General features: G+C 43.1%; 55 protein-coding genes (1 of these 55 running past the window's edge). 42 read left to right on the top strand and 13 right to left on the bottom strand.

What is annotated here, in order from left to right; all coding sequences use genetic code 11:
* The 6 genes from pstA to L1070_RS08305 form a co-directional block, all read left to right on the top strand.
* A protein-coding gene (gene pstA / locus L1070_RS08330) for a phosphate ABC transporter permease PstA (protein WP_237125206.1) crosses the window boundary here: on the top strand, positions 1-1162 show its 3' portion. The gene continues 488 nt to the left of window position 1, outside the view; only the last 1162 of its 1650 coding nucleotides appear in the window; its start codon lies off the left edge, out of view; its stop codon occupies positions 1160-1162.
* Between the two features lie 28 nt (positions 1163-1190).
* The gene (pstB, locus tag L1070_RS08325) at positions 1191-2018 is read left to right on the top strand and encodes a phosphate ABC transporter ATP-binding protein PstB (protein ID WP_070986201.1); all 828 of its coding nucleotides are present in this window, start codon (positions 1191-1193) and stop codon (positions 2016-2018) included.
* 22 nt (positions 2019-2040) lie between these two features.
* Positions 2041-2742 (top strand): phosphate signaling complex protein PhoU, encoded by a 702-nt coding sequence (gene phoU / locus L1070_RS08320; protein WP_070986200.1) that lies wholly within the window; start codon positions 2041-2043, stop codon positions 2740-2742.
* 140 nt (positions 2743-2882) lie between these two features.
* Entirely contained in the window at positions 2883-3560 is a 678-nt protein-coding gene (locus tag L1070_RS08315; protein ID WP_237125205.1) for a TIGR00153 family protein, read from the top strand.
* 35 nt (positions 3561-3595) lie between these two features.
* Positions 3596-4864, top strand: coding sequence for an inorganic phosphate transporter (locus tag L1070_RS08310; protein ID WP_070986198.1), 1269 nt, complete (start codon positions 3596-3598; stop codon positions 4862-4864).
* Positions 4865-5010: 146 nt separating this feature from the next.
* Positions 5011-5928, top strand: a complete 918-nt coding sequence (locus L1070_RS08305) for a LysR substrate-binding domain-containing protein (protein WP_237125204.1) — start codon at positions 5011-5013, stop codon at positions 5926-5928.
* A 30-nt stretch (positions 5929-5958) separates the two neighbouring features.
* On the opposite strand, the gene L1070_RS08300 is transcribed toward L1070_RS08305, so the two are convergent.
* Positions 5959-6156, bottom strand: coding sequence for a hypothetical protein (locus L1070_RS08300; protein WP_070986196.1), 198 nt, complete (start codon positions 6154-6156; stop codon positions 5959-5961).
* A gap of 152 nt (positions 6157-6308) precedes the next feature.
* The gene (locus L1070_RS08295; RefSeq protein ID WP_237125203.1) at positions 6309-8819 is read right to left on the bottom strand and encodes an EAL domain-containing protein; all 2511 of its coding nucleotides are present in this window, start codon (positions 8817-8819) and stop codon (positions 6309-6311) included.
* Between the two features lie 250 nt (positions 8820-9069).
* Between L1070_RS08295 and queA the strand changes: the two genes are divergently transcribed.
* The 6 genes from queA (at position 9070) to L1070_RS08265 (ending at position 15285) form a co-directional block, all read left to right on the top strand.
* Entirely contained in the window at positions 9070-10110 is a 1041-nt protein-coding gene (gene queA / locus L1070_RS08290) for a tRNA preQ1(34) S-adenosylmethionine ribosyltransferase-isomerase QueA (RefSeq protein ID WP_237125202.1), read from the top strand.
* A 205-nt stretch (positions 10111-10315) separates the two neighbouring features.
* The gene (tgt, locus tag L1070_RS08285; RefSeq protein WP_070986193.1) at positions 10316-11440 is read left to right on the top strand and encodes a tRNA guanosine(34) transglycosylase Tgt; all 1125 of its coding nucleotides are present in this window, start codon (positions 10316-10318) and stop codon (positions 11438-11440) included.
* A 31-nt stretch (positions 11441-11471) separates the two neighbouring features.
* Entirely contained in the window at positions 11472-11810 is a 339-nt protein-coding gene (gene yajC / locus L1070_RS08280) for a preprotein translocase subunit YajC (protein ID WP_237125201.1), read from the top strand.
* A gap of 32 nt (positions 11811-11842) precedes the next feature.
* Entirely contained in the window at positions 11843-13702 is a 1860-nt protein-coding gene (gene secD, locus L1070_RS08275) for a protein translocase subunit SecD (protein WP_070986191.1), read from the top strand.
* An 11-nt stretch (positions 13703-13713) separates the two neighbouring features.
* Positions 13714-14658: a protein translocase subunit SecF gene (gene secF, locus L1070_RS08270; protein ID WP_070986190.1), complete on the top strand. Its 945-nt coding sequence runs from the start codon at positions 13714-13716 to the stop codon at positions 14656-14658.
* Positions 14659-14721: 63 nt separating this feature from the next.
* Positions 14722-15285 (top strand): hypothetical protein, encoded by a 564-nt coding sequence (locus L1070_RS08265; protein ID WP_237125200.1) that lies wholly within the window; start codon positions 14722-14724, stop codon positions 15283-15285.
* 16 nt (positions 15286-15301) lie between these two features.
* Here L1070_RS08265 and L1070_RS08260 read toward each other — a convergent pair whose 3' ends face one another.
* Positions 15302-16468: a M23 family metallopeptidase gene (locus L1070_RS08260; protein WP_275423264.1), complete on the bottom strand. Its 1167-nt coding sequence runs from the start codon at positions 16466-16468 to the stop codon at positions 15302-15304.
* Positions 16469-17094: 626 nt separating this feature from the next.
* On the opposite strand from L1070_RS08260, the gene coxB reads away from it, so the two are divergent.
* Genes coxB through L1070_RS08240 form a run of 4 tightly spaced genes read left to right on the top strand, consistent with a single transcriptional unit; the run spans position 17095 to position 21253 of the window.
* A complete protein-coding gene (coxB, locus tag L1070_RS08255) occupies positions 17095-18240 on the top strand; it encodes a cytochrome c oxidase subunit II (protein ID WP_237125199.1) in 1146 nt (381 codons plus the stop codon).
* A complete protein-coding gene (ctaD, locus tag L1070_RS08250) occupies positions 18237-19820 on the top strand; it encodes a cytochrome c oxidase subunit I (protein WP_070986186.1) in 1584 nt (527 codons plus the stop codon). Before coxB ends, ctaD begins: the two co-directional genes overlap by 4 nt.
* Positions 19820-20371, top strand: coding sequence for a cytochrome c oxidase assembly protein (locus L1070_RS08245; RefSeq protein WP_237125198.1), 552 nt, complete (start codon positions 19820-19822; stop codon positions 20369-20371). Before ctaD ends, L1070_RS08245 begins: the two co-directional genes overlap by 1 nt.
* Positions 20372-20377: 6 nt before the next feature.
* Entirely contained in the window at positions 20378-21253 is an 876-nt protein-coding gene (locus L1070_RS08240) for a cytochrome c oxidase subunit 3 (protein ID WP_237125317.1), read from the top strand.
* Here the strand turns inward: L1070_RS08240 and L1070_RS20420 are convergent.
* Positions 21159-21461: a DUF2909 domain-containing protein gene (locus L1070_RS20420; protein WP_343221743.1), complete on the bottom strand. Its 303-nt coding sequence runs from the start codon at positions 21459-21461 to the stop codon at positions 21159-21161. The genes L1070_RS08240 and L1070_RS20420 overlap by 95 nt on opposite strands.
* A gap of 11 nt (positions 21462-21472) precedes the next feature.
* Between L1070_RS20420 and L1070_RS08230 the strand changes: the two genes are divergently transcribed.
* The 13 genes from L1070_RS08230 to L1070_RS08170 all read left to right on the top strand — a co-directional run bounded on the left by L1070_RS08230 (position 21473) and on the right by L1070_RS08170 (position 33824).
* Positions 21473-22192: an SURF1 family protein gene (locus L1070_RS08230; protein ID WP_237125197.1), complete on the top strand. Its 720-nt coding sequence runs from the start codon at positions 21473-21475 to the stop codon at positions 22190-22192.
* Positions 22189-22689, top strand: a complete 501-nt coding sequence (locus L1070_RS08225) for a transmembrane cytochrome oxidase associated protein (RefSeq protein WP_237125196.1) — start codon at positions 22189-22191, stop codon at positions 22687-22689. The genes L1070_RS08230 and L1070_RS08225 overlap by 4 nt, the downstream gene beginning before the upstream one ends.
* 9 nt (positions 22690-22698) lie before the next feature.
* Positions 22699-23712 carry a COX15/CtaA family protein gene (locus L1070_RS08220; RefSeq protein WP_237125195.1) on the top strand — a complete coding sequence of 338 codons (1014 nt, stop codon included), beginning with the start codon at positions 22699-22701 and terminating at the stop codon, positions 23710-23712.
* Entirely contained in the window at positions 23709-24611 is a 903-nt protein-coding gene (gene cyoE / locus L1070_RS08215; RefSeq protein ID WP_070986180.1) for a heme o synthase, read from the top strand. The genes L1070_RS08220 and cyoE overlap by 4 nt, the downstream gene beginning before the upstream one ends.
* Entirely contained in the window at positions 24611-25213 is a 603-nt protein-coding gene (locus L1070_RS08210) for an SCO family protein (protein ID WP_237125194.1), read from the top strand. The genes cyoE and L1070_RS08210 overlap by 1 nt, the downstream gene beginning before the upstream one ends.
* A gap of 139 nt (positions 25214-25352) precedes the next feature.
* Complete coding sequence (locus L1070_RS08205; protein WP_237125193.1) at positions 25353-25625, top strand: STAS domain-containing protein; 273 nt, start codon at positions 25353-25355, stop codon at positions 25623-25625.
* 9 nt (positions 25626-25634) lie between these two features.
* Positions 25635-25997 (top strand): response regulator, encoded by a 363-nt coding sequence (locus L1070_RS08200; RefSeq protein WP_070986177.1) that lies wholly within the window; start codon positions 25635-25637, stop codon positions 25995-25997.
* 17 nt (positions 25998-26014) lie between these two features.
* Positions 26015-28090, top strand: a complete 2076-nt coding sequence (locus L1070_RS08195) for a chemotaxis protein CheA (RefSeq protein WP_237125192.1) — start codon at positions 26015-26017, stop codon at positions 28088-28090.
* Positions 28090-28596 (top strand): chemotaxis protein CheW, encoded by a 507-nt coding sequence (locus tag L1070_RS08190; protein WP_070986175.1) that lies wholly within the window; start codon positions 28090-28092, stop codon positions 28594-28596. Before L1070_RS08195 ends, L1070_RS08190 begins: the two co-directional genes overlap by 1 nt.
* Before the next feature lie 22 nt (positions 28597-28618).
* On the top strand, positions 28619-31282 hold the full coding sequence (locus L1070_RS08185) for a methyl-accepting chemotaxis protein (RefSeq protein ID WP_237125191.1): 2664 nt from the start codon (positions 28619-28621) through the stop codon (positions 31280-31282).
* A 67-nt stretch (positions 31283-31349) separates the two neighbouring features.
* Complete coding sequence (locus tag L1070_RS08180; protein ID WP_070986173.1) at positions 31350-32171, top strand: protein-glutamate O-methyltransferase CheR; 822 nt, start codon at positions 31350-31352, stop codon at positions 32169-32171.
* Positions 32164-32781 carry a chemoreceptor glutamine deamidase CheD gene (gene cheD / locus L1070_RS08175; RefSeq protein WP_070986172.1) on the top strand — a complete coding sequence of 206 codons (618 nt, stop codon included), beginning with the start codon at positions 32164-32166 and terminating at the stop codon, positions 32779-32781. The genes L1070_RS08180 and cheD overlap by 8 nt, the downstream gene beginning before the upstream one ends.
* A gap of 8 nt (positions 32782-32789) precedes the next feature.
* Positions 32790-33824 carry a chemotaxis response regulator protein-glutamate methylesterase gene (locus L1070_RS08170; RefSeq protein ID WP_237125190.1) on the top strand — a complete coding sequence of 345 codons (1035 nt, stop codon included), beginning with the start codon at positions 32790-32792 and terminating at the stop codon, positions 33822-33824.
* Positions 33825-33828: 4 nt separating this feature from the next.
* On the opposite strand, the gene L1070_RS08165 is transcribed toward L1070_RS08170, so the two are convergent.
* Entirely contained in the window at positions 33829-34854 is a 1026-nt protein-coding gene (locus L1070_RS08165) for a polysaccharide deacetylase family protein (protein WP_237125189.1), read from the bottom strand.
* A gap of 42 nt (positions 34855-34896) precedes the next feature.
* Here L1070_RS08165 and L1070_RS08160 point away from each other — a divergent pair, with 42 nt between their 5' ends.
* A complete protein-coding gene (locus L1070_RS08160; protein ID WP_237125188.1) occupies positions 34897-36165 on the top strand; it encodes an MATE family efflux transporter in 1269 nt (422 codons plus the stop codon).
* On the opposite strand, the gene L1070_RS08155 is transcribed toward L1070_RS08160, so the two are convergent.
* Together L1070_RS08155 and nfuA are read right to left on the bottom strand one after the other, a co-directional pair.
* On the bottom strand, positions 36110-36385 hold the full coding sequence (locus L1070_RS08155) for a hypothetical protein (RefSeq protein ID WP_070986169.1): 276 nt from the start codon (positions 36383-36385) through the stop codon (positions 36110-36112). The two genes, L1070_RS08160 and L1070_RS08155, sit on opposite strands and share 56 nt — an antisense overlap.
* Before the next feature lie 3 nt (positions 36386-36388).
* Positions 36389-36964, bottom strand: coding sequence for a Fe-S biogenesis protein NfuA (gene nfuA / locus L1070_RS08150; RefSeq protein ID WP_070986168.1), 576 nt, complete (start codon positions 36962-36964; stop codon positions 36389-36391).
* A gap of 149 nt (positions 36965-37113) precedes the next feature.
* Here nfuA and L1070_RS08145 point away from each other — a divergent pair, with 149 nt between their 5' ends.
* Entirely contained in the window at positions 37114-39645 is a 2532-nt protein-coding gene (locus L1070_RS08145) for a M14 metallopeptidase family protein (RefSeq protein ID WP_237125186.1), read from the top strand.
* Here the strand turns inward: L1070_RS08145 and L1070_RS08140 are convergent.
* On the bottom strand, positions 39631-40299 hold the full coding sequence (locus tag L1070_RS08140) for a phosphoribosyltransferase family protein (protein WP_237125185.1): 669 nt from the start codon (positions 40297-40299) through the stop codon (positions 39631-39633). The genes L1070_RS08145 and L1070_RS08140 overlap by 15 nt on opposite strands.
* A 78-nt stretch (positions 40300-40377) precedes the next feature.
* Here L1070_RS08140 and bioH point away from each other — a divergent pair, with 78 nt between their 5' ends.
* The 3 genes from bioH to L1070_RS08125 all read left to right on the top strand — a co-directional run bounded on the left by bioH (position 40378) and on the right by L1070_RS08125 (position 42459).
* Positions 40378-41115 (top strand): pimeloyl-ACP methyl ester esterase BioH, encoded by a 738-nt coding sequence (gene bioH, locus L1070_RS08135; protein ID WP_237125184.1) that lies wholly within the window; start codon positions 40378-40380, stop codon positions 41113-41115.
* Between the two features lie 101 nt (positions 41116-41216).
* Positions 41217-41525: a hypothetical protein gene (locus L1070_RS08130; protein WP_070986164.1), complete on the top strand. Its 309-nt coding sequence runs from the start codon at positions 41217-41219 to the stop codon at positions 41523-41525.
* Positions 41526-41541: 16 nt separating this feature from the next.
* On the top strand, positions 41542-42459 hold the full coding sequence (locus L1070_RS08125; protein WP_070986163.1) for a putative metalloprotease CJM1_0395 family protein: 918 nt from the start codon (positions 41542-41544) through the stop codon (positions 42457-42459).
* 44 nt (positions 42460-42503) lie between these two features.
* Here L1070_RS08125 and L1070_RS08120 read toward each other — a convergent pair whose 3' ends face one another.
* Positions 42504-44822 (bottom strand): Tex family protein, encoded by a 2319-nt coding sequence (locus tag L1070_RS08120; protein WP_237125183.1) that lies wholly within the window; start codon positions 44820-44822, stop codon positions 42504-42506.
* Between the two features lie 93 nt (positions 44823-44915).
* On the bottom strand, positions 44916-45389 hold the full coding sequence (greB, locus tag L1070_RS08115; protein ID WP_070986161.1) for a transcription elongation factor GreB: 474 nt from the start codon (positions 45387-45389) through the stop codon (positions 44916-44918).
* 185 nt (positions 45390-45574) lie between these two features.
* On the opposite strand from greB, the gene ompR reads away from it, so the two are divergent.
* Genes ompR through L1070_RS08100 form a run of 3 tightly spaced genes read left to right on the top strand, consistent with a single transcriptional unit; the run spans position 45575 to position 48385 of the window.
* Positions 45575-46294, top strand: a complete 720-nt coding sequence (gene ompR / locus L1070_RS08110) for a two-component system response regulator OmpR (protein WP_070986160.1) — start codon at positions 45575-45577, stop codon at positions 46292-46294.
* 9 nt (positions 46295-46303) lie between these two features.
* Positions 46304-47608, top strand: coding sequence for a two-component system sensor histidine kinase EnvZ (gene envZ, locus L1070_RS08105; RefSeq protein WP_237125182.1), 1305 nt, complete (start codon positions 46304-46306; stop codon positions 47606-47608).
* Positions 47609-47626: 18 nt separating this feature from the next.
* Positions 47627-48385 carry an NADP-binding protein gene (locus L1070_RS08100; protein ID WP_237125181.1) on the top strand — a complete coding sequence of 253 codons (759 nt, stop codon included), beginning with the start codon at positions 47627-47629 and terminating at the stop codon, positions 48383-48385.
* Positions 48386-48428: 43 nt separating this feature from the next.
* On the opposite strand, the gene hutC is transcribed toward L1070_RS08100, so the two are convergent.
* Complete coding sequence (gene hutC / locus L1070_RS08095; RefSeq protein WP_237125180.1) at positions 48429-49163, bottom strand: histidine utilization repressor; 735 nt, start codon at positions 49161-49163, stop codon at positions 48429-48431.
* Positions 49164-49258: 95 nt separating this feature from the next.
* Here hutC and hutI point away from each other — a divergent pair, with 95 nt between their 5' ends.
* Entirely contained in the window at positions 49259-50488 is a 1230-nt protein-coding gene (hutI, locus tag L1070_RS08090) for an imidazolonepropionase (protein ID WP_237125179.1), read from the top strand.
* Positions 50489-50508: 20 nt separating this feature from the next.
* Complete coding sequence (locus L1070_RS08085) at positions 50509-52272, top strand: EAL domain-containing protein (protein WP_237125177.1); 1764 nt, start codon at positions 50509-50511, stop codon at positions 52270-52272.
* On the opposite strand, the gene L1070_RS08080 is transcribed toward L1070_RS08085, so the two are convergent.
* Positions 52269-53318, bottom strand: coding sequence for a formimidoylglutamase (locus tag L1070_RS08080; RefSeq protein ID WP_070986155.1), 1050 nt, complete (start codon positions 53316-53318; stop codon positions 52269-52271). The genes L1070_RS08085 and L1070_RS08080 overlap by 4 nt on opposite strands.
* Before the next feature lie 6 nt (positions 53319-53324).
* On the bottom strand, positions 53325-53825 hold the full coding sequence (rraA, locus tag L1070_RS08075; RefSeq protein WP_070986154.1) for a ribonuclease E activity regulator RraA: 501 nt from the start codon (positions 53823-53825) through the stop codon (positions 53325-53327).
* A 165-nt stretch (positions 53826-53990) separates the two neighbouring features.
* Between rraA and L1070_RS08070 the strand changes: the two genes are divergently transcribed.
* The 3 genes from L1070_RS08070 (at position 53991) to L1070_RS08060 (ending at position 57558) form a co-directional block, all read left to right on the top strand.
* Complete coding sequence (locus L1070_RS08070; protein WP_237125175.1) at positions 53991-54512, top strand: phosphatase PAP2 family protein; 522 nt, start codon at positions 53991-53993, stop codon at positions 54510-54512.
* The gene (locus L1070_RS08065; protein ID WP_237125173.1) at positions 54509-55561 is read left to right on the top strand and encodes an MJ1255/VC2487 family glycosyltransferase; all 1053 of its coding nucleotides are present in this window, start codon (positions 54509-54511) and stop codon (positions 55559-55561) included. Before L1070_RS08070 ends, L1070_RS08065 begins: the two co-directional genes overlap by 4 nt.
* Before the next feature lie 116 nt (positions 55562-55677).
* Complete coding sequence (locus tag L1070_RS08060) at positions 55678-57558, top strand: methyl-accepting chemotaxis protein (protein ID WP_237125171.1); 1881 nt, start codon at positions 55678-55680, stop codon at positions 57556-57558.
* Positions 57559-57671 lie beyond the last annotated feature (113 nt).

Here is a 57671-nt window from a genome sequence, read left to right as displayed (position 1 = left end):
GCGCGCAGTAGAGCTCAATGACGAAGCGCTAGATCTACAAAATGGCGATATTGGCCATATTAACTATGAACTTGAGCGTATGCGCTTAAAAGAAAAGGGCTACGTACTTGATAATGCGTTAACTGATGAACGAATGGCTGAACTACAGACACGTCGAGCACAGTTACGTGAAGAGTATAAGGTATTAGAAGAACGTTTATTTGAATTACGCAAGCAGGCGAAACGTGATCAGGTAATTGTTCGAGACATGCGTGGTGAACTCGTTACCTTACCTTTATATCAAGTGCTTGATGTTTGGTTCCCGAATAATATGAGTTATTTTGCCAAGGTTGGTCACTATATTTCACAAATTGGAAAATTCATCAGCGATGACCCGCGTGAAGCTAATACCGAAGGTGGGGTGTTCCCAGCGATATTTGGTACGGTATTTATGGTTATGTTGATGGCTGTGATCGTGACACCATTTGGAGTGGTAGCTGCAATCTACTTACACGAATATGCCGCAAAAAATGCGGTGACAAAAATGATCCGCATCGCGGTAATTAATTTGGCTGGTGTTCCTTCGATTGTATACGGTGTATTTGGTCTGGGCTTTTTCGTCTACATGTTAGGAGGCTCAATTGACCAATTATTTTATCCAGAAGCCGCACCTAGCCCTGTGTTTGGTACACCTGGGGTAATTTGGTCTGCATTAACATTAGCTATTTTGACCTTGCCTGTGGTTATTGTTTCAACCGAAGAAGGCTTATCGCGCATTCCAAGCACGGTGCGTCATGGTTCACTAGCACTCGGTGCTACTAAGGCTGAAACGCTATGGCGTATCGTCGTGCCAATGGCAAGCCCTGCGATTATGACCGGACTGATTTTGGCCGTTGCGCGGGCTGCAGGTGAAGTCGCACCACTGATGTTGGTAGGGGTTGTGAAAATGGCACCGACACTGCCGTTGGATGGAAACTTCCCATATATTCATTTAGATCGTAAGTTTATGCACTTAGGCTTCCATATTTATGATGTAGGTTTCCAAAGTCCGAATGTCGAAGCCGCACGACCGTTAGTATATGCAACAGCATTTTTGTTAGTGACGGTGATCATCGCCCTAAACATCACAGCAATTGGCATTCGCAACCACTTGCGTGAAAAATTTAGATCACTTGAACATTAATAGTAAAGATTTTAAGTAGGTAAAAGTAATGATTACAGTAGCTCCAGAAGTTAATCAGGCCAATGGCCAAAAAAAGCTCGATCTTGCAAATTTGACACCAGAGCAAACGTCTCTGCAAATCAAAGACCTAGATCTTTACTATGGTGATAAGCAAGCGCTGAGCAAGGTCAACATGTTGATCCCAAAAGGTCAGGTGACTGCGTTTATCGGTCCATCAGGCTGTGGTAAATCAACCTTGTTACGTTGTATCAACCGTATGAATGACTTAGTTGATAGTTGTCGTATCGAAGGCGAAATTATTTTGCAAGGGCAAAACATTTACGACAAACGTGTAGATGTTGCGGCGTTACGTCGTAATGTAGGCATGGTGTTTCAGCGTCCAAACCCGTTTCCTAAATCAATATACGAAAACGTTGTTTATGGGTTACGCTTACAGGGGATCAAAGATAAGCGTAAGCTAGATGAAGTAGTTGAAAAGTCTTTACGTGGTGCCGCGTTGTGGGATGAAGTTAAAGATCGTCTACACGACAGTGCATTTGGGTTATCGGGTGGTCAGCAACAGCGTTTGGTTATTGCACGTTCTATTGCAATTGAGCCAGAAGTACTACTGCTGGATGAGCCAACCTCAGCATTGGACCCTATTTCTACTTTGGTTATCGAAGAATTAATAAACGATCTTAAGAATAAATACACAGTGGTGATTGTTACGCATAACATGCAACAGGCTGCTCGTGTTTCGGATCAGACCGCGTTCATGTACATGGGTGAGCTGATTGAATATGCAGATACTAACACGCTATTCACGACCCCATCGAAGAAGAAAACCGAAGACTACATTACAGGTCGTTACGGTTAAGCGGCTGACATAGGGGAAAAATATGGAACACAATCTAAATAAACATATCTCTGGTCGCTTCAATGAAGAACTAGAAAATGTACGCAACCATGTGCTGAGCATGGGGGGCTTGGTAGAGCAACAGCTGAATTTAGCGCTTGATGCAGTCAATGATTGCGATGCCGAAAAAGCCCGCAAAGTCAGTGAAAATGACTACAAAGTCAACGCAATGGAAGTGAATATTGATGAAGAGTGTACGCGTATCATTGCTAAGCGTCAGCCTGCAGCGAGTGATTTGCGTCTGGTGGTTGCGATAGCAAAAACCATTGCAGACCTTGAGCGTATTGGCGATGAAGCGGAGCGTATCGCTCGCGTAGCATTAGACTCATTTACAAAGGATCAGCAAGATTTATTGGTAAATATTGAGAACATGGGTCGTCAAGTATCGAAAATGCTTCATGATGTTCTTGATGCATTTGCAAGAATGGACGCTCAACGTGCCTTTGAAGTACACAAAGAAGATGCCAAAGTAGATAGAGAATACGAAGCGTTAACACGTCAAATTATGACTTACATGATGGAAGACCCTCGCTCGATTCCAAAAATCATGGATTTAATTTGGTCTGTTCGCTCTTTAGAGCGCATTGGTGATCGTTGCCAAAACATCGCAGAATATGTCATTTATTTTGTTAATGGCAAAGATATTCGCCATACATCTCAAGAAGATATAGAAAAATCTCTATAACTCACATCATCCAAGCTGAGCTTAACTTTAGTCGTTAAGCTCAGCTTAATTTATCTTACCGATAAAAATCGTTCACAATGACGCTCAATGCTGTAAAATTACATACCGCAAAGCATATAAATATGATTTAAGGGTCAGTTATGCCTACAAATGCGTTTTTAGGGGTTTTTGCAAAATCACCTATTAAACCAATCGAAGAACACATCAAAATTGTTCACAAAGCAAGTAAAGCTTTAGTGCCGTTTTTTGATCATGTTTTTAAAGGGGAATGGACCGAAGCCGAAGCGCTACGTGTACAAATCCGCAATTATGAGCGCGAAGCAGATAAACTAAAACGAGAAGTTCGTTTACAGTTGCCTCGTGGTTTATTCATGCCTGTAGAACGTACCGATCTACTTGAGCTAATTACCCATCAAGACAAAATAGCGAATAAAGCGAAAGACATCGCAGGTCGTGTTGTTGGTCGCGAAATGGTAATTCCAGAAGAAATTCAAACAGAATTCCTAGCTTACTTAAAACGTTGTGTTGATGCGACAAAGCAAGCCTCTAAAGCCATTAATGAACTTGATGAACTATTAGAAACAGGCTTCCGTGGCCGTGAAGTAACTTTGGTAGAAAACATGTTGGTCGAATTGGATGCGATCGAGCAAGATACGGATGAAATGCAAATAAGAATCCGCCAAGAGTTACGCGCTGTTGAAGGGGAGTTAAACCCTGTTGATGTGATGTTCTTGTACAAGATCATCGAATGGGTGGGTGAACTTGCCGATATCGCTGAACGCGTTGGTTCTCGCTTAGAGCTGATGCTCGCACGTTAATTCAAATTACGAAGTTTACAAAGTAAGGTTTTACAATGGATATCATTGCATCCTACGGTACCATGCTGGTGCTTATTGCAGCAGCAGTTGGTTTCTTTATGGCTTATGGCATTGGCGCAAATGACGTTGCTAATGCGATGGGTACATCGGTTGGTTCAAAAGCACTAACCATTAAACAAGCAATCTTAATTGCTATGATCTTTGAATTTGCTGGCGCGTATCTAGCGGGCGGTGAAGTAACGTCAACCATTCGTAAAGGGATCATTGACGCAGCTCCATTTGTGGATATTCCTGAATTAATGGTTTTAGGAATGATCTCGGCATTATTTGCGGCGGGCGCTTGGTTACTATTGGCCTCAGTGTTAGGGTGGCCGGTATCAACAACACACTCAATCATTGGTGCAATCATTGGCTTTGCCTTAGTTGCAGTAGGCACAGAGGCGATTCAATGGGGTAAAGTGGCTGGGATTGTAGGTAGTTGGGTTGTGACGCCTGCGATATCGGGTTTCATAGCGTACCTGATCTTCATGAGCGCGCAAAAACTGATTTTTGATACCTCAGCACCATTGCAAAACGCGAAACGCTACGTACCTATCTATATGGGTCTTGCGGGTTTTGTGATGTCACTAGTGACCATCAAAAAGGGTCTGAAGCACGTTGGTATTAACCTTGGCACAGTTGAAGGCTACGCACTAGCGATTGGTATTGCTGTGTTGGTAGGTATCATAGGCAAGATTGCTATCGCACGTTTGAAGATGGACCCTAAAGCTGACAAGCAAATGCAGTTCAACAACGTTGAGAAAGTATTTGCGGTGCTTATGGTACTAACAGCTTGTTGTATGGCTTTTGCACATGGTTCAAATGACGTAGCAAACGCGATTGGTCCTCTTGCTGCGGTTGTGAACATCGTAGAAAATGACGGTGTGATGGCGAAGAAAGCCGCACTTGCTTGGTGGATTTTACCACTAGGTGGCCTAGGTATTGTTGCAGGTCTAGCTATTCTAGGTAAGAAAGTAATTAAAACTATCGGTGAAGGTATTACACACCTAACGCCAAGCCGCGGTTTTGCTGCTGAACTTGCAGCTGCATCAACAGTGGTAATTGCATCAGGTACTGGTTTGCCAATTTCGACAACTCAAACACTGGTAGGTGCCGTGTTGGGTGTGGGTATGGCACGTGGTATCGCTGCATTAAACATGGGTGTGATCAGAAACATTGTAGTTTCTTGGGTGATCACATTGCCAGTTGGTGCTGCTCTTGCTATTGTTATATTCTACATTCTAAGAACCGCGTTCGGCGTGTAGCTTAGAAAGACAGACTTTTAGCTTGAAAAGATCTCAGCACTTAAGTGCTGGGGTCTTTTTATTTATGGGCATCTAAAGAAGGTTTTACTCGTTGTACATCAGGGTTATACTGACATCATTGTATACCTTAATAAAACTTGTCCATAGTGAATAACCTGCCCAGTATTAAGCAACTCCAATATCTTATTGCTGTACATCAGCATCAGCACTTTGGCCGTGCGGCCGAGGCCTGTTTTATTGGTCAATCCACACTAAGTAGTGCCATTCAAACCTTAGAAGAAACCCTAGGTTGTCAGTTAATTGAGCGTGAGAATCGCAGCTTGATGTTTACTGATATTGGTGAGGAAGTGGTTACACGTGCAAAGAAGATCATTGCCGATACCATGAGCGTCAAGGAGCTTACCAAAAGTTACAAGCACCCGCTTAGTGGTAAGTTAACTTTGGGGGTTATTCCTACAGTCGCCAGTTTTATCGCAGCGCCGCTTTATCAATTCTGTAAACAACATTTTGAGCAACTACAACTGGTACTTGTGGAGGATACAAGTGATAGGTTGCTGGATAAGCTGGAACATGGACACATTGATATGGCGATGCTAGCACTACCTTATCGTACGGAACGTTTTCATACGCAGGTGCTTGCTAAAGACCATTTTTCATTGGTCCACCACAAAGACTACCATATTGCAGATAATGTAACTGATTTTAACCTGTTGCCAGAGCAGAGTGTTTTTCTACTCGAACGGGAACATTGTATGACAGGTCATGCGCTGAGTGCTTGCCATCTAAACCGTAGCGATTGTATTAACCCTTTTGAGGCTGCTAATTTGCATACTTTGTTGAGCATGGTTGAATATCAAAATGGTGTGACATTTTTACCCCAAATGGCGATAAATGCTGGGATCTTAAATGGCAAGCCAATGGTGGCACGCGATACTCTGGGTGATGCATACCGTGAAATTGGTTTATTGTGGCGCAAAACGACAGGAAGAATTAGAGACTTTCGTCTGTTTAGTGAGCAAGTTTCTGAGTTCGTCAATGTACAATGTGTACAGTCGAAAAGCTAAAAAATCAGGGCGCATCGCGCCCACAATATGTTAGGAAGGTTCAAATTTACTGGCTGAGCTAAGGTCGGGTAAAAACAGTAGATAGACCCAAACAACCAAGTTAAAGTAGGGGACCAAGCCCAATATAGTAAAAACTTTACTTGGGTAGCCCTTTAATCGTGCATTTCGATAGCACTGAATTGCTACCAATATGTTGATAATAAACAAAAAAATCATTAACTGGCTCATAATTACACTCCTAGACGTCCATAAGGTGATGTAGCTCAATCCTTTGAATGTCCAGTTAAAGTGGTAAAATCAATAACTTAGCTGGACAGCACCATGTAAAGTAATTATAGATGAGTTTATAGGAAGAAAAAGTCGACTTTTGTATATATTTGTTATCGGATTGTTTTGCTAGCTAAAATAGTTGGGATAGCTACTTTTAATTTTTCAATTGGCATAGGCTTGGCAATATAGAAGCCTTGTGCGTAATCAACACCAATCTCCTTTAGTGCTTTAAATATTTCGTAATTTTCAACGTACTCTGCTACCGAACGCTTATCTAGCGAATGGCTGATGTCATGCACCGCTTTGACCAGTGCTAAATCAATAGGGTCATTGAGCATGTCTCTAACGAATGAACCATCGATTTTTACATGTTGTGCAGGTAGTTGTTTTAAATAACTAAATGTGCTGAATCCAGTACCAAAGTCATCAATAGAAAAATGACAGCCTAGTTGATTGAGCTTTGCGATCATGGCCTGAGTTGCGGTTAGGTTTTTGATACTTGCAGACTCAGTTATTTCAAAAATGATACGTTCGGCGGCAACCTGATGCTCAACTAAGCAGGTTTGAATATGCGGCAGTAAACGTTCGTCTAAAAACGACTGAGCGGATAAGTTAATCGCCACTTGGTTTAACTCTGGGTGTTGCGCAACAGAAGCAATCGCGTGCTTAATGACACATTGGTCCATTAGGAAGGTGTCATTGAGCAGCTCCAAAGCGGGAATAAACTGGTTTGGATAAATCAGCTCGCCTTTGACGACTAATCGCAGTAGAGCTTCAAAGTAAGCAATCTTGTTGTTTTTAAAGTCCCATATCGGTTGGTAGTGCAATTCAATTAGATTATTTTGCAAGGCTTCACGAACGCTATGCCCCCATTCTAATCCTGATTGTAAGGTACTGCTTTTGGCATCTTCTTTACTGTAACAATGCACTAAATTTCGGCCTAGACTCTTGGCCACATATAAAGCAATATCCGCTTGCTTGAGACACTCGTTAGCATCATGGTTGTCGATAGTGATTTGCGTCAACCCGATAGAGCAGCTAATCGAGTAACTGTTTTCTTCCGAATGAAACTTATGCTTTTCTATTGCCATACATATCCCTTCGGCTGCTAAATGCGCATCCAGTAGATTCGTATTGCTTAAAATGATCGCGAATTCATCGCCACCAATTCGGAATATCAAGTGCTCATCACTGATGTTTTCGCCAAATAACTGTGATACTTCTTTGAGAACGATATCACCTTGTTGATGCCCCTTGCTGTCATTTATGATTTTAAAATGATCTAAATCGATATATAGCAACGCATGCTCAATTTTGCGGTTTGACGCAACAGATGAGCATATATGTTGTAACTGTTGGTCAAAGTAATATCGATTGTGCAGCCCCGTTAGGGTATCGTGTAGTGCTAAATGCCTAAGTTGTAGCTCAGCTTGTTTGCGCTCATGAATGTTATCTAAGGTCGCTGTGATCGTAGCTCTGCTGGTACTGTTTTTAATTAATTGGAATCGGCATTCTACCCATATGTGCCTTTGCTTTTGGTGGCAAATCTGTAGTTCGATTTTTGCTTGATGCTGTGAGCCTGTTATGATTTTTCCAAGGACCTTTTCCAATGCATGCTGATATTCTTCGGTGACAAATTCACATAACGACTTATTGAGACTGCTTTTGATACCATGGCCTGAGAGTGTTTCCCACGCAGGATTGATAAAGCGGATTAACCCCTCTTGGTCAAGTTCCATAACAACGGTATTCAGGTGTAGCAGGATCCGTTGGTGCGCTGAAAATAGCTCTTTATAGCTTTGTTCGCTGCGGCTTAATTGTGATACCTTCTCTTCAAATTCGGCATAGCTCACCATGAAATCTTCGCGTCGCGCAGCGTGATCACACACTTTACTCAAAATAGATATATCGTAAGGTTCACGAACAAAGTCAGTCACTCCAAGCAACAGGAGTTGTTCAGCGTAGTCAGCATCACGACTATCAATAATCGTTACAATTGCTTGATTGGGGTTGTGCTTTAAAATATGTGTCACCAGCTCCTTGGCTGCGGGGGCACGAGTCGCTGTGGCATCTAGTAAAATAATGGCGAAGCTGCTTTGCCTGAACAGTGATAGCGCATCTTGCGTTGTATTAACATGTGTACAGGCAAAATTAAGCGCCAAATGTTCGCATATTTCCTCGGCGCGTTGTTGCTTTGGCTCCATAAGCAACAAGTTTAAACGGCTGCTTTTTTCTAAGTGAGTAGATAGCACATTGGCCAACACTTGGGGCAATGCTGCATGTCGCTCAAAAGGTAATACAGCATCTATGCTATAACTACGTGCAGTTGTTTCTGCAATACGCTCGCAGTATATCGGAGGAATGAGCACAATCGGGGTGTTTTTAGGTGTATTGAGCAGCCCAGAACGCACCATACGTGAAAAGCGCCAGCCGTCAATTTTCCCTACATCTAGTCCAGAAATTACCACATCAACCGCTTGTTTTTTCAAAAATTGCAGCGCATTTTGACTGTCCTCACATTCGATAAAAGTGAAGACATCTAATTTCTGTAGTGTATTTTTTATTGTGTTTCGCTCTTGCTCACTTGAGTTTACAATCAATAAATTTAATTGTCTGGCCACGATTAACGCCTTAACTCCACGTATTTATTCAACAACAAGCGACACCTCTGAACTGCTTTATATAATAAGTTGCTGTTTTTAAAATTAAAAAATATTAGCGTTAGTTTTTTTACCAAGCTGGTAGTTTTAGTTTCTTTAGGCTAACCGCAACCACGCTAGGTTAATGCTATTTGTGCAAGGTTACAAGCACTTGATTTACCCCATTAGGATCACTAGACTTGGCGCCTATTTTCTTACATGAGATGTTGTCATGCGCGTAGCTGATTTTAGTTTTGAACTTCCCGATGAATTAATTGCTCGTCACCCCAAAAAAGAACGTTCAAGTAGTCGTTTATTGGCGCTCGATGGGGATAGCGGCGAAATTTCACATAAGGTCTTTACTGATATTTTGGAGATGCTGCAACCCAATGACATCATGATCTTCAATAATACTAAAGTTATCCCCGCACGTATGTTTGGACAAAAGTCTACGGGCGGAAAAGTTGAGGTATTAGTGGAGCGAGTACTTGATGAACATAGAGTGCTGGCACATATTCGCTCAAGTAAGTCACCAAAGGCGGGTGCAACGCTTATCTTAGAAGACAAAGCCGAAGCAACTATGTTGGGGCGTCAAGGCGAATTGTTCGAGCTAGAGTTTCATGCAGAGCAAGGTGTATTGAGCATTTTGGAAGAAATTGGTCATATGCCTTTGCCGCCATACATTGACAGACCCGACGAAGAAGAAGACAAGCAACGCTACCAAACTGTATACAATGAGAAGCCAGGCGCTGTTGCTGCGCCAACGGCCGGTCTACATTTTGATGAAAAGCTATTACAACAGATCAAAGACAAAGGTGTAGAAACCGCATTTATCACGCTACATGTTGGCGCAGGTACTTTTCAGCCTGTGAGAGTTGATTCGGTTGATGAGCATGTGATGCACTCTGAATACATTGAGGTGCCAGAATCGGTTGTTGAAGCAATTGCAGCAGCGAAGGCTAAAGGTGGTCGAGTCATTGCAGTTGGAACCACATCAGTGCGTTCTTTAGAGTCTGCCGCCAAAGTGCATGGTGGAGAACTACAAGCGTTTACTGGAGACACGGATATTTTTATCTATCCAGGGTATGAGTTCAAAGTTGTGGATGCCATGGTGACAAACTTTCACCTACCTGAGTCCACCTTGATTATGTTGGTCAGTGCCTTTGCCGGTCAAACCCATATTATGAATGCATACCACCAAGCGATTGAGCAGCGTTATCGCTTTTTCAGTTATGGTGATGCGATGTTTTTAACGAAACAAACTCGTTCATAAACAAAGCCCAGCATTAGCTGGGTTTTTTGTCTCTATTCACTGGGTTTTATTGGGCGTGTACTTTAAAACACAAATTTTGACCCAATAATTAGAATTGCTTTGTCAAACAAGGTAGAATTGGGCGGTTTTTTTCACCTGTTTGCTAACCTAACTTGCTGTTAGCAACTATTAACAGTTGGACTGTTTTTCCGACTTTGAGGTAACAATGAAATTTGAATTAGATCGTACCGATGGTAAAGCCCGTCGTGGTCGCTTGATTTTTGAAAGAGGTGTTGTTGAGACGCCTGCATTTATGCCTGTGGGAACCTATGGCACGGTAAAAGGCATGACACCCGATGAGTTAAAGGGCACTGGTGCACAAATTTGCTTGGGTAACACTTTCCATCTGATGCTGCGTCCTGGCACTGAGATCATCAAACAACACGGTGATCTACATGATTTTATGAATTGGGATAAGCCTATTTTAACTGACTCTGGCGGTTTTCAGGTATTCAGTCTTGGCGCGATGCGTAAAATCACAGAAGAAGGAGTGCTGTTTAAGTCTCCAGTAAACGGTGAAAAAATCATGCTATCACCAGAGAAGGCAATGCAGGTTCAGTGCGATTTGGGGTCAGATATCGTGATGATTTTTGACGAATGTACGCCTTATCCTGCAACTGAAAAAGAAGCTCGAGATTCAATGGAGTTGTCACTTCGCTGGGCTAAGCGTTCCAAAGAAGGTCATGGCGATAATCCTGCAGCGTTATTCGGGATCATCCAAGGTGGTATGTACCCAGAGTTACGTGCAGAATCGCAAAAAGGCCTCGAAGAAATAGGCTTTGACGGTTATGCATTAGGCGGCCTTTCTGTGGGCGAGCCAAAAGAAGACATGATCCGTATTCTTGACCATTGCGCTTATAAAATGCCAGAAGACAAGCCTCGTTATTTGATGGGTGTTGGTAAACCTGAAGACTTGGTTGAGGCTGTTCGTCGTGGTATTGATATGTTTGACTGCGTAATGCCAACACGTAATGCACGAAATGGCCATTTGTTTATTACCGGTGGAGTGGTTAAAATCCGTAACGCTGTCCATAAAACAGATACGGGTCCGCTGGATCCTGAATGTGATTGTCATACGTGCGAAAATTATTCTCGAGCCTATTTACATCACTTAGACAAGTGTAATGAAATTTTAGGTGCACGACTCAACACAATCCATAATCTACGTTATTATCAGCGTGTTATGGAAGGGCTGCGTAATGCTATCAGTGAAGGTCAGTTAGACGCTTTTGTACAAGATTTTTATGCTCGCCGCGGACAAGAAGTACCGCCGTTGGCCGAAACAAAATAGAATTGAATATAAAATTTAAAGAGGAAGTGTTATGAGTTTGTTTATCTCTAGTGCGCATGCAAGTACAGCCGGTGCTGCACCAGCAGGTGGTGGCATGGAAATGCTGATTATGCTGGGTATTTTTGGTTTGGTATTTTATTTCTTAATTTACCGTCCACAAGCCAAGCGAGTGAAAGAGCACAAAAATCTAATGGGTGCATTGGCCAAGGGTGATGAAGTACTTACTCAAGGTGGTCTGGTTGGTAAAATTACCAAGGTTGCCGATGACAAAGACTTTGTGGTTATCGCTTTGAACGATCAAGCTGAAGTGACAGTACAGAAATCAGCGATATCTGCAGTACTACCAAAAGGTACGATGAAGTCGTTATAAGAAAATAAGAATAAAAATAAAGGGATAGTCCAGTGTTAAATAAGTATCCAATGTGGAAATACTTGCTGGTACTTGCTGTGTTGGCGGTAGGTATTTTATATGCCTCGCCTAACTTGTATGGCCGAGACCCGGCCATACAAGTATCTGGCACTAAGGGTGCCAGTGCCGACCTCAGCGTACTTGATCAAGTTAACAACACACTTGCTCAGAACGACATCACAGTAAAGTCATCAGTGCTTGAAAATGGCCAAGTGCTTGTACGTTTTAAAAACGTTGAGCAGCAGCTTAAAGCTCAAGACTTGCTACGTGGCTCGTTAAGTGAAGATTACATCTCAGCAATCAATATGAGCCCAGCGCAGCCAGAGTGGTTAAAGAACTTGGGTGGTAACCCAATGAAGCTAGGTCTGGATTTGAGCGGTGGGGTGCACTTTACCATGGAAGTAGACATGGTAACGGCGCTTGATAATGCGTTAGAAACCATGGAACAAGACTTCAAGAGCGATTTACGTGGTGAGAAGTTACGTTATCGTTCAGTGCGTCGTGTTGCTGGCAGCGAACGTCTGCAAGTGATTATGCGTAATGATGAGGACAAAGATGCGGCGGAGCGTTTCTTAACCAGTCGCTACCCACTATACAATTTTGTGGATGACAGTAGTAATGATCTTGCGTTTTATGTGAGTCTAAGTGACCAAAAGCTTAAAGAAATTCGTGATTACGCAATCAAGCAAAACGAAACGATTATTCGTAACCGTATCAACCAACTCGGTGTAGCAGAACCAAATGTTCAGCGTCAGGGGGCAGAGCGTATAATTGTTCAGCTTCCGGGTGTACAGGACACAGCGCGTGCCAAAGAGATTTTAGGTGCGACAGCAACGCTGGAATTCCGCGAAGTGGATGAAAATGCGGATGTACGTTCAGCCGCTGCGGGTCGTATACCGCCAGGTACTGAGGTAATCAATCACAAAGATGGCTATCCAGTCGTTTTGAAAAAGCGTGTGATCTTAGAAGGTAGTCATATCACAGGTGCACAATCTGGTATGGATGAATATCAGCGCCCGCAAGTGAGTATTAACCTTGATAGTAAAGGTGGCGCAAAAATGAATGCGTTCACTAAGCGTGCTATTGGTAAACGTATGGCAACGGTATTTATCGAATACAAGCCATCAGGTAAAAAAGACGCCAATGGTAAAGCGCTACCGCCTATCAAAGTTGAAGAAGTTATTAACGTGGCAACCATTCAAGCCCGCCTCAATAACTCATTCCGTATCACTGGCATTGATAACCCAGCAGAAGCACACAACTTAAGTCTATTGCTACGCGCAGGTGCGTTGGTTGCGCCAATTCAAATTGTTGAAGAGCGTACAGTTGGCCCAAGCTTAGGTCAGGAAAACATTGAAGCAGGTATGACCGCTGTGGTGTTAGGTTTTGCGTTTGTACTGGCATTTATGTTGATTTATTACAAAGGCTTTGGTCTGGTAGCAAACCTTGCACTAGCAGCTAACTTGGTATTAATCGTTGGGGTGATGTCAATGATCCCTGGTGCGACGCTAACATTGCCAGGTATTGCGGGTATTGTATTAACAGTAGGTATGGCAGTTGATGCTAACGTACTGATCTTTGAGCGTATTCGTGAGGAGCTTTTGGATGGACGCAGCCCACAGCAAGCGGTTCACCATGGTTATGATAGCGCCTTTAGTACGATTTTTGATGCCAATATCACCACGCTAATTGCAGCGATTATCCTGTTCTCAGTGGGCACCGGTCCGATTGCAGGTTTCGCCGTAACGCTCGCAATTGGTATTATCACTTCTATGTTTACAGCCATTGTTGGTACCCGAGCGGTGATCAACCTATGCATTGGCGGTAAGCGTATAGATAAGCTTTCAATCTAAGGAGACGGGTAATGCAATTATTAAAGTTAAAAGGCACTATCCGCTTCATGTCAGCACGCAAGTTGTCGATGGCACTGTCTGCGTTTTTGATAGTAGCGTCGATTGCTTCTATGGCAATTAGAGGGTTGAATTTTGGTCTAGATTTTACTGGTGGTACGGCCGTTGAAGTGGGTTTTTCACAACCGGCTGATCTGAACAAGATTCGCGATGTGTTAGCTGAGAACGGATTTTCGGATGCTTCCGTGCAGTTGTTTGGTACGAGTAAAGAAGTGTTGGTTCGTCTAGCACCACGTGGTGATGATGTTAAAGCAGAGGTGATTGGCAATCAGTTGATCACGGCGCTTAAGCAAGCGGACAGCAGCGTTGAAATGCGCCGTATTGAATTCGTGGGCCCAAGCGTGGGTGAAGACCTAAAAGAGCAGGGCGGGTTGGCCATGCTTACAGCGCTGATCTGTATCTTAATCTACGTAGCATTTCGCTTTGAATGGCGCTTTGCTATAGGTGCTGTAGCTGCCTTGTTCCACGATGTGATCTTAACTATGGGTCTGTTTTCAATACTTAACTTAGAATTTGACTTAACCATATTAGCGGCAATTTTGGCGGTAATAGGGTACTCGTTGAATGATACTATCGTGGTATCTGACCGCATTCGTGAGAACTTTAGAAAGGTGCGTATCGATGATACTCTAGAGATCATCAATATCTCTCTAACTCAAACACTTAACCGTACTTTAGTGACTTCAATTACCACTATTTTGGTATTGATTGCACTGTTTGTATGGGGTGGCCAGACTATTCACGGTTTTGCGACAGCCCTGTTGTTTGGTGTTTTTATTGGTACTTATTCTTCAGTTTATGTTGCCAGCTCGGTTGCTGTGGCAATGGGCGTGAGCAAAGAAGATTTAATACCAGTAGAAGTAGAAAAAGAAGGCGCTGATCTCGACGCAATGCCTTAACCTCTTTGGGTGAAAAAAGCCGCTTCAAGCGGCTTTTTTTATGAGTAGAAGCGAGGGTATTTTATGTATAAAAAGATAATTGTCTTGTTGTTGTGCGCTTTAGCTTTTGGTTGTGGTGAGCAGAAACTCAATACGGTTGAGCGAGATAGCACATCACAACAGTTACACACTTTTATGGATTTGCTGAGTGCATTTGAGCAGCAGGCTCAGCAGCTATTGACGTCATTACAAATAGGTTCAGATGTGAGTGTTATCAAAGCTCACAGCGATACACTAAGCTTTCAAGCACAAACAATCTTGGCTTTATTTGTTGAGCAACAACCGCAATGTAGTGACTATGTTGCGAGGCTCTTGCCCCTGTCAAACTCACTGCAATCTTTGCCGTATGAATCGATACGCTCACAATTGAAGCAAAATGAACAGTTGTCGCAATTTGAGTCAGCGATTTGCTATCACGTGAAAGACTTATTGATGCAGCCTATCATGCTATCAGCATGGGCCAATGAGGAAGGGTTAAAGGAAGCAGAATACCAGTTGGCCAGCGAGAGTATAGTAGAATTGATTGCGCATTTATCTCTCGTACAAACCATTACCATGGAACAGGCACACTCACCAGATTACAGTTAGTGAGTGTGCATTAAAGTTACCTATATAGTGGATTCCAAGCGCAGGTCTTGTAACCATTCTTTTCAAAGTAGAAGTTCCAACAATTAGTGTCGTAATTGCTATTACCAACATCAATACGGTAACCGCTGATATACCAATTATGCAATGAAATGAAACGGCCATTGCTCAGCAATGAGAAATGTACGTGTGGACCTGTTGAGCTGCCACCTTGACATAGTGCCTGATTGCGATTGCTCGCATATCTACCCAGCCAAGCTCCGGGGGAGATCACATCACCAGTTTGATACTGAAGGTTGTCCATGTGATAGTACTGTGTTGCATAGCCACTGGAGTGAGTAACTCGTATATTACATGATGAATAGCGGGTTACTGTGCCGCCGTGAGAGGCTTGTACCCAAGGCGTGTTACTGCCCCAACCACCTGAGCCGTTGTTAAAGTCGAGCGAAGAATACGGATACCCTGACCCCGTGTTTGAATGTGCCCCACCACTGTACCATGCATAGCCAGATGGCCAAGGTAACTGCATGCTGAATGCTGCTTGAGCCTGAAAATTAGATGGTTTGGCCGTTTTGACTTGCGAGTCAGCGTGCAACTGGAGTGAGTCACCGTCAAACAGTTGGTTATATTGAGCAATGATCTTAGACACGCCGTTTGGTTGTTTTTGCAACAAGCTGATAAGTGCAACGGTAGCCGCATTGGTTGAAGGTGCATCTTGTACATTGAGTTTTTCACTTAGCTCAAGGTATGCGTAATAGCGCTTACTCAGCATCAGTGCAATGTCTTCAATTTGGCTGTTAAACCCAGTGCGAGAAGAAAGCGTTGCAAAGGGGGCGTTTAGGTTTTGCTTGGTGGGTGCACTGACCACCTGGCTTTGTTGTTCCATCAGGGCTATTAACAGTTTAGGGTTAATACTACTGTAACCAGCCCAATGCAGGATAACCTCTTTTTTGTCTGCGAGATGAGGTGCATAGCTGAGAAAAAAGCTATCCCAATCGTAACTTTGTAGCGTGTTATTAAATAAGAAACTTTGCTCATCGATGAGTTGAATTGAGTATGTTGGAAGTGCAGCAAGTTCTGGTCCGCTGAAGCTAAAGTCATTTACATGACTGTCTTGTCCTTGCGCCACAACAGTGCCTGAGGCACTCAGAGCACTCAATAATAGTAAAGTTGATGTATTTTTCATGTTGTATCCCTTTTGTTCAATTGCTTTTTAACAATACTGTAATTGTATATTATTTGTAAATAAATTGTTTTATTTTTGAGCTGTTGCTTGTTTGGTTTTTGTGCTGAATTGTTTACAGATACCGTGGTCTAGTTTTCTTGATTGTTGCATCAGTGGCTAATGGCGCGGAATAAAGGACAGGAATGAGTATGCTGGATAAAACACGCATACGAATTAACTAACTATATAGTACAAAAGGTATTTCTATAAATGGCAATAATTTATCTATCGTGACCAGAAGTTCATATATGACGAAAAAATTCATTGATAGTGTCGCAAAGTCTACTACAGGTCTAACAAGGTAGTTGAACTATATAAAAATAGGGCTTTAAGCGTGTTGTTTAAGGCTCTAACGGGCATATTATTTGTAACTAAACGAGTTGCTCTTCTTCTAGCAATCAATCACTTCCGAGAATTTATTTGAAAAACGGACAAAACTTGCCAATTGTTTATTTATTGTCTAATTGTTTAAGAGTCGTGTAGTTGACTTGCGATTCATTTCGCATGGTTAGACAGTCATCCAAATAATAATAATGGTTATTCATCGTTTGGCCTAGGCGGCAAATGGATAACGCAGGAGACGTCAAATGAGCAAATACCTATCGTTAGTGAGTGCTTTATTGCTTGCTAATCCGTTAGTCACCTATGGCAATAGCGCATTTAATATGCGTGAGGGTGTTACTGATATCAGCCAGAATGTTTATCAGCTCCATATGACCATATTCTTGATCTGCTGTGCGATCGGGGTGGTTGTATTTGCTGTGATGTTTTGGGCGATGATACATCACCGTAAGTCAAAAGGGGCGCAACCCGCACAGTTCCATGAGAGCACAAAAGTAGAGATTCTTTGGACTGCGATTCCTTTTCTAATTCTTGTTGTAATGGCGATTCCGGCAACAAAAACACTGATAGCGATGGAAGATGTCAGTAAAGCGGATTTGACCATTAAAGTGACTGGTTCACAATGGAAGTGGCACTATGAATATATGGGCCATGACGTTGATTTTTATTCTATTTTGTCCACGCCAATGGAACAAATCAATGACCAAGAAGCGAAAACCGAAAACTATCTATTAGAGGTAGATAAACCTCTCATCATTCCCACAGATAGAAAAGTACGATTTTTAATGACCTCTGACGATGTCATTCACTCTTGGTGGGTGCCTGATTTTGCTGTCAAAAAAGACGCTAATCCTGGGTTTATCAATGAAGCTTGGACGCGAGTGAATGAGGCTGGTATATATCGCGGGCAATGCGCCGAATTATGCGGTAAAGATCACGGTTTTATGCCCGTTGTAGTCGATGCTCGCCCCCCCGAAGAATTTGATAGTTGGCTCCAACAAGCGAAGCAACAAAAGTTAGATGAAGCTGCAGCAAGTGCGGCATTGTTGGATCAAACTCTTAGTAAAGAAGAGTTGATGGAAACGGGTGAAAAAGTGTACATGGCGTATTGTGCTGCTTGTCACCAACCAACAGGCATGGGGCTTCCCGGTGTATTCCCTAAACTTAAGGACAGCCCAATCGTAATGGGTGATGTTAAAGATCATATCGACATCATTTTGCATGGTAAACCAGGCTCGGCAATGCAGGCATTTGCCAAGCAGCTATCAATTAAAGAAATTGCGGGTGTTGTCACCTTTAAGCGTAACAGCTGGGGGAACGATTTAGATCAGGTAATACAACCTAGCGAAGTACAAGCGCGCATAGATGCGAATAAGGAGGCCAGCCAATGAGTACGGTAGCAGAGTCACATAACAGCCATCACGAACATCATGGCGCAAAGGGTATAAAGCGCTGGTTATACACAACAAACCACAAAGATATCGGCACGCTGTATTTAATTTTTTCACTGACCATGTTTCTGATTGGTGGGGCTATGGCGATGGTGATCCGCGCTGAACTTTTTCAGCCAGGTTTGCAGTTAGTTGACCCACATTTCTTTAACCAAATGACGACTGTACATGGCTTAATCATGGTTTTTGGTGCGGTGATGCCAGCCTTTACGGGACTTGCAAACTGGATGGTACCGATGATGATTGGCGCACCAGATATGGCGCTACCTAGAATGAACAACTGGAGCTTTTGGATACTGCCATTTGCGTTCGCGATTCTATTGTTATCATTATTCATGGAAGGTGGTGGTCCTGCGTTTGGGTGGACTTTCTATGCGCCGTTATCTACGACTTATAGTAATGATAATACCGCCCTGTTTGTGTTCGCGGTGCACATTATGGGTATAAGTTCCATCATGGGGGCTATCAATGTCATCGTCACCATAGTGAATCTGAGAGCACCAGGGATGACGTGGATGAAATTACCATTGTTTGTTTGGACGTGGTTAATCACCGCATTCTTGCTGATTGCTGTGATGCCGGTACTTGCAGGTGCAGTGACGATGGTACTGACCGACAAATATTTTGGTACTAGCTTCTTCGATGCGGCAGGTGGTGGTGATCCCGTGATGTTCCAGCATATATTTTGGTTCTTTGGACACCCAGAAGTATACATCATGATATTACCTGCATTTGGTATCATTTCGACCATAATACCTACCTTTTCGCGTAAGAAGCTATTTGGTTACGCTTCAATGGTGTATGCCACTTCCTCCATTGCGCTATTATCTTTCATCGTGTGGGCGCATCACATGTTCACCACAGGGATGCCACTGGCAGGCGAATTATTCTTTATGTACGCCACAATGCTAATTTCGGTGCCGACGGGTGTGAAGGTATTTAACTGGGTTGCGACGATGTGGCGCGGATCAATTAGCTTTGAAGTACCGATGCTATTTGCTATTGCCTTTATCGTGTTATTTACCCTAGGAGGCTTTTCGGGACTGATGTTGGCTATCACCCCGGCTGATTTCCAATATCATGACACATATTTCGTGGTGGCACACTTTCACTACGTGTTAGTTACTGGTGCTATCTTCTCCATTATGGCTGCAGCGTACTACTGGCTCCCCAAGTGGACAGGTCATATGTATAACATCACGCTGGCAAAGTGGCACTTCTGGTTATCTCTGGTGAGTGTCAATGTGTTGTTCTTCCCTATGCACTTTGTGGGTTTGGCTGGTATGCCGAGACGGATCCCTGATTACGCGCTGCAATTTGCGGATTTTAACGCGATTATCAGTATTGGTGGCTTTGCCTTTGGTTTATCACAACTATTATTTGTGCTGGTGGTTTATAAGTGTGCAAAAGGTGGTGAGTCAGTGCCTGATAAAGTTTGGGATGGGGCAGAGGGTCTAGAGTGGGAAGTACCATCACCTGCACCTTACCACACGTTTTCAACACCGCCAGAGGTGAAGTAATGGCACAAAGTGGCTTGTTAAAAAAATTGACACTGGTGGTCATTGGCATGTTTGCCTTTGCATTCGCCTTAGTGCCTTTATACGACGTGTTTTGTGATGTAACAGGACTCAACGGCAAGCCATCACTTGAAGTCGCCAATGCAAGTCAGAATGTGGTTAGCAACAGAAGCGTCGATGTGAGCTTTACAACACATAGCCAGCAAAGCGCGCCGTTTGAGGTCAAATCTCATCAGTACAGCGTTAACGTCAAGCCAGGAGAAATGGCTGAGGTTAAATTTAGTGCAAAGAATATGAGTTCTCAAGCACGCGTTATGCAGGCTGTACCTTCAGTAAGCCCCGGAAAGGCAGCCAAATACTTACATAAAATGGCTTGCTTTTGTTTCGATCAGCAAGCATTTGAGGCGAATCAGGAAGTTGAATTTACGTTAGTGTTTTACGTTGATACAGAGCTTCCAGAAGAAATTAAAGAGCTTACCCTGTCGTATACCGTATTTGATATTAGCGAATCCACCGCTCATACCACGGTAGAGGCTAAGCATCAGGCAGGTTAGGAGATCATCATGGAAAAATATGAGAATTATTATGTACCAGAGCAAAGCCATTGGCCGATTATAGGCGCGGTGGCAATGTTCTTAATTGCTGCGGGGGCGGGCTTAACCGTGATGCAGCTTTCTAGTGAAGCCAGTAGTGGTCAGTATGTGCTGTATGCCGGGCTGGGTATACTTTTTTATATGCTTTATGGTTGGATTAAAAACGTCATACACGAATCGCAGACTGGTTTGTACTCGAAGCAAATGGACCGCTCATTTAGGCAAGGCATGAGCTGGTTTATATTTTCGGAAGTGATGTTCTTTTGTGCGTTTTTTGGTGCGCTGTTTTATGCGCGAGTATTGTCTGTTCCGTGGCTAGGTGGTGAGGGCAATAATGCCATGACCAATGAAGTGCTTTGGCCTGCTTTTGAAGCGGTTTGGCCATTGCTTTCAACTCCTGCAGGAGAGACCACTCAGGCTATGGGGTGGCAAGGTTTACCACTTATCAATACGCTGATTTTACTTAGCTCATCGGTCACAATTCATTTTGCACATGTTGCCATTGAAAAAGATCAACGTAGCAAAGTGAAACTGTTTTTGAGTGCTACTGTGTTGTTAGGTTGTATCTTCTTAGCCTTGCAAGTACTCGAATATATACACGCCTATCAAGACCTTGATTTGACCCTACAAGCTGGCATCTATGGCAACACTTTCTTTATGTTGACGGGGTTCCATGGTATGCACGTTACGCTAGGAACCGTGTTGTTACTGATAGTGTTGATACGTATTTTTAAAGGACATTTAGACGCTAAGCAACATTTTGCGTTTCAGGCTGCAGCTTGGTACTGGCACTTTGTAGATGTTGTTTGGTTGTGTCTGTTTGTATTTGTATATGTGTTGTAAGCGTTGGGGTGCGATTAAGTCTAATCGCACCCAATTGAGCTGCGACGATGATTATCAATAAAGCGATAGCGGAGAATATGACACGGCGACCCAAATAGAAAGACATCGGCTTGCCATCACTGGGGTTTTTCAGCATCAGAAATAGAGCTCTAAATAAGTTAAAAATAATAAAAAGCAGTAAAAGAATAATAATAAATTTAATAAGCATAGTGAGTCCTTATGCAACAAATAGTTAAGCTCAAGTCTAGTTCAGTTATTACGTTGGTGTTAGTCACAATCGTAATATGTATTTGCTTAGCTCTGGCAGTATGGCAGTGGCAAAGAGCGCAAGATAAAGCGCACTTACTGGTACAGCAGGAGAAACAAGTTAACTTAACGGCAGAGCAAGTGTTAGCGTTACCTGCACAGCAAAGCAATGGCCTGTTAACTACAATAAGCGGTCGGTTTTTACCGCCTTTTGTGTGGTTTTTAGATAACCAAATATTAAACGGTCAAGTGGGGTTTGATGTACTCGCATTATTTGCTTTAAATGGTTATAACCAAAAGAGAGTGCTCGTAAACTTAGGGTTTATTCAATCTCTTAGCAAGCGCCAGACACCAAGCATTGCTTTGCCAGAGCACCAGCTCTCGTTGAAAGTACTCATAAAGTCAGAAAATTTAGCAGGTTTTACCCTTGCATCTGAAGCCAGTATGGACCCCACACAGCCAGAGTTGCTGCAGTACATAGATATCGGCTTTCTTGCCAAGCAAACCGATGAACAAATTTTTCCACTGGTGGCGTATCAACAATCAAACAACCCCATTATTGCCAGTCCTCATTACACACATGTGGTTATGCCACCAGAAAAGCATAAAGCCTATGCACTACAGTGGTTATTAATCGCTGTGGCGGCAGCTGTGGTGGCTTACTTTGCGATAAAAAAAGGAGCGCATGAATGATCTCAAAACCTTTAGGTGTGTTTATTGGTTGCTGCGTCGTGCCTTTAGCACTGGCCTATGCGGCGGTTAAGCTGGAGTGGTTACCAGAGCATACAACGAATCACGGGCAATTTTTGCAATCAGAATTGCGAGTGCCCAGTTGGCATGTACAAAACAATGAATTGTGGACCATTGCTATTAATGCGCCGGACGCCTGTTTAGAAGCATGTGAGAAGCAATTGAATGCACTGCAAAATTTATATACCGCGCTTGGTAAGCATCAAAAACATGTCGGCCTTGCTGTACTCAATCGTAGTCAAGATGTAGCAGCAATAGATCAATATCAAAGCTATCAATTAGCAGAGACTTTGCCTGCTGCACATCTTTATTTAATAGACCATCGTGGTCTTATGGTATTGCAATATCAGTATTTTCAAGACGATGAAAAGAATCGGCTTGAACACAAAGGTCTACTAAAAGACTTAAAGAAACTGTTGAAATATGCGCGTAGTAGCTAAGGAGTACACATGAGTAAGGGATATAAGTTACTTATTTTGGCGGCATGTACGCTCGCTTTATTGGTCGTGTCATTAGGAGCGTATACGCGCCTAAGTAATGCTGGTTTAGGCTGTCCAGATTGGCCTGGGTGCTATGGTTTTCTAACCGTGCCCAATGAGTCTCACGAGTTGACCATAGTTGAAAAGAATTTTCCAAATGCCCAAGTTGAGCCTAAAAAAGCTTGGATTGAAATGGTACACCGTTATTTTGCGTCGCTGCTGGGGTTGATGATAGTTGCATTGTGTATAGAGTCTTTTAGACAGCGCACAAATAAAAATCATAAGCAGGTAGTTGTTCCTTTTAAACACGCGCTACTTTTGATGGCGATGGTGCTGTTTCAAGGTTTGCTTGGTATGTGGACGGTTACGATGAATCTTCAACCGTTTGTTGTGATGGGTCATTTATTGGGAGGCTTTACTATTTTAGCCTTGTTGGTATTGATGTATTTGCGTGTTCATCAGCCAGCTGATGTTACCGCACCATCCATCACAGGACATTTCCTGCTCGCCATTATAGGCCTAGTTGTGTTAGTGATCCAGATTGCACTGGGTGGGTGGGTTGCCGCAAATTATGCTGCGCCGCATTGTTCAGGACTCCCAGTATGCAGCAATATCGAACTTTTCTCACTCGAAAGTTTGTTTCATTTACCGGTAGGTCAAAGCAATTACGAATTTGGAGTTTTACCGTTTGAAACGCGATTGTCTATCCACTTTATACATCGTATTTGGGCGATGGTCACAGCGCTGACCCTTATCTGGGTTGGTTGGAAAATATATAGAGCAGAACTAAGCTCTAAGATAAGAAGCGCTGTTATTTTAGTGTCTTGTGTGCTTTTTGCTCAGCTTTTCCTTGGCGGGTTGATAGTCCACCTTCAGTTTCCGTTACTTCTCACTCTATTTCACAACGTGATGGCTGCGTTACTACTGCTGAGCATGGTTAGATTGTGCTTTTTACTAGCAGCCAAACAAGGAGCTACAATATGACCGTATTAGAATTATCTCAAAAGTGGCACTTGGCTTCAAAACTGACTCTGAGTAATTATCTAGAGATCTGTAAGATAAAAGTTGTGCTTATGCTGGTGCTGACTGCATGGATAGGTATTGCGTTAGCACCAGATATGCAGCGTGGTTGGCTCGCGCAAATCATGAGTTTATTGGGGATTGGTTTACTATCAGCTTCTGCAGCTGCAGTGAATCATGTGGTAGATAGAGAAATAGATAAAAAGATGGCTCGTACGCGTCATCGCCCAATTGCAACCTCGCAGCTCAGCATCAGCTCAGCCCTGATATTTGCTTTCGTCATTGCTGTGATTGGCTGCGTATTGTTGCTGATTTGGAGTAACCTATTGTGCACTTTATTGACGCTTGGTGCGCTTGTTGGATATGCAGTGGTATATACCTTATTTCTTAAGCGGGCTACACCGCAAAATATTGTGATCGGTGGGCTTGCTGGAGCGATGCCGCCATTGCTAGGCTGGGTGAGTGAAACAGGAACTTTAAGTGCACCGCCATGGCTATTAGTGATGATAATTTTTACATGGACTCCGCCACACTTTTGGGCATTAGCGATTGCCCGCAAAAATGATTACCAAAGAGCTAACATCCCAATGTTGCCAGTCACTCATGGTGTTGCATTTACTAAACTTTGTATCATCGCTTACAGCATATTGTTAGCCATAGTATGTATGCTGCCGTATTTGATTGGGATGTCAGGGTGGATCTATTTGCTGTCAGCTGCGGTACTCAATTTGTTATTTATCGGCAAAAGCATCAATTTATATTTGCACCAATGTGAGCAACGCGCTATGGCGCTTTTCCGTTTTTCTATCAGTTATTTACTGTTACTATTCGTCGCATTATTTATCGATAAATGGTGGATGTAATGAGGGGCTGGTGGGCTGCATTATTAATGTTATTGGTATCATGCTCAGAACCGAACGAGGTGTCTGAGCATACGCTTCATTATAAACAAGCAAAAGCACTATCGAGCTTTGAGTTATATGATCAAAATAATGACTTGGTTACTGAACAAGCTTTATTAGGGCAGTGGACCTTAGTTTTTCTCGGTTATACTCACTGTCCTGACATTTGCCCCATGACACTGGCAAGACTAACCAATGTCTATGAGCAACTAAGGGACGTTTATCCTATCAATGTTTGGTTTGTCTCCGTTGACCCGAAAAGGGATGATGCTCAGAAGCGCAAAGCTTACATTAACTATTTTAATGACCATTTTAAGGCATTGAGTAACGACCATGCCCAACTGTTTCCATTAGTGAGAAACTTGGGATTAATCTACGCTATCAATAACAGTGACAGTAATGACTATTATGTTGACCATAGCGCTTCTGTTGCATTGATCAACCCTAAAGGAGAACTGAGTGCAATTTTTAAAGCACAGTTTCTCCCCAATGAAGTCCCATTGATAAATAGTGAACTTATCGTTGAGGATTTTAAAATAGTTGCTTCGCAATATACAGAGTAATTGATGGTGGCGTATGGCCACCGAATACTTTTCCTAACACCTTCATTAATTTGTCTTTCTTGTCGCAAGTTTTATGGCTTTTTTGTGATCTACGTCTAAGCTAAATTTATGAGTATTTAAATCAGAACTGTGTCCACGCATGTTAAAACTTCCTTCAGAATTAGCTGTTAGTCAGGTCGAAGAGCTGCATCAGCATTTGCTTCAAGAGCTAGAGACTGATCAGGATGTATGTGTCGATGTATCTGAAGTAAGCCGTATAGATACAGCATCAATCCAGTTGCTTTGTTCGTTGCAAAAGCACCTTTTTACAGTCAGCCACAAGATAATATGGTATGGGCAGAGCCAAGCTCTTTCCCACGCTGTGGAAGAACTTGGTTTAACGGATTTTTTAGCTTTGGATGGTACAAATTAAGGGGTTGGTATGAAGAAAATTTTGGCAGTAGATGATTCAGCATCAATGAGACAAATGGTTGGCTTTACGCTTAAGAAAGCTGGGTTTGATGTAACAGAAGCACGCGATGGTAGTGAAGCACTCAGTATTGCAAAACAACAGGGCTTTGATGCCGTGATCTCAGATGTGAACATGCCGATCATGGATGGTATCACGTTGATTAGAGAGCTACGCAATTTACCTAACTATAAATTTACGCCTTTATTAATGCTGACTACTGAATCAGGTTTGGATAAAAAAACAGAGGGTAAAGCAGCAGGCGCGACAGGTTGGATAGTAAAGCCGTTTAATCCCGAGCAGTTATTAGCGGTGTTAAAAAAAGTAATTCGCTAATCTGAGGAGCTGGGTTTATGAGCATCGATCTGAGCCAGTTTTTTGAAGTATTTTTTGAAGAGAGTTTTGAAGGTTTGGACGCCATGGAGTCCGAGCTGGTAAATATAGAACCAGGCACTGAAGATAAAGAGGCAATCAATACCATTTTTAGGGCTGCTCATTCTATTAAAGGGGGCAGTGGCACTTTTGGCTTCACGTCTGTTTCTGACTTTACTCATGTACTTGAAACCCTTTTAGATCAAATCCGTGATGGTCAGCGTGAGTTGACTACTGAGTATGTAAATTTATTACTCAAATCAGTGGACTGCTTACGCACACTGCTTAGGGCGCTACAAGCTGAAGAAACCCCTGATCTCGAAGAAGCAAATGAACTGCGGGGTAAGTTTGAAGCGATTCTCGGTATGGAAAGTACTGCTGAACCTACTGGCTCATCGGACGCTGTCACAGAAGTAGCTAAAAATACATATCAAATCGACTTCAAACCTAAGCCACACCTGTTTAAAACGGGTAATGAGCCACTGTTTATGATAAGTGAGCTTGGTGAGCTTGGCGCGATTGAAACACAAGCCTTTTACGATGCCGTTCCAGATATTCATCAATTGCATCCTGATGAGTGTTTTTTAAGTTGGCGATTTTTTTTAACAACTGATAAAGAACAAAGCGCCATTGAGGAGATATTTGAGTGGGTTGAAGATGATGCCGAAATTACGATAAGTATATGTGGTGGGATTTTTGAAGATGCAGCAGCACTATCTGAAGAAAAAGAACCGCTATCAGTACAAAAAACAGCAACTCAAGCGCTAGTATCACCTGCGGGTAACAAAGAGCTCGCAAAAAAGGTTGAGAATAAAAAGAGTACCGACTCTTCTACATCTAATTCGATCCGTGTCGGTATCGACAAAGTTGATTCGTTGATCAACATGGTGGGCGAGTTAGTGATCACTCAAGCTATGTTGAGCCAGATTGGAGAGCAGGAAATCACTGAGTCGACAATCACAGCTTTACAAGAAGGGCTAGCACAGTTGGCGCATAACACTCGAGATTTACAAGAAAATGTAATGCGGATCAGGATGCTGCCAATTAGCTTTGTATTCAGCCGGTTTCCCCGTCTAGTGAGAGATATTTCTCAAAAGCTAAACAAGCAGGTGGAATTAAAGTTACTTGGAGAGCAAACCGAGCTAGATAAAACTGTAATGGAGAAAATATCTGATCCCATGGTGCATTTAGTTCGCAACTCTTTAGATCATGGTTTGGAGATCCCCGAACGGCGGATAGCGGCAGGAAAAGACCCAGTTGGCACTGTAACGCTCAATGCGTTTCATCAGGGAGGCAATATTGTGATCGAAATTATGGATGATGGTCAGGGTTTGAACACCGAGAGAATTCGCCAAAAAGCGATTGATAATGGGCTTATTCAAGCACACGAAGAACTTAGCAGCGATGAAGTCAATGAATTGATATTTATGCCAGGTTTTTCAACAGCAGATGAAGTGAGCGATATCTCAGGAAGAGGTGTGGGTATGGATGTTGTCAGGCGAAACATTCAAGCTTTGAACGGCTCCGTTGAGGTGTCATCAGCTCCTGGTGTTGGTTCAACTTTCACCATTCGTTTACCGCTAACATTGGCTATCCTAGATGGTCAGCTTGTCCAAGTTGCACAACACACATACATCATTCCACTCATATCGATCGTTGAATCGCTACAAATAGACATCAGTAAAGTGAGTCGAGTAGGTAAAGATCTCGACGTGCTTCGGCTCAGAGATGAGTATATTCCGATCTTACGTTTATATGACATCTTTGATCATCAAGGCGCGATTGAAGAGCTTGATAAAACATTGTTGGTAGTTGTGGAAAGTGATAATCACAAAGTGGGCTTATTGGTAGATGATTTGCTGGCACAGCAACAGGTTGTGATTAAGAGCCTTGAAGCTAATTATCAAAAAGTCGATGGTATTTCGGGGGCCACAATATTAGGAGATGGCCGAGTTTCATTGATAGTTGATATATCTGGCTTGATAAAACTAAGTGGGTTAAAGCGTCCAGGTTCACAAGAATTGCTAGTGGAACAACATGGAACTGAGGTGGCTTAATGAGTGAGCAAAAGGATTTAAATCATCAGCTAAACTTGAGAAAACAGCAAGATGAGAATCAATATTTAACATTCATGATGGCTGATGAAGAGTATGGTTTGGATATTTTAGCCGTTCAGGAAATTCGTGGTTGGGAAGATGTAACAGCCATCCCAAATGCCCCTGATTTTGTAAAGGGGGCAATAAATTTACGTGGCACGATCGTACCAATTATAGATTTAAGATTGAGGTTCGGAATACCGAGTATTAGCTATGGTCCTTTGACGGTAGTTATTGTTGTTTCAGTGCAAATAAGGGAGCAACAAAAGGTGATGGGGCTGGTAGTCGATGCCGTGTCAGATGTGTATAGCATTTCGCAGGAAAAAGCAAAAGATGTACCGGATTTTCAAGATTCAGATAACGGACAATACGTACACGGACTCGTTAATGTGGGTGAAAAAATGGTTGTATTGCTTAACTTAGCAAAAGTATTAGACCTGAACTCAAAACAAGTAGCGCAAAGTTAGGAAAAACGGAAAAGGTGAAAGCATGCAAAGTGATATCAATAATAAGTTGTTAATCGTTGGGGTAGTGCTGGTGGCCGTCATCATCGGTGCTTTTCAATTTTTAGGCGTAACGATTAACGCTGAAAATGGCTTAATTATCAGTTTTCCTGTTGTTGCAGTGTTGGTCGCCGTGCTGTATTTAAAGCGAGTACTTGATACTGCTACAAGTAAACTTGCATGTTTAAATGCGGCTTTACCATACTTACAACTCACAGAGCCAGATATGGTGTCACGGTTAGATTTGAGTGCCTTACCTGAGCTGACTCGTATTCATACTGTGGAAGCGGGTCCTAGTGAGGATAAAGATCACATCGAAAGTTTGCTTAATGCCCTACACACTTGCCAAGCCAATATAATGATTGCAGATACAAACTTAAATATTACCTACTTGAATGAATCTGTTAGAAAAATGCTTAAGGCAAATGAGAGTAAGCTGCAAGAGAGCTTGCCTCAGTTTAATGTCGACAGCTTGGTAGGAACCAATATCGACGAGTTTCACCATAACCCTGCTCATCAAAGAAGTATTTTGGCGACACTTAACCGCGTGTATACCACTCAAATAAACGTTGCGGGTTTGACATTTGACTTGATAGCAACACCAGTATTTAACTCTGAAAGCGTACGCATTGCTACATTGGTCGAGTGGAAAGACGTGACTGAAAAGCTTGCCTTTGAACAGAAGCAAGCAACACTTGCTGCTCACAATGCAAGGATCACTAGCGCATTGGATGTATGTCAGGCAAACGTCATGCTCGCAGATGGGGACTGTAATATTGTTTATGCCAATCACTCTGTATTGGAAATGCTCAGTGATAATCAGGCGCAGCTTCGCCAGTCTTTACCTAACTTTGATGCAAAGAACCTTATTGGCGAATGTATCGATGTGTTTCATGCTAACCCGAGTCATCAGCGTAAAATGCTGGACGGTCTAACAGATACATATAAGACAGACATCGAAGTGGCAGGCTTTACGTTTGGACTTATCGCTACTCCTGTGTTCGATGATGAAAATAATCGCCTTGGTACCGTTGTGGAGTGGGAAGATAAAACTGCAAGACTTATCAAAGAGCAACAGGCGCGAGAGACTGCTTATGAGAACCTTAGAGTTAAACGAGCACTCGATAATGTCGCTACAAATACCATGATTGCAAATCACGAACATGACATTGTGTATATGAATGAAGCCGTATTAGCAATGATGCGCAACGCTGAAAGTGATATCCGTAAAGACTTGCCGCAGTTTGATGCAAATAGTCTAATTGGCTCAAACATAGACCTATTTCACAAAAACCCAGCACATCAACGAGGTATGCTAGCCAAGCTAACATCTTCCTATAGTACAGAAATTGTTGTCGGTGGGAGAACTTTTGGACTAGTGGCGAACCCTATACTCAGTGCTGAAGGAGAGCGTATTGGTACAGTTGTTGAGTGGGATGATAGAACTAAGGAAGTTGCGATTGAAAAAGAAGTGAATGATCTAGTGGCCTCAGCAGGTACGGGGAATCTAGGTGTTCGCATTGAAGAGGAAGGAAAAGAAGGCTTCTATTTACGTTTAACGAAGGGGCTAAATCAGTTGGTTAGCATTGTGGATGATGCCGTATCTGATACAGCTCAAATGCTAGATGCTTTGGCTAATGGTAACTTAACTCGCAGAATAACAGGTGAGTATCAAGGGGCATTTGAGAAGTTAAAAAGGGATGCAAATAGTACCGCGGACAAGCTCACAGAAGTAATCAATAAGATAAGTTCTTCGGCGTCACTTGTCGCAAGCGGAGCAGAGGAAATTTCACAAGGCAATGCTGATTTAAGTCAGCGTACAGAAGAACAAGCTTCTTCACTGGAAGAAACGGCTTCAAGTATGGAGCAAATGACCAGTACGGTGAAGCAAAATGCAGATAACGCAAAAGTGGCGAATGGGCTTGCTGAAGAAACCTGCGATAAGGCCATTCAAGGTGGCGAAGTAGTGAGTAGAGCTGTTGAAAGTATGTCAGCCATAAACGAGTCTAGTAAGAAGATCGCTGATATCATCGGTGTTATCGATGAAATCGCTTTCCAAACAAATTTGCTGGCTCTCAATGCTGCTGTGGAAGCGGCGCGAGCAGGTGAACAAGGTCGGGGGTTTGCTGTGGTTGCGGGTGAAGTAAGAAACTTAGCGCAGCGTTCTGCGGGAGCTGCAAAAGAGATTAAAGATTTGATCCGAGACAGTGTTGGCAAAGTTGAAGACGGTACGCTATTGGTCAATGAATCTGGTGCGACCTTGAAGGATATAGTCGCTTCAGTGAAGCGTGTTACAGAAATGATTTCAGATATTGCTGAGGCATCAGTTGAGCAAAGTTCAGGTATTGAACAGGTAAATAAAGCTGTTGCGCAAATGGATGAAATGACGCAGCAAAACGCAGCGTTAGTAGAAGAAGCATCCGCAGCAGGAGAGTCAATGGCTGAGCAAGCCAATGATATGCGTAAGCTATTACACTTCTTTACCATAGATAATGTAGCTCACTCAATATTGCCACCACAGTCGTCAATGGCTGCTCCATCCATAAGCGCAGCCCCAAAAGCAAAGATTAGCGAAGCTAAACAAGACGTGAAGGCTATGCCAGTGGGCAATAAATTCTCTGATAGTTCTGAGGAATGGGAGGAATTCTAGTCCGACTTTAAAGCACTGGGTCAGTATTTCTGGCCCTCATTAAGAGAATTTTGTGCAAGGTGGAAACATGCGAGAGTTTACCTTTACGGATGAGGACTTTGATGGGCTGTCTAAGCGTGTGTATAAAGCTTGTGGTATTGTTCTTGGGCCGCACAAGAAAGAAATGGTTTATTCGCGAATTGCGCGAAGGATCAGAGCTTGTGACCTTACCTCATTCAAGCAATATATTGAATTGGTAGATAACAATAATGGTGGAGAGTTTAGCAATTTCATAAACGCTATTACGACTAACTTGACGTCTTTCTTTCGAGAAAAGCACCATTTTGACTATTTATCGACAGTTATTATTCCAGCTATTTTAGAGCGCAATAGTGCATCTAAGAGAGTGAGGATTTGGTCGGCTGGTTGCTCAACGGGGGAGGAACCATACAGTATCGCAATGACGATTCTCGGCCGCTTTCCTTCTGGCTGGGATGTAAAAATATTAGCCACCGATTTGGACTCAAATGTACTATCAAAAGCACAAGCTGGTGTCTATAGTGCCCGCAGTATTACGGGGGTAGACGGCTCTGAGCTAAAAAAGTGGTTTTTAAAAAGCTCTGATGGTGAATCTTATAAAATAAAGCCTGCTCTACAAGAGCTTATCTCTTTTAAGCGACTGAACTTGTTGGAGAGTTGGCCAATGAAAGGGCCGTTTGACCTTATTTTCTGTAGAAATGTACTGATTTACTTCGACAAAGAGACTAAGGACCAATTGTTTGCTGGTTATCATCAGTTACTTGCTCCCAAGGGGCACCTATTTATAGGCCATTCCGAAACGATGGGAAAGGAACACATTGAGTTTATCAATTTAGGTAAGACTATGTATCAAAAGGCGGATCATGAATAGTCATATGGGACCAGTTTTAAGCGGCTTTGAGCACGTAAAGCGCTTCTGGGACTCTGGACGCTCAGCTGTTATAGCTAAAGTCTTACCCGGTGAATTTTACGTATCGAGGAATGATGAATATATTTCCACGGTATTGGGCTCTTGTATCGCTGCATGTATTTACGACGATGCTCGAGGCATTGGTGGAATGAATCACTTTATGCTGCCAGGAGCTAAAGACATTAAAGATATTCATGCTGATGATTTAAACTGTCGTTATGGGAATTGGGCAATGGAGTTTTTGATTAATGAAGTAATTAAAAATGGTGCCTCACGAAGTAATTTGAAAGTTAAGTTGTTTGGTGGCGGTAAAATTATCCGTGCCATGACAGATATTGGTGTTGGTAATATTCGCTTTGCTAATGCGTATGTACAAGAGGAAGGGTTGCAACTTGTGTCTCATGATGTTGGTGGACCTTGGCCCAGAAAGGTATTATTTCATCCACAAACAGGTAAAGCACAAGTCAAGAAGCTCAGAGAAATGCACAATGATACGATTGAAAAGCGTGAGGTACGTTACCTTCATGACATTGAATCTCAAGATGCCAGTACTGATATTGAGCTGTTTTAGAGGTAGGTATGATCACAGTATTGATTGTTGATGACTCTCCACTTATTCGTGGGTTGTTAACTGAGATCCTCAATCAGGCGCCTGATATTAAAGTGATTGGAGCAGCAGCGGATCCATATCAAGCCAGAGAGATGATAAAATCGCTTCACCCCGACGTGCTAACGTTGGATGTTGAAATGCCCAAAATGGACGGTATTAGCTTCCTACGTAATTTAATGCGCCTTAGACCTATGCCTGTGGTGATGATCTCCACTCTAACAAAACAGGGATCACCTGCGACATTGGAAGCGCTAGAAATTGGTGCGGTTGATTTTATCACTAAACCTGCCGTAAATGTGGTGTCGCAACTTAAGAGTTATACTCAAGCTGTACATGAAAAAGTGAGGATTGCTGCCCAAGCTCGGGTTCGTTCGTACAAGGTGCAAGCAAGCCATACAGATTCTCCAAAAAGTGAGAATATTCGTATGCAGTTTAAGAGCGATGCAATTTTGGCTATTGGCGCTTCTACGGGTGGAACTGAGGCGATCAAAGAGGTCTTAATCCGCTTGCCTGTCAATTCGCCACCAGTGGTTGTAACGCAACACATACCACCTATTTTTAGTACATCTTTTGCTTTGAGGATGGATCGTTGCTGCTCCGTGAAGGTGAAAGAAGCTGAAACGGGAGATCAGCTATTGGCTGGACACGTATTTATCGCACCGGGCGATAAGCATTTAAAAGTCGTTAATAGATCTGGAAAGCTGTTATGTGAACTTGAAGACACTGAGCTTGTTAACCGACACAAACCTGCTGTCGATGTGTTGTTTGATTCGCTCGTGCCTTTTGGTAAATCTGTATACGCAGCACTACTGACAGGCATGGGGAGTGACGGCGCCAAAGCTATGTTACGCTTAGCTCAAGCTGGAGCATTTACCGTCGCTCAGGATGAAGCCACATCGGTTGTTTGGGGAATGCCCAAAGCAGCGGTGGAGTTGAATGCTGTGAAACTCATAGCCCCGCTTCATGAGGTAACACACGCGTTACTAAATGCCTGTAAAAAATAGCTGGTCAGTTAATCACCCAGGGCTGAGAGAACCAAAAGAACTGTCCTGATTCTCCGGCTGCTGGCGCAGTGCAATTATATCGTGAACGTCCTTTTGGTAAGGCTTTTACCGCCTCGACGCTTACTTGCTTGTCATCTAACCATTCAACATTCCCTTTCCCTTGCCCCGATATATAACAGGTAAACTGTTTGGGGTTGAAGTTAACCTCTTTAAAGTTAATGACTAACGTGGGTTGTTGATTGTCAGTCACCGAATCCGCATAATTTAGATCAGCGATGGCGAAAGGTTTAGAATTTAGTTTTACCTTAAGTGTGTTGAGGTCACTGTATACTCCAGATGCGGGAAAGCGAGGGAGGCGCGTGAAGTCTGAATCTACACCTACCGCACCAGAGTGCTGCCCTATGCCAATAAATCCAAGAGATGTAACTAGTTCCTTTAAGTCATGATTAAATTCCCCATATGGGTAAGCCAGTAACTTTGCATTGTGACCAACCTCTTCTTTGATGCGTTGTTCTGACCAAGAAATGTCGTGGCTAATCCTTACTTTCCATTGCTCTAGGTTTTCACCTTGCAGACGTTTATGTAAATAGTCGTGCTTGGCGCTGTGATTGGCGATGAGCGCCCCTTGAGATGCGAGTTGCCGTAATTGTGACCAAGTCATAACATAGCTTTGCTGCTCATCGATCAGTTTTGGGTTTACGAAAATCGTGTAGGGGAAGTTAAACTCTTCCAAAATCGGCGCGGCCTGCTCGATATTATTGTCATATCCGTCATCAAAGGTGATGGCAACGGCTTTTGTTGGTAATGTGTCGCCTTTACGAAGCGATTCAAGCAGTTCATCCAACGGTAATACCTCGAACTGTGACTCTTTTAGGTAATTTAAATGGGCCCTAAACTGCTCAGCACTTAAAGAGGTAACAGCTGGCAGCTTTTCGCTCACATGGTGATACTGTAAGATCACCGCCGCTGAAACGCATTTCATATTTATCAATAGCAACGCGGACAATAAATGAAGAATTTTTTTAGCCATTATAAATCTTACCACCTGAGTTTGTTGTTTTTGGCAGGGCCAATGATTTTATCAAACATTTCTGTGCCCCTGCTAGGTTTGGTTGATACCGCTGTTATTGGTCATTTATCATCGGCGCATTATCTTGCTGGAATTGCGCTGGGTGCGAGCAGCATAGCGGTACTATTCTGGCTTGCCAGCTTTTTGAGAATGAGTACCACCGGAGTCATCGCACAAGCTCTGGGTTCAAAAGATACTAACAGGCTCAGAATGCTCTTTCAAAGCAGTATTATTTTGGCTATGACTTTTGCGATTACTCTAGTTTTATTACAGCCATTATTGATGGCTGCGATTGCTAAGCTGTCAGGAGCAACTGAGCAGGTTGTCCATCAAGCACAGTTATACTTTTCAATAAGAATTTACAGCGCGCCAGCAGCATTGTGTAATTTAGTATTATTGGGTTTTATGTTGGGAATGCACTTCGGGAAAGGGCCGTTTTACCTAGTGCTGTTTACCAATGTGGTCAATATTATTTTGGATATCTTGTTCGTGGTTGTATTTGAATGGGGTGTCGCTGGGGCTGCTTGGGCTTCTTTGATAGCTGATTACAGTGCTTTGGGCTTGGCGATATTTCTGGTGCAAAAATTATTTGTCAAGCACCAGATTGCTTGGTGTTGGACATTGCCAACGCTTACACAGACAAAGCAATTATTGAGCCTCAATAGAGATATTTTTATACGTTCTTTGCTACTCCAACTGTGTTTTAGTTTTATGACATTTTATGGTGCACGTTTGGGAGAAACAACGCTTGCTGCCAATGCTGTGTTACTAAACTTCTTAATGCTTGTAAGCTTTGCGTTGGATGGGATAGCTTATGCTGCTGAAGCCAAAGTCGGACATGCAAAAGGGCAGCAAAACATGAGCGAACTGCGACTTTGGGTACGTATTAGCGTGTTTTGGGGAAGCATATTCGCGCTTTTATATGCTTTGTTTTTTGCTACTTTGGGCAGAAAGCTAATCCAGTTACTTACGGACATACCAGAGGTCGTGGCACATGCACAGGTGTATTTACCTTGGTTAACCTTTTTACCGCTTATTGCGATGGGATGTTTTATCTTTGATGGTGTATTTGTTGGTTTAACGAGGGCCAAGGCAATGCGCAATAGTATGTTGTTCTCGGCAGCCTTTGGCTTCTTTCTACCTTTTGCGTTAACGGTATCATGGCAAAATCATGGGCTATGGTTCGCTATGAGCTGCTTTATGGCTCTGAGGGGCGCTACTTTGCTTTATCGTTATTCTCAACTTTGTCGTCAGGGTACATTGTTACAATAATCTGAGCGAAGCGATTGGCAAAAATACCCAGATAACCCCAAAGTGCAAAAAACATTGCAGGGCCAAGAATTATCAGGCCAACAATTTGCACTACGGGCTGGAAGTAATAACCATAGGCAATGGCTGCAAGTGCGCAGCCAAACAAAGCGATGCCTATTAAAAAGCGTTTGAGGCTAACTTTGGGTTGTTGCCCTAAACGATAAATGAGCTGCTTAAGCATGGTTTAGTAGTATGAGTGCTCGCCAGCTTGGTGCTCTGTGATATCCCTCACACCGGTGATCTCATCAAACTTGGCGATCATTTCCTTTTCAATGCCCTCTTTGAGGGTCACATCGATCATGGAGCACCCGTTACAACCACCGCCAAACTGTACGACAGCAATACCATCAGCGGTGATTTCTACCAAGCTCACTTGGCCGCCATGGTTTGCCAATTGAGGATTAACCTCGGTTGTAAGCATGTGCTCAACTTGCTCATGTAGCGTCGCATTTTCACCTAGCTTTTTAGCTTTCGCATTCGGCGCTTTCAAGGTTAACTGGGTACCCATCTTATCGGTGACGAAGTCAATTTCTGCATCTTCCAAAAACGGTGCACTTTCTTGATCGACTACGGCATCGAAGCCATTGAATGGTAAGCGAATATCAGTTTCTTCCACCGCGTCAGCTGGGCAGTATGAAACACCGCACTCTGCTTGAGAGGTACCTGGGTTTACTACAAATACTCGAATGTTGGTGCCTTCAGCTTGATCTGAAAGCAGTTTAGCAAAATGCGTTTGGGCTGATTCTGAAATTGTGATCATAACTCTGACTATACTTGACTAAATTACTCGGTTAATGCCTATGATACTCCCCTCATCGTATTGTCGCCAGTGTTGAGCGTAAAAATTTGGCAGGGCTTGGCAACACCTGCTAGCGTGGAGCCATTCAATTAAGAAAAAGGTTTAAGTTTATGCGCTACTCATTGGCTCTGGCAATACTGTTTATACAAAGCTTGTTCTTTGTAACAGCAAAGCCACTTGATTATTATTTTTCAGACTCAATCACGTTTGACCCAAGTATTGCTAAGCCCAGAGATGTATTGGGTTATGAGGTGGGTCAGTGGCATGTACGTCATGACCAGTTAGTACAGTACCTAAGCATATTGGCTCAGCAAAGTGAACGCATCAACATTGAAACTATCGGTTACAGCCACGAACAACGTCCGCTAATATTGCTAACCATTTCTAACAAAGCCCAGCTAGATAATATAGAAAATATACGAAAGCAGCATTTGGCACGCTTAAAAGATTCGTCAAAAGATAACAACGGACCTGCAGTATTATGGATGGGCTACAGTGTTCATGGCAATGAACCTTCAGGCAGTAATGCGGCAATGTTGGTTGCCTATTATTTAGCAGCCGCTCAAGGAGCTGAGGTTGAAAAGTTACTCGATAACACGGTTATTCTTCTAGACCCTTCTCTAAACCCTGACGGCCTAGCACGCTTTGCACAGTGGGCTAACAGCAATAGAGGGATGACATTGTCTGCTGACCCACAGCATAGGGAGCATGTTGAGGCATGGCCTTCGGGGCGTACTAATCATTATTTGTTTGATTTAAACCGCGATTGGTTATTGTTACAACATCCAGAGTCACAAGCCCGCATAGCTAAGTTTCACGATTGGAAGCCTAATGTTCTCACTGATTTCCATGAAATGGGCCCAAATAGCAGCTACTTCTTCCAACCTGGGATCCCATCTAGAACACATCCTTTAACCCCTGATGGTAATGTCGAACTCACAAATATGTTGGCAAGCTTCCATGCTAACGCGCTGGATAATGAGCAGCAATTGTATTTCACTCAAGAAAGTTTTGATGACTTCTATTACGGTAAAGGGTCAACCTACCCCGATATAAACGGTTCTGTGGGAATTTTGTTTGAACAGGCGAGCAGTCGTGGACACGTTCAGGAGACTATTAATGGCACTTTGCATTTTGCTCAAACCATAAAAAACCAACTGACCACAAGCTTATCCACTTTTGCAGGTGTGATGAAACATAAAGCACAATTATTGACTTATCAGCAAAACTTCTATGGTGAGGCTAAAAAGCTCGCGGCAAAAGAAGATTATTCAGGTTATCTCGTGGCTGCAGAGGGTGATGAGCAAAAGTTGATTGAGTTTCTGTACTTACTAAAGCAACACCAAATTGAAGCTTATCCTCTAAAGAGTGACTATAAGACTTATAAGGTAGGGGATGTTTTTATTCCCCTTGAACAACCTCAGTATCGTTTAATCAAGGCCGCCTTTTCTGAACAAAAGAACTTTAAAGACAATACATTCTACGATGTATCAGGATGGACATTACCTCATGCTTTCAACCTGCCATTTGAGACTATTAAAAGCACGCGATCATTAAAGCTTGATGCTCGCGCATGGCAAAAGCAGCCGACCAAGCCCAAAAGCGAGTTAGTGGATGGTTATGCTTTTGGTTTTTCATGGCAGCAGTTTAATGCGCCGAAAATGCTCAATTACCTATTAAAAAATGGTATAGAAGCACGTGTTGCACTGGAGGGGTTTAGTGCAAAAACCACTCAGGGTATTAGCCAATTCAAAGCTGGCAGTGTGATCATTGCAGCGGGGTTACAAAATAACGAAAAGTGGTTAACGATATTAAATCAAGCACAGAACAAATTTGATATAGATATCGCAGCAATCCAAAGTGGCCTGACGAGCGAAGGAATTGATCTAGGCTCACGATTTATGCGTCCAGTACAGGCCCCAAAAGTATTACTCGTTGGCGGCGAAGGAGTAAGTCAGTATGAGCTAGGAGAAGTGTGGTATCACTTGGATAAACATCTCGAGCTAGCCCCTAGTATTGTCGAACAAGGGCGTTTATCTCACATTTCGCTTGACGAATATAGCCACATCATCTTGGTTGATGGTAGTTATTCAGAGTTTACTGAACAGCTGAAAAGTAAGTTAAAGCAATGGACGAAAGCCGGCGGTGTAATCTGGGGACACAAACGTGGCGCAAAATGGCTGGTTGATAATCAACTAGTTAAAGCACAAAGCATCTCACGTCAGGAGATGTCAGAACAGTTTGATACTAAGAATCTAAGTTACAAAGATCGCGACCATTTATCCGCAAAACAGCGCATTGCGGGAGCGATTTTTGCGACTCATATGGACCTATCTCACCCGCTAAGTTTTGGTTTGCAAAGGGAGTTGTTACCTGTGTTTAAAAATAGCACTTGGCTACTGAAGCCTACAGAGCAGCCATTTCTTACTGTTGGATATTATCTAAAAAACCCTCAACTTGCGGGATATACAGCCCCTGAAAATGTTGAAAAGATTGCTAACAACGCCAGTGTCATAGCGCATCGTTTTGGTCGAGGTTCTGTAATCGCTATGACAGATAACCCCGTATTTAGGGGATATTGGTATGGCACCAGCAGAGTGCTCACCAACGCACTATTCTTTGGTGGCCTACTTACTGAATAAAGGCGTTAAGGCGGTTGCAAACGCCCAAACCTTGGCAGCACCGGCTTCTAAGCAAGCTCGTGCTGCCTCATCCATTGTGCTGCCTGTTGTTATAACATCATCAACGACTATTACATTCTTCCCGTGTAGACTTTGTGTAACACAAAATGCGCCTTTGATATTGTTACGGCGTTGTCTTCGATTCAATTCGCTCTGTGGCTTGGTTTGTTTTACACGCATTAAACAGCTATTTATCGGAGCTATGTTTTCTAATGCTGGCCTCCAAGTTTGGCCAACTTGATTGTATCCTCGCCAAAAATAGCGTCGATAGGTGAGTGGCATTATCAAGCACAGATCGGGTGAAAAGTAACTTGTTTGACAGAATCGCTGCATTTGGTGGGTAATTAATTGCTGCAAAATCGCTTTGTGGTGTGTTCTGCGATGAAACTTATATTCACTGAGCCAAACTTTTAATGCGCCTTGATACCAACCACAGGCTATTAGCCCATCGCAATGGGGTAGGTTCATAAGTCGAGCGATGTCAGGGCGCAATAATAAATTACTTTGCTCGAGTGCAAAAAATGGGAAGTCATCAAGGCAAAATTCACATATTTTCGTTCGGCGAGATGTAAAAGTTTGGCAGCAAACGCATTGGGAAGGAAATAACCACTCCATAATCATACCGAGTCCCTCCGTTACTTTATCTTGCTAAGACGTTATCATATCTCGAAGTTTGGTTTAGGAAGTATAGAAATGCAAAACAGCTTGGTATTTTTACATGGTTGGGGAATGAATAAAGCCGTGTGGCAGGTGTGTATAGAAGAGCTTAGCACTCATTACAGCGGAGACATTCACTGTTTAAATCTACCAGGGTTTGGTGGCGCAGACCTTCCGCAGGGAGAATATACTTTGGCATCGGTCGCTGGTACTTTGGCTAAAAAGATTGCGCCGAACAGTGTGATCGTTGCTTGGTCACTAGGGGGGTTGGTTGCACTATATTTGGCAAAGCATTATCCAGAAAAAGTATCAAAGCTAGTTATGTTAGCTTCTACCCCTTATTTTGTAGAAAGCACGAATTGGGCTGGTATAAAAGAGTATGTGTTGGATGATTTTAAGCAGCAGCTTAGTCAAGACAGTAACAAAACGATAGAGAGGTTTTTGGCAATTCAAGCAATGGGAAGTGAACATGCCAAAGAGGATATCAAGCAGCTTAGAACATTACTAAAAAAACATCCACAACCCCATGAAGAAGCTTTAAGTGCTGGATTAGATATGCTCAAAACTCAAGATTTACGGCAGACATTTAGCCAGTTGCAACAGCCCGTTTTTGGTTTTTTTGGTCGTTTGGACGCCTTAGTTCCCAAGAAAGTATGTAGCAAAATGGCGCAATTGAACCCTAGTTTTAAGTATGAAATTGCGCCAAAGGCATCTCATGCACCTTTTATTTCACACCGAGCAGAGTTTATATCTTACCTAAAATCAATACTTTAAAAATAGCGCTTTAGGGTGGGGAAAGTTTTATTTAATCATACTTTATTTTTACTTATTTTTGCGCAATAATTAACCATGTGTATTTGAATCGAGAGTAACTTATGCCTATAGGTGATGTGTTAAACACGGGACTGGAAGGTTTCAACCGAGCAAGTCAAGGGGTTGAACGAGCCACGGCTGAGATTAACCGTGCGACAGTTCAAACGCAGACGGATGAGCAACAGGCGCAGCAGCGTCAGTTACAAGCTGCCAGTAGTGATGAAGCGACTACAGCACCAGTATCTCAGCCTGCCAAGCTTGATGAAGCATTAGTAAACTTGAAAGTTGAAGAGTTTAACGCGAAGGCAAATACACAGACAATTCGAACAGCAGATGAAGTATTAGGTACTTTGATAGATATTAAAGTTTAGTAGTCCTGTATATGTTATGAACATAGTAACGCCTCCACCGGCGATGAACCTCAACACAGCAAACGTTTATACCGAAACGGCTAAGCGTGATAATCAGCTGCGTGAAATAATCCCAAAAGCTCCTCCCACTTCAGCTAGTTTTACAGAGAATAAGCCTGCGAATGAGGGAGATAAAACTCGGGCAAGCTCGCCTGACGACTCCTCTTTATATACAAATAATGGGCAACTGGCCAAAAACAAAACCATAGAAGAGAAAGAGCAGCAAGGACAGCAGCAAGGTCAGCAGCAACAGGGTGACGAGGAAGAGAAACAGAAACAGGATTCTCGCTCTGATAGCGAAGAAAAGGCACAGCAGCAAGAAATTAAAGAGCTCAAAGCAAGAGACCAAGAAGTTCGCTTGCATGAGCAAGCACATGCTCGGGTGGGCGGTCAGTATGCAGGTTCGCCAAGCTATGAGTATCAACGCGGCCCTGATGGTAACAATTACGCCGTTGGTGGAGAGGTCATGATCGACGTCGCTGAGATCCCAGGGGATCCGGCGCAAACTATCGATAAGATGCAAACGGTAAGGGCTGCAGCCTTAGCCCCTGCGGAACCATCGGGTGCAGATAGAGCTATCGCAGCAGACGCAACGCAAAAGATCTCTTCAGCTCAGGCTGAACTTGCGAAACAGCAAATCAGTGGTGACGATGGTGAGAAGAAGCAAGCCAGTAGCATAGGTACTTATCAAACTCGACGTCTGAAAGACGAAGATGAAGAGGAGCGTTTAGTTCAACGCGAGAGTGCAACGCTCAAAGATGATGCGGATCCATATGCCGTTGCGCTACCGATTGAACGAGACCCACAGATACAAGCAAGGGCGCTTAGAATTAACGACTTTTATCAACATATAGCATCACCCGATACACCAGCTTCGCTGTCACTTCGGGTATAGCTTCTAAACCAAAAAGCCGTATCTAGCGATACGGCTTTTTTCTTTTACTTTTTCAACTTAGCAAAGGCCTCTGCAAACGCATTACCCATTGCTGCATTGCCTGCATCTCGCTTGGGCTTTGGTTTGTTGGCAGGCTTGGTGTGTGGTGCTTTTTTCTGTGGTGTATTTTGCTGCACACTCTTTGGCGTGTTGTGGACGTCATCATCCAAGCGCATAGTAAAGCTGATCCGTTTTCTAGAGGCATCCACTTCGATCACTTTTACTTTTACAATATCGCCAGCTTTAACGACTTCTCTTGGATCAGAGATAAACTTATTGGTGATAGCAGAGATATGAACGAGGCCATCTTGATGTACGCCCACATCAACAAAAGCACCGAAATTGGCAACGTTTGAGACAACGCCTTCTAAAACCATACCAACTTTCAAGTCGTTGATGGTCTCAACGCCTGCTTTAAAGGTTGCTGTTTTGAATTCAGGGCGCGGATCTCGTCCTGGTTTATCAAGCTCTTTGATAATGTCAGTTACCGTTGGTAAGCCGAACTTGTCGCTAGTAAAATCGTTTGCAACAAGAGAGTTAAGCAACTCTGTATTACCTATCAAGGTTGTGACCGGAATCTGTTTCGTTTCACAAATCTGCTTCACGACAGGGTAAGCCTCAGGGTGGACAGCTGAACTGTCTAGTGGATCTTTACCATTTATTATCCGCAAAAAGCCAGCAGCTTGTTCAAATGCTTTTGGCCCAAGACGCTCAACTTTCTTGAGTTGACTGCGATTGGTGAAAGAACCATGTTCATCACGATATTTTATGATGTTAGTCGCAAGTGTTTTATTTAATCCCGATACTCGCGTAAGTAAAGGGACTGATGCGGTATTAACATCCACACCCACCGAGTTTACACAGTCTTCAACAACAGAAGTAAGGCTCTGCCCCAATTGGCTTTGTGAAACGTCGTGCTGGTATTGACCAACACCAATTGATTTGGGCTCGATTTTTACCAGTTCTGCAAGCGGGTCTTGCAAGCGACGTGCGATCGAGACTGCACCACGCAGTGATACATCTAAATCTGGGAATTCATTGGCGGCGAATTCTGACGCGGAATATACCGATGCACCAGCTTCACTCACCATGATCTTGTTAAGTTTCAACTCAGAAGCGCTTTTCAGTAGTTCAGAGGCAAGCTTATCCGTTTCTCTTGAAGCTGTACCATTACCAATAGCGATGAGTTCGACTTTGTGCTGACGACATACCTGCTCTAAAGTACGTAACGACTTGTCCCAATGGTTTTGTGGAGCATGGGGATAGATGGTATTGGTGGCTAACAGTTTTCCTGTTGCATCCACAACAGCGACCTTACATCCCGTACGCAGGCCAGGATCAATACCCATCGTGACACGAGGTCCAGCGGGCGCTGCCATAAGTAAATCTTTTAGATTTTTTGCGAAAACATCAATAGCATCTGTTTCAGCACTCTCCCGTAAAGCACCCAGAAACTCATTTTCTAAGTGTAGAGCAAGCTTAACTTTCCATGCCCATTGAACAACGCTCATAAGCCATTTACTTGCGTTAGCGTTGCTTACATTGAGTTGATAATGATCAGCTATCATTTGTGCACAAAACTGTTGCGAGTCTTCAACCTCTGGCTCTGGATTGATCGCCAATTGAAGTATGCCTTCATTACGAGCCCTAAGCATGGCAAGTGCTCTGTGAGACGGAACTTTAAGTAACTTTTCGCTGTGCTCAAAATAGTCGCGGTATTTGCTACCAGCTTCTTCTTTACCCGAGATGACTTTAGCTTCAAGTTGTCCATTTTGTTTTATGTGACGACGAAACTTAGCGAGCAGTTTAGCATCTTCGGCAAATCGCTCCATTAGGATAAATTTTGCACCATCAAGTGCTGCTTTGGCATCATCTATGCCAAGCTCTTTATTTATAAACTGTTGAGCTTCACGCTCTGGGTCGAGCGTGTGATCGCTAAACAATGCATCGGCAAGTGGCTCTAGGCCTGCTTCAATCGCGATTTGACCTTTAGTTCTGCGCTTGGGCTTGTAGGGAAGGTAGAGATCTTCCAGCTCTGTTTTACTCTGAGCTTCATTGATATCCGCTGTTAGTGCGTCCGTTAACTTACCCTGTTCAGCAATCGTATTGAGTATAAAACTGCGACGTTCTTCCAGCTCGCGTAAATAGCTTAAGCGCTGTTCAAGTAAACGTAATTGGGTATCGTCAAGGCCACCTGTGACCTCTTTACGATAACGTGCAATAAAGGGGACAGTTGCTCCTTCGTCAAGTAACGCGGTTGCCGCGATAACCTGTTGCTCTTTGGCGTTTAGTTCTTGTGCTAAACGAGCCGAGATGTTGCTCATGCAAAATCCTTATAAAGTTCAGTTACATACGCGTGGCCAACAGGCGCAGCGTGAATAAGTCAAATCATACCATAGCCACATTGAATAAGAAGCTTAGATACAATATTCAATACTGTTTACAAACCAGGTTTTTTCTCCCTCAGGAGTTCGAACACTAAATTCATCATCTACCTGCTTTCCGAGTAAGGCACGCGCCATCGGAGCATCGATGGAGATATAGTCTTTGCGCTCGTATATCTCGTCAGGACCGACAATTCTGAAGCGTTTGATGTCACCTTGTTCATTCTCTATTTCAACCCAAGCGCCAAAATAGACTTTGCCGGCCTGCTGTGGAGAATACTCAACAATTTGCAAGTCAGGTAGTCGTTTACGTAAGTAGCGCACACGGCGGTCTATTTGTCTGAGCAAACGTTTGTTAAACGTATAGTCGGCATTTTCTGAGCGATCGCCTAAGCTGGCTGCCCAAGAAACAATCTTCGTTATTTCAGGCCGTTTTTCATGCCATAGGTGATCGTGCTCTTGTTGAAGTTGTCGATAGCCTTCAGGGGTGATCAGGTTGGTTTTCATATTTTGCTATTTATCAGGTTTGTGAACGTAAAATACAGTTCGGATTGTACTCAAGCTATTAGCTAATGACACTCATTATTCAATTTGTAACGTTCGGTAACAAAAGTTCTTATATGGTATGGTGTCTAGTTAGACATTTTTCAATTATATTAAGCCAATGTGTTTAATAACAAGAAGAACATAGTATGGGAAATGAAACTACCAAAGTGTTGGTTGTTGATGACGATATGCGTTTACGCAGCCTTTTAGAGCGTTACCTAGTGGAACAAGGCTTTATCGTGCGTACTGCTGCAAATAGTGAGCAAATGGATAGGCTATTGGAGCGTGAAAATTTTCATTTAATGGTCCTTGATCTCATGCTACCTGGAGAGGATGGGTTGTCTATTTGTCGCCGATTAAGGCAAAAAGAAAATGACATTCCCATCGTTATGTTGACCGCTAAAGGAGACGAAGTAGATCGCATCATCGGGTTAGAACTAGGTGCAGATGACTATATTCCAAAGCCATTCAACCCAAGAGAACTACTTGCGCGTATTAAAGCTATATTGCGTCGCCGCGCTAAAGAAGTACCAGGTGCGCCTTCAGCAGAAGAAAACGAAGTGGCATTTGGCATCTTTAAACTAAATTTGGCGACACGTGAGATGCATAAGGCAGATGAAGTGCTGTCTTTGACTAGCGGTGAATTTGCTGTGTTAAAAGCGCTGGTGAGTCATCCTAGAGAACCTCTTAGCCGAGACAAATTAATGAATTTGGCCCGTGGTCGAGACTATAGCGCGCTTGAACGTAGTATCGATGTTCAAGTGTCGAGGCTTCGCCGTATGATTGAAGAAGATGCTGCAAACCCACGTTACATACAAACCGTATGGGGCTTAGGGTACGTATTTGTGCCTGATGGTCAAAAATAGTTATTGGCTATGAGTCTATTTCCTAGAAGTGCCTTCGGCCAAACGGTGTTCTTTGTAGGGGGCCTATTACTTTTAAACCAGATAGTGTCCTACATTACCGTCACGCTTTATGTGTTTAAACCCACTTTTGAACAAGTTAATTTGATGCTTGCAAAGCAGGTTAAAACGGTGTTTATCGATTGGGAGGATGGGGTTGAAACTAACGATGAACTATCCAATAAGTTCTTCGAAATCACTGGGATAGAGGTGATGACTCAGCGCCAAGCCTATATTAATGGTTTGGATAGAGCGAAAGAGTATAGTTTGCTTTCCAAGAGTATGTCTGAGCAATTGAATGGCTCCGCTAGGGTGAGAATTAGTCAAGGCGATCCAATTGTTTATTGGGTGGAAGCCCCACAAGCTCCAGGTTATTGGGTTAGGGTACCGCTGACGGGTTTGAGTGAAACAAAGTTGGAGTTCTTGGTGTTTTACCTCTCCAGTATTGGTTTTTTAAGTGTGTTAGGTGGTTGGTGGTTCGCTCGTCATTTAAATAGGCCTCTCAAGGCATTACAAACGGCAGCGGGCCGTGTGGGTGTTGGGGACTTCTCCACCCGTTTAGTCGAAGATGGCTCCACAGAGGTCCGAGAAGTAACGAGAGCATTTAACCAAATGTCAAAGGGGATAGCGCAATTAGAAAATGATCGTCGGCTCCTTATGGCGGGTGTCTCCCATGACTTACGTACACCGCTGACTCGCATTCGCTTGGCCACCGAAATGATGGCTGATGAAGAAGATTATCTAAAAGAAGGAATTATCGATGATATAGAGGATATGAATGCGATCATTGACCAGTTTATTGAATATCTTCGCCATCATCATAGTGGACAAATGGCCGCTGAAGACATTAATGCAGTGGTTGACGATGTTGTTCAGGCGGAAAAGAAGCACAAACGCACGATTCGGTTTGCCCAAGCTGAGAATATCCCACCAGTTGTTATGAATACTGTAGCACTCAAGCGCGTGGTTACTAACATGATAGAAAATGCTATTCGTTATTCCGAATCTGCGGTAGATGTAAGTACACATTACAATGCTCGCCAGAGGGAGGTGACTATAAAAGTTAAGGACAGGGGCCCCGGCATTCCTGAATCGGAGCTTGAAAATGTGTTTGAGCCGTTCAAACAAGGCGACCAAGCAAGAGGCAGTGAGGGCAGCGGCCTTGGCTTGGCAATCATCAAGCGTATCGTCACCACTCATGGTGGTAAAGTTCGCTTAAGAAACAGGGCCGAAGGCGGTTTAAGTGCTGAAGTTGCGCTGCCTACCACAAAGAATTAATAAGGTTAAATCATCACAATGAACAAACTTGTAGTACTTGGAGCTGGCTGGTTAGGGAGGCCATTATGCGTACAAGCAATGGCTAAAGGATGGCAGGTTGAAGGGACACGAACGCAACCTCGGCAGGAAGATGAATTTGAACGAATACTTCACCTAGACGGAGCATTATTGCAACATAATGTGACGCTTCGTGATGCATGGTGGGTATGTGCAATTCCACCGAGGGCTCGCAGTGAGAAAAGTAATTATTTAGCTACTCTAGAACAGTCGTTGTTGTTGAGTAAAAAACTTGATTGCCAAGGTTTTTTATTATGCTCAAGCACGGGCGTTTATAGCAATGATAGCGGCTGTTATAGTGAGCAAAGTGAGACAAGTCTAGCATCATCAAGACAGCATGTGCTAGTTAGTGCGGAGCAGCAAGTTTTGAGTTACGGTGGAAAGGTACTCAGGCTTGCAGGATTAGTAGGCCAAGGAAGAGAACCAGGACGCTTTGTGTCAGCAAAACAGTTGCGAAGTTCTTCACAGGGAAGCGTAAATATGGTTCAACAGCAAGATGTGCTCAATGCTGTATTTACAGTGCTTAATAACTGGCATGAGGCGAAGGATATCTACAATGTTTGTTACCCATCTCACCCGAGCCGTGAGGCGTACTATCAGCAAAAGTGTGAACAGTTAGGTACTCCTGCGCCAACTTTTGCTAGTGATGAGAAAGTTGAGCGGATCATCGATGGCACGGCAATTTGCCAGTTGGGCTTTAACTACCAGCACCCCATATAAGCTAATAATCCGATAGGTTTTGGTTCGCTTTGTTCCTGTGATACTAAGGCTGCTTTTTCTTAAAGGTTAAGTGGCCACCTAAGCGATATTTGCTGCCAGGTGAAATGAGCCTAGCAAAACTCACAATGCCTTCAGCGCTCCAAGTTCGACGGATCACTTGTAAACAAGGCTCCTCATTAAATAAACCTAGCCACTGGCAAACTTCATTACTGGGCATAATGGCCTCTACGGTATGTCGAGCTTCGGTTAAAGGGGCAACATGAGATAAATATTCGTGTGGTGTAAAGTCAGCGAAATCTTGTTGCAAGTAGTCTCCTGCTAGAGTTGGGTTTACAAAACGCTCTTCAACCTGCAAGGGTGTGTCATTCTCGTTATGTATCAAGACGCTACGATATACCTGACTGTCGACTTCTACACCTAATGCAATCGCAATTGGGGCGACTGCAGCCATCGACTCTAGTGATAAAACAGTACATGAATAGTGACCATTGCGAAGTCGTACTTCGTCTGCAATATTTTTTATTTCAAGGAGCGAAGACTGCGATTTAAAACTCGCAACAAAGGTTCCAAGACCTTGAGAGCGAGTTAGAATCCCTGTGTCGGTTAACTCACTAAGTGCCCGTCTTGCCGTCATCCGGCTTACGTTAAATTGTTCGGCAAGCTCATTTTCAGAGGAAACCCTCTGATTTTCATGCCAAGTTCCCGCACGGATATTATCAATAATGTACTGCTTTATTTGGGCAAATTTAGGTTGCGCATCCAATGCCTTAGTACTCATGTTTAATTATTATAAAATAAAGATGGCACACTTATATTGTATATACAAGTAAGCTTGCTACACTCCTAGCAACTTGATTTTTTAAGAGGCTATGTATGCTTGATGTAGATTTAGTGATCACCAACGCCACGTTGGCAACGATGGATGCAGATATTCCAGCACCTTATGGCTTAATAGAACAAGGGGCTGTGATGATTAAAGGAGGAAGCATAATTTGGCTTGGTCAGATGCAAGATATGCCTGAGTTTGACGCTTTGGCGACGCCACTTCATGATGCAAAGGGGCAACTGGTAACGCCTGGCCTCATTGATTGCCATACTCATATTCTGTTTTCAGGTAACCGTGCTACGGAGTTCGAGCAGCGTTTAAATGGTGTGTCATACCAACAAATTGCACAACAAGGTGGGGGCATTGCCAGTACGGTACGAGCGACCCGAGAGGCTGACGTAGAAACGCTGTTTGTACTGGGCAAAGAGCGACTGAATAGTTTGTTACGTGAGGGCGTGACTACAGTAGAAAGTAAGTCTGGATATGGACTTGATTGTGAGAATGAAATCAAACTGCTAACAGTCAATCAGTTGCTCAATGAAAATCATCCCGTAGATGTACAGAGTACATTTTTAGGCGCGCATGCTCTACCGCCAGAGTACAAGGAACGGGCGGATGACTACATCACACTAGTGTGTGAAGAAATGTTGCCACAGGTTGCAAAGCAGCAGCTCGCAGTTGCCGTTGACGTGTTTTGTGAAAACGTAGGCTTTAGCTACGAGCAAACTAAACGGGTGTTTACTAAAGCAAAGCAATTAGGGTTAAAGATAAAGTGCCATGCAGAGCAGTTGTCAAATCAGCATGGTAGTGAGTTGGTAGCAGAGTTTGGCGGGCTATCAGCGGATCATATAGAGTACTTAGATGAGCAAGGTGTTATCGCAATGGCAAAAGCAGGTACGACAGCTGTTGTATTACCGGGAGCTTTTTATTTCCTACGTGAAACACAGCAACCTCCAATAGATTTGTTGAGAAAGCATCAAGTTCCAATGGCTATCGCCAGCGATTTTAATCCAGGCACTGCACCTTTATGCTCACTTAGGCTGATGCTCAATATGGCTTGTACTTTGTTTAAAATGACGCCGCTTGAGACGTTGCAAGGTGTCACAGTTAACGCTGCCAAAGCACTTGGCTTGAGTGATCGCGGTGTGCTTAAAGTTGGTATGCGCGCCGATATTGCTGCATGGCAAGTTGAGCATCCAGCTCAGCTTAGTTATCAATTTGGTGTTAGCGATCTGTCAAATCTATGGATCTCGGGTAAACTTATAAACTACTCATAGATTTTTATTATGGTAAGCGAGTGCTAATACTCATTTCGACTTGGTTGGCACCAACTTTTAGCAATGTGAGCGTCGGTATGATTTCGATACTTGAGGCTATGTTGTTAGGAGCTGTTTGCTGCGCTGGTATTATGCTTACAATTGCAGCAAGAGAAACGCTAATAAAAGGGTTGCATGCAGCCCTTTGCGCCATCACCTTGTTGCTCCTTTCATTGAATGTTCCGTTGGCAATGTATTTGCTGGCTATCGTATTTGCCGTATATTTTATTTACTCTTTATCTTTTTCATCGCCTTGGCCTGCGCGGCTTATTGCAATATGTACATGCATATATGCGGTCTTACTCTCAGGTTATTTGCTCTCCCAATGGCCCATAATGCTTAGTGCAACTGCTTTACTCCCTATATATTTTGGGCTCATGTATGCGATAAACGATGATTACAACATTGAGCTCTCTCATGAAGATGAGCATGAACAGGGAAAACTAGGCAATGATCTTGGTTTACCTGACAGAGCCAGTCTACGTCAAGCGTACGAAAATCAAAGAAAACTGGACCCTGGCGCGGCAATGTTAGTGGTAATCTTTCTGGAAGGGGTAGAGCAGATAAATCGGCAACTAGGACGAGAATTCGGTGATACTTTGTTATCCGAATCTGCAAATCGTATTAAACAGCAATTACACAGCAACGATATCTTTCCTATTCCACATGGAAACTCGGTCTCTAGGTTAGCCCATTTAGGTGGGCTTCACTTTGCCTTTGTTTGTCGTCTTGTTCGTTATGAGCATCTTCATGAACAGCTCATCGACGATATATTACAATCTACTCTACAGCCCTTTTACGTTGGAAATTGTACGCTAGAGATCTCGGCAAGAGCTAGCTATGTGCATTGTGATGAAGAGCTAGGCCAATTTGATAGTCTTATTTCGTGTGCGTATTTAGCACTAGATAAAATGCCTGGGCACGCCATTTGTGCCTATCAGCAAAATATGCAAATTTCCCAAGTAGACCAGCAAATGAGATTACGAGAGCTTGCCGATATCGTAATAAATGAAGCGTTTGAGATCTATTTTCAACCTGCATTTACTCATCCAAGCGGAGATATTGCTTATTTAGAATTATTGCTTCGATGGCCGCACCCGAAATTGGGTCTTTTAAGCGCAGAGCAGTTTATTGATGATATCCGTTTGGCAGGATTGGCCACTCCCGTCGCGCACTTTGTTATAGAGCGTGCGGCTGAAATTGCAATGGCATTGAAGATGGAAGATATTCAGGTGCCTTTGTCAGTTAACATATTCGGGCCTGAAATGTTTAAAGATGGCTTTTTAGATTTTATGGAGCACGTATTATTAGAGCACTACCTTCAAGCTGGTGAAATTCACCTTGAATATCCATCGTATTTGCATGAACACTTGGATAATAAAAGCCAAAGCCGTATCGAAGAATTGCGTCAACTAGGTGTCGATGTGGGTATTGATAGATTTGGTGAACACCCTATAACTTTAAGCACGCTAGCGAATTTGCATGTGGATTATCTCAAATTATCACCTATTTTGACGCAGCCCCCAAAGCCACAAGGGATCGAAAAAGTGCTATCTGATCTGATAGCGATGCAGCGATTGCGAGGCATAAAAGTGATTTGTAAAGGTGTTGAAAGCGAGCAGCAGTTAGTGCTCGCTCAAAAGTTGAATTGCGATGCCATACAAGGGCATCACTTAGCCTCACCTATGAACACTAAAAACATGATGAGTTGGTTGCACAAGTGGCATCTGCAACGCAATGATTAATCGACTTTACCTCTTAGGTAACTACATACAAGGGCACTTAAAACCTGGCCAGATTCAAGCATACCTTGAGGTAAGCCTTGTGGATGGTTTGCAGGTGCCGCTTCGCATAAATGTAAGTAGCGTGAGCTCTCCTGTTTGGCTCCCAGATAAACGAAATGCTCCGCATCGCTTACGCTAAATCCACAGTTGGTAAAAGCACTAACTGGCATATAGCTAATACTGTCGACGTCAACTTCAATGCCCAGTGGCGCTTTATTCGCAAAACGTTGTAGGCCAATTTCGCATGCTTTAGTAAGTGAGTATTCTCTACTGACTTGAATCTCTTGGTAACTGGTAAAGCTGAATCTAGCTTGTTTAAGCGCTGTTACAATCGCTTGATTATTTTTTTGTTCGTGTAGGCCCACAACATGATAATCCCCTAAAAAGGATTGGTCATAAGCATAATGGAAGCCATTACCACTGTGTCTTCCCTCAAGTGCTCGAAAATCAGCGTGAGGGTCAAAGTTAATCGCGTTGCAAGGCATACCTGATGTTTGTGATAGAGCTTTTAATATGCCATAGCAGTTATTGTGGCCACCACCAATAATGATAGGCTCAAGTCCTGCGGCGAAAACCATCGCTAAAACTTGCGACACGCGCTCGTCTAACTGTTCACACAAATTTCTTAATGCGGTTAATTGTTCTGGATTTGCATTGTCCAATTGATCGCTCAGTTGCTGGAGGTCGTCACAATCAATTTCCCCTAACAAAAGCACATTGTTCGGTGTCAGAAAGTCATTGCATGGGAGGTTCAAAAAGCGTTGTAAGAAAGCCTGCCATCCAAGTGTTGCACCACCTTTTCCGCAGTTTGCTTTAGGGCCAAAGTCTTCATTGATTCCTAGTAAAACGTACTTGATACCAAATGCAGCTGCATCTTTAAGTGCTGACTCTAATTGTGAACTTGAATCCAAAAAAGTCAGTGCTTGCCAAAAACGTTGTTCATTTGCACGAGTGCTTGTGAGGCTTGTGACATCAGCCTCACTGTAGACATGTAACCATTTTGCCATATAGGATTATTCTTGTTCTTCCGGTTCTAATAACAACTCTTCAGCGGAGATAATGATGCCAGTACTATCTGCATATAGATAATCATCTTCAAAGAATGATACACCAGCAAAGTTGACAGGAATACCTTGTTCACCTGAGCCTTCGCTGTCGGCGGCAACAGGTATCGATGCAATGGCCTGAATGCCGATATCGCATTCTTCTAGTTCATCTACATGACGTACAGCGCCATATACAACGATGCCTTGCCAATTATTTTCTACTGCTAGTTCAGCAAGATCTATATCAATGAGCGCGCGTCGTGTTGAGCCACCACCATCAATCAACAAAATACAGTCTGTACCATCTTGCTCCAACATACTTTGGATAAGCTCGTTATTTTCAAAACACTTAACGGTTTTAATGCGGCCACAAAAAGCAGGCTGGCCCCCAAAGTTAATGAACATCGGCTCGAGCACATCAACCACATCGGCAAAGTGATCACATAAGTCGGAAGTGCTGTAATCCATAACTATTATCCTCAGAAAATAACATTAAGTCAGGCCCAGTATACTCGCATATGACGCCTTAGCAATGGTAAACAGTAACTTACATATTAGTGTCTTAAAATTGTCACGGTTTTGTTATTTAGCTCTTCTATGCTGAATTTATACACAGCATGTGAGTGAAATGTTATGAAAAGTAAGCTGGCTCAGCTCGACACAGTGTTATATTTCAAGGTTTTTACGCCTAGTCCAAAGCATTGGTGGCGGTTGATTGCACTCGGTTTATCAAAAAGTGGTAACGGCGGATTGTATGTTTTGCTAGCGCTATTATGTGCGGTGTTTTTAGAGCAACTAGGGCAGCTATTTGCTTTGACGACTGTACTGGCTTTTGCAATGGAACGGCCAATTTACTTTTACGTAAAAAATCGTATTGCCAGAGTGCGTCCATGTGATTGTTTTGCCCAAAAAGCACTGTTAACACCCAGCGATAAATTTAGTTTGCCATCTGGGCACAGCGCAGGAGCTTGGTTGTATGCGACGTGTCTATCAGAGCATTTACCTATATTATCAATTCCGCTTGTGATCTGGGCTATTGGTGTGTCGTTATCTCGTGTTGTTGTAGGCGTGCATTACCCGTTAGATGTGATAGTTGGTGCATTGATGGGAGTTGGATGCGCAAGTTTGGCGATTGGTATAGTAGGAACGCTATGAAAATATTGTATGGAGTGCAAGGGACTGGAAATGGTCATACAACTCGGGCGCGCATCATGGCTGCGAGCTTTGCTCAGCTTGGTGTTGAGGTAGATTATTTTTTCTCGGGGAGAGCACGAGATAAATATTTCGATATGGATGTGTTTGGTAATTATCAAAGCCGAGATGGTTTGAGCTTTGCATCACAAAATGGGCAAGTAGATAAGTTTGAGACGCTCAAAAGATTGAAGTTAGGTAAATTCATCAAGGATGTCAGGAAGTTAAACTTATCCAAATATGACTTAGTGTTTAATGATTTTGAGCCTATCACAGCCTGGGCTGCGAAACTGGCGAAAGTACCCGTTATCGCTATGAGTCATCAAGCATCATTTTTATTCCCTGAGGTACCATTAGCGGGCGGCGGCTTTTTTACGCGCCATTTAATGAAGCAGTTTGCACCTGCGGATATTCACTTAGGTGTCCATTGGCAGCCTTTTGCAAAAAATATCATACCACCGTTTATTCCATATGAAGCGCCAGATAACCAATGTCAGTCGATTGCGAATAAGGTACTTGTGTATTTGCCATTTGAAGAGCTATCAAAAATCATGGAGTTGCTTAGAGACTTTCCCGACAAGGAATTCTATTGTTATCACCCTGATGCCCAGAACCAGTCATTATCAAACGTGCACCTGCGTGCACCCAGTCGAAGTGGGTTTTTAAAAGACTTAGCCAATACCAGCGGAATCGTTGCTAATGCGGGCTTTGAGCTATCTAGTGAAGCAATGAAGTTTGGCAAGAAACTTCTGCTCAAACCCTTAAGTGGTCAATTTGAACAACTCACCAATGCGTTAACATTGGAGAATATGGGCCGGGCCAAAGTAATGCATTACCTCAGTTCTAATGCGCTAGAAGAATTTTTAGAATTACCTATGGCTGAAGTTGTGCATTTTCCGTCTGACCCCGCACCTTTGGTCAACTGGTTGATAAATCGTCAGTGGCATGATGTTGATTCATTACATCATCAGTTGTGGTTAAATGTTGGCCATGCCTCCTCGAATGCTGCGTAATGACGATGTAATTATCCCTTTTTTCGGTAAATTTCACTTAGTGCAACTTTAACAGAAGCAGTGAAGAAACATCTCGGCTATACTTTGCCCTAGATTGGCAATAACTAGGTAAAGGTATGGCTTTGTTAGAAAATCTAACTATTAAACGTCGATTGCAACTTAATGCATTGGTTGTCGGTGTTGCATTAATTGTGATGTTAGTCGTCATTATTTACGAAGCGAGAACAATGCTTCAGCTTAATAATGGTATTCAGTATTCGAAGGAGCTAAATATACATGAGCTCACGATGCGCAAGCATGAAAAGAACTTCTTGTTTTATAAAGAAGAAGCCGCGTTGGAGCTGTTCGACCAAGAATATAGTAGCTTGAAAGGCACGATAGTTCAGCTGGAGAAAATCTTTGACGACTTTGGTATCGATAGTGCTAAGCTTAGTGAATTTAGGCGCTTGTCTGAACAGTACAATGTTGATTTTCAAAAAGTTATCGAGTTGCAAAAAGCAATTGGTATGCACCCAAAAGATGCTTTGTATGGTGAATTAAGAAGTGCAGTCCATGAGGTTGAAACGCTGCTAAAAGAGCGAGAGAACTACGAACTGCTTGCCACTATGTTACAACTTCGCCGCGCTGAAAAAGATTTCATGCTACGTCTTGATTTAAAGTATTTATCTAAGTTCTCTGGATTAGTTGATACTTTTTCAAAACAAATAAAGACGGCGGGCTTCCCTGCTAATTATGAAGCAGACTTACTTCGTCTATTATCGGAGTACCAAACTAAGTTTAAGGCATTAGTAGATGCGCAGGTTAAACTTGGATTACATCTTGATGATGGTGCGCTGGGCAAAATGAAGAAAAGCGTGGAGGCGAGCGATAGGTTAGTGGTTGATGTGGTTGCACTGACCAAGTCAGCTATCGAGGAAAGCTCTAGCAATGTTCAGTATGTTGCTTTTATTATCTTTGGTATAGCCGCGCTGTTCGTTATGGTACTTGTTTTATCTACCAGTAACTCAATCATCAAGCCTGTTGAGCGGGTCTATCTCACAATAGAAAGAATACGCAGAGAGAACAACTTGGGGCTGACGATAGAGCAAAGTGGGAATGATGAAATCACCATTATGACTAGAGACTTTAACAGCTTAATCAATGACTTTAAGATTTTAATTTCCGAAGTAAATAGTGCTCTAAGTACCATTAATGATGCGACTTCTCATTTAACAGAGTCAACGGCTCAGACGAGTGCAGGTATGAACGAGCAGCTTCATGAGGCGGATATGGTTGCAACTGCGGCTACCCAAATGCAAGCGACAATTCAGGATATCTCACACAACACTGAAGCAGCTTCTCAAAAAGCGGAGTCAACCAATGGTAATGCTCAGCAGGGGCGCAATGAGGTGGATGCTACAATTAAGCATATCATTGCACTGTCAGAATCATTAAGTGGTGCATCTGGGGTAGTTTCACAGTTAGAAAAAGATGGTGAAACAATTGGTTCTGTTCTCGATGTAATTCGAGGTATAGCGGAACAAACTAATCTACTGGCCTTGAATGCTGCGATCGAAGCGGCTCGTGCCGGTGAGCAAGGTCGAGGCTTTGCAGTTGTAGCTGATGAAGTTCGCTCACTTGCACAGCGCACACAAGATTCAACACAAGAGATTGAAAGTATTATTTCTACACTTCAACAAAGAACCAGAGAAGTGGTCAATATTATGCAGCAATGCCGTGATCAGGGTGCTGAAAGTGTTGCGCAAGCAGAGAAGGCGGGTGAGTTGCTTAGTATGATCACAGAAGATGTACAAACCATCATGGATATGAGTACACATATAGCCACGGCAATTGATGAGCAGAATCAGGTTGCAAGTGAAGTGAATCAAAACGTGGTTCGTATCAGGGATATCGCACAAGTGGCATCTCAACATGCCAATGCAAATGCGCAAAGCAGTGAAGAAGTGTCTGAACAAGCTAAAGTCTTAAGAGATGCGGTGGCTAAATATAAAGTGTAAAGTTATCTCTAGAAATGAAATGCCGCTGCAATGAAGCGGCATTTTTGTTTGTAGAAGGAGTGGGAAGTATAGAAAGTCTACAATTTTTGAGGCTTTAGTATGGATTTTGTTCA

Source organism: Pseudoalteromonas sp. MMG022 (assembly GCF_021654245.1).
GTDB lineage: Bacteria > Pseudomonadota > Gammaproteobacteria > Enterobacterales > Alteromonadaceae > Pseudoalteromonas > Pseudoalteromonas amylolytica.
This window is presented reverse-complemented; position numbering and strand designations above follow the sequence as displayed.

Bases quoted from the DNA above. Each gene is read 5' to 3' on its own strand.
- L1070_RS08210 (WP_237125194.1), top strand. From the start codon at position 24,611: ATGAGGGGCTGGTGGGCTGCATTATTAATGTTATTGGTATCATGCTCA.
- L1070_RS08225 (WP_237125196.1), top strand. From the start codon at position 22,189: ATGATCTCAAAACCTTTAGGTGTGTTTATTGGTTGCTGCGTCGTGCCT.
- ompR (WP_070986160.1), top strand. From the start codon at position 45,575: ATGGGAAATGAAACTACCAAAGTGTTGGTTGTTGATGACGATATGCGT.
- coxB (WP_237125199.1), top strand. From the start codon at position 17,095: ATGAGCAAATACCTATCGTTAGTGAGTGCTTTATTGCTTGCTAATCCG.
- cyoE (WP_070986180.1), top strand. From the start codon at position 23,709: ATGACCGTATTAGAATTATCTCAAAAGTGGCACTTGGCTTCAAAACTG.
- L1070_RS08315 (WP_237125205.1), top strand. From the start codon at position 2,883: ATGCCTACAAATGCGTTTTTAGGGGTTTTTGCAAAATCACCTATTAAA.
- L1070_RS08245 (WP_237125198.1), top strand. From the start codon at position 19,820: ATGGCACAAAGTGGCTTGTTAAAAAAATTGACACTGGTGGTCATTGGC.
- L1070_RS08260 (WP_275423264.1), bottom strand. From the start codon at position 16,468: ATGAAAAATACATCAACTTTACTATTATTGAGTGCTCTGAGTGCCTCA.
- L1070_RS08130 (WP_070986164.1), top strand. From the start codon at position 41,217: ATGCCTATAGGTGATGTGTTAAACACGGGACTGGAAGGTTTCAACCGA.
- phoU (WP_070986200.1), top strand. From the start codon at position 2,041: ATGGAACACAATCTAAATAAACATATCTCTGGTCGCTTCAATGAAGAA.
- L1070_RS08160 (WP_237125188.1), top strand. From the start codon at position 34,897: ATGATTTTATCAAACATTTCTGTGCCCCTGCTAGGTTTGGTTGATACC.
- L1070_RS08100 (WP_237125181.1), top strand. From the start codon at position 47,627: ATGAACAAACTTGTAGTACTTGGAGCTGGCTGGTTAGGGAGGCCATTA.
- cheD (WP_070986172.1), top strand. From the start codon at position 32,164: ATGAATAGTCATATGGGACCAGTTTTAAGCGGCTTTGAGCACGTAAAG.
- L1070_RS08060 (WP_237125171.1), top strand. From the start codon at position 55,678: ATGGCTTTGTTAGAAAATCTAACTATTAAACGTCGATTGCAACTTAAT.
- ctaD (WP_070986186.1), top strand. From the start codon at position 18,237: ATGAGTACGGTAGCAGAGTCACATAACAGCCATCACGAACATCATGGC.
- L1070_RS08080 (WP_070986155.1), bottom strand. From the start codon at position 53,318: ATGGCAAAATGGTTACATGTCTACAGTGAGGCTGATGTCACAAGCCTC.
- L1070_RS08145 (WP_237125186.1), top strand. From the start codon at position 37,114: ATGCGCTACTCATTGGCTCTGGCAATACTGTTTATACAAAGCTTGTTC.
- L1070_RS08265 (WP_237125200.1), top strand. From the start codon at position 14,722: ATGTATAAAAAGATAATTGTCTTGTTGTTGTGCGCTTTAGCTTTTGGT.
- yajC (WP_237125201.1), top strand. From the start codon at position 11,472: ATGAGTTTGTTTATCTCTAGTGCGCATGCAAGTACAGCCGGTGCTGCA.
- L1070_RS08195 (WP_237125192.1), top strand. From the start codon at position 26,015: ATGAGCATCGATCTGAGCCAGTTTTTTGAAGTATTTTTTGAAGAGAGT.
- greB (WP_070986161.1), bottom strand. From the start codon at position 45,389: ATGAAAACCAACCTGATCACCCCTGAAGGCTATCGACAACTTCAACAA.
- L1070_RS08200 (WP_070986177.1), top strand. From the start codon at position 25,635: ATGAAGAAAATTTTGGCAGTAGATGATTCAGCATCAATGAGACAAATG.
- L1070_RS08165 (WP_237125189.1), bottom strand. From the start codon at position 34,854: ATGGCTAAAAAAATTCTTCATTTATTGTCCGCGTTGCTATTGATAAAT.
- L1070_RS08140 (WP_237125185.1), bottom strand. From the start codon at position 40,299: ATGGAGTGGTTATTTCCTTCCCAATGCGTTTGCTGCCAAACTTTTACA.
- L1070_RS08180 (WP_070986173.1), top strand. From the start codon at position 31,350: ATGCGAGAGTTTACCTTTACGGATGAGGACTTTGATGGGCTGTCTAAG.
- L1070_RS08070 (WP_237125175.1), top strand. From the start codon at position 53,991: ATGAAAAGTAAGCTGGCTCAGCTCGACACAGTGTTATATTTCAAGGTT.
- L1070_RS08230 (WP_237125197.1), top strand. From the start codon at position 21,473: ATGCAACAAATAGTTAAGCTCAAGTCTAGTTCAGTTATTACGTTGGTG.
- L1070_RS08155 (WP_070986169.1), bottom strand. From the start codon at position 36,385: ATGCTTAAGCAGCTCATTTATCGTTTAGGGCAACAACCCAAAGTTAGC.
- L1070_RS08310 (WP_070986198.1), top strand. From the start codon at position 3,596: ATGGATATCATTGCATCCTACGGTACCATGCTGGTGCTTATTGCAGCA.
- tgt (WP_070986193.1), top strand. From the start codon at position 10,316: ATGAAATTTGAATTAGATCGTACCGATGGTAAAGCCCGTCGTGGTCGC.
- L1070_RS08190 (WP_070986175.1), top strand. From the start codon at position 28,090: ATGAGTGAGCAAAAGGATTTAAATCATCAGCTAAACTTGAGAAAACAG.
- L1070_RS08065 (WP_237125173.1), top strand. From the start codon at position 54,509: ATGAAAATATTGTATGGAGTGCAAGGGACTGGAAATGGTCATACAACT.
- bioH (WP_237125184.1), top strand. From the start codon at position 40,378: ATGCAAAACAGCTTGGTATTTTTACATGGTTGGGGAATGAATAAAGCC.
- pstB (WP_070986201.1), top strand. From the start codon at position 1,191: ATGATTACAGTAGCTCCAGAAGTTAATCAGGCCAATGGCCAAAAAAAG.
- L1070_RS08205 (WP_237125193.1), top strand. From the start codon at position 25,353: ATGTTAAAACTTCCTTCAGAATTAGCTGTTAGTCAGGTCGAAGAGCTG.
- hutI (WP_237125179.1), top strand. From the start codon at position 49,259: ATGCTTGATGTAGATTTAGTGATCACCAACGCCACGTTGGCAACGATG.
- L1070_RS08125 (WP_070986163.1), top strand. From the start codon at position 41,542: ATGAACATAGTAACGCCTCCACCGGCGATGAACCTCAACACAGCAAAC.
- queA (WP_237125202.1), top strand. From the start codon at position 9,070: ATGCGCGTAGCTGATTTTAGTTTTGAACTTCCCGATGAATTAATTGCT.
- L1070_RS08120 (WP_237125183.1), bottom strand. From the start codon at position 44,822: ATGAGCAACATCTCGGCTCGTTTAGCACAAGAACTAAACGCCAAAGAG.
- nfuA (WP_070986168.1), bottom strand. From the start codon at position 36,964: ATGATCACAATTTCAGAATCAGCCCAAACGCATTTTGCTAAACTGCTT.
- L1070_RS20420 (WP_343221743.1), bottom strand. From the start codon at position 21,461: ATGCTTATTAAATTTATTATTATTCTTTTACTGCTTTTTATTATTTTT.
- L1070_RS08170 (WP_237125190.1), top strand. From the start codon at position 32,790: ATGATCACAGTATTGATTGTTGATGACTCTCCACTTATTCGTGGGTTG.
- envZ (WP_237125182.1), top strand. From the start codon at position 46,304: ATGAGTCTATTTCCTAGAAGTGCCTTCGGCCAAACGGTGTTCTTTGTA.
- rraA (WP_070986154.1), bottom strand. From the start codon at position 53,825: ATGGATTACAGCACTTCCGACTTATGTGATCACTTTGCCGATGTGGTT.
- L1070_RS08185 (WP_237125191.1), top strand. From the start codon at position 28,619: ATGCAAAGTGATATCAATAATAAGTTGTTAATCGTTGGGGTAGTGCTG.
- L1070_RS08300 (WP_070986196.1), bottom strand. From the start codon at position 6,156: ATGAGCCAGTTAATGATTTTTTTGTTTATTATCAACATATTGGTAGCA.
- secF (WP_070986190.1), top strand. From the start codon at position 13,714: ATGCAATTATTAAAGTTAAAAGGCACTATCCGCTTCATGTCAGCACGC.
- hutC (WP_237125180.1), bottom strand. From the start codon at position 49,163: ATGAGTACTAAGGCATTGGATGCGCAACCTAAATTTGCCCAAATAAAG.
- L1070_RS08220 (WP_237125195.1), top strand. From the start codon at position 22,699: ATGAGTAAGGGATATAAGTTACTTATTTTGGCGGCATGTACGCTCGCT.